The organism is Tannerella forsythia 92A2 (assembly GCF_000238215.1).
GTDB lineage: Bacteria > Bacteroidota > Bacteroidia > Bacteroidales > Tannerellaceae > Tannerella > Tannerella forsythia.
The window spans coordinates 3,343,920-3,401,590 of sequence record NC_016610.1; the positions used below are offsets into that span (position 1 = coordinate 3,343,920).

Below are 57,671 nucleotides of genomic sequence, written 5' to 3' on the forward strand. Positions count from 1 at the left end.
CTGATGTGAGTAGCTGTATCCGTCAGTCGGTCTTTACTGTATTTGTAAACAGCTTCGGATACCGTATATAGCGGTTTATCATTGCCTCCCTCTAGATACGTTTTTCTGACTGACGAATCGGCCATACTTCTCGGCATTCGCGGTTTCATCGGGTGCTGAGGTCCCGTAATTGTCTGTGCGGAAATCATTCCCCCTGTTACCCATAGTAAAGTTAATACTATAATGTACTTTTTCATGCTCTAATGTATTTAATAATCTAACGTTTCAAAAATAGTATATAAATATATACAAAAAAAAAAGTTTTGTATATATTTACATTTTTTATGTAATAAATATTATTTTAAACAGACCTGATTTTGATTGTCATAAAAATTCAAAACCAGTAATTATCTACATGAAAATCATGCTTGCCACAGCTTGCAAGAAGACTAAACCACAACGTGTTTTTACACTATCTCTTGCATTTTTGAATAAATGATATTTAACGGCTGTAAATCCATAAAAAATCACTCTGTTGAGAGTATTGCATGAAAAAATTAACGAGGCGTCATTCCTGCTTTACACGAAAATTGCATTACCTTTGTCGGGCAATTATCAAAAAACTTACGTATGAAAATTCAGTCAAAGAATTCAAATGATCCGATTTGGAGAGACCTATACTCTCATTCTAAACTTCCGAAACGATTAGAGCCGCTTCACGAAATCGCCACCAACTTGTGGTGGGTATGGCATTACGAAGGAGCAAAGCTCTTCGGTGAGATTTCGCCCGAGTTATGGAGATCGACCGAAGGCAACCCCCTCTTATTGCTTCAGAAGTTACCGCAGGAACGAATTGAAGCAATTTTGGCCGATCAGGTATTGATGGCTAAAATCAATGACGTATATAAACAATTTAAGAGTTATGTACAAGTCAAACCCGACACAAGCAAACCGTCGGTTGCCTATTTCAGCATGGAATACGGACTAACGAACGTACTGAAAATCTATTCGGGCGGATTGGGCGTGCTGGCAGGCGACTACCTGAAAGAAGCCAGTGACAGCAACATTGATCTGGCAGCCGTCGGGTTTCTGTACCGTTACGGCTATTTCACCCAAAGCCTGGCGATGGACGGTCAACAGATTGCCAACTACGAAGCCCAGAACTTCTCGACATTGCCACTCACACAAATGATGATGGACGATGGCCAGCCGATGGTGCTCGAGGTGCCGTATCCCGAACGGATCGTCTATGCACATGTCTGGAAAGTAAGCGTCGGGCGCGTACCACTTTATCTGATGGATACGGACATACCCGAAAATAGCGAATGGGACCGCTCGATCACCCACCAGCTTTACGGCGGAGACTGGGAAAACCGCATGAAGCAGGAATACATGCTCGGCATCGGCGGCATTTTACTGTTGAATAAGTTGGGACTGAAGAAACAGGTTTATCATTGCAACGAAGGCCATGCCGCATTGATCAACGTACAGCGGCTCGTCGATTATATCCGGATCGAGAAGTTAGACTTTAATCAGGCCCTCGAAGTCGTTCGCGCCTCCTCACTCTATACGGTGCATACGCCCGTACCGGCCGGTCACGATTATTTCGAAGAAGCGCTTTTCGGCAAATACATGGGCGGATTTGCCGAAAAACTCGGTATCAGCTGGCAGGACTTTATCGACATGGGACGTACGAACCCGGGCAGTCAGGAAAAATTCTGCATGAGTACATTCGCACTCAACACTTGTCAGGAGGCCAACGGGGTAAGTTACCTCCACGGCATCGTATCGCGCCAGATGTTCGCTCCGGTATGGAAAGGATATTTCCCCGAAGAGTTGCACGTGGGTTACGTGACCAACGGAGTGCACCTGCCTACATGGATGGCTACCGAATGGAAAAAATACTGTGCGAAGAATTTCGACAAAAGTTTCTTCAAAGACCAGTCTAACAAAGCGATCTGGGAAGCCATCCAGCATGTTCCGGACAGTGACATTTGGGAAATCCGCAAGGCACTCAAACATAAATTGATCGAATACATCAAAGACCAGTATCGCGATAACTGGCTGAAGAACCAGGGCGACCCGTCGAAAGTCGTTACATTGATGGAAAAAATCAATACGAACGCGTTGTTGATCGGTTTCGGACGCCGTTTTGCCACATACAAACGAGCACACCTCCTGTTCACCGATTTGGACAGACTATCCAAGATCGTCAACAATGAAAAATGCCCAATACAATTCGTCTTCACCGGGAAGGCGCACCCGGCCGACGGTGGCGGACAGGGCCTGATCAAACACATCGTGGAGATTTCGCGTCGTCCGGAATTTCTAGGCAAGATCCTCTTCCTCGAAAATTACGACATGCGTCTGGCGCGCCGCCTGATTTCGGGGGTCGACATCTGGCTGAACACCCCGACACGACCGCTGGAAGCATCCGGCACATCGGGCGAAAAGGCTGAGATGAACGGTGTACTCAACTTCTCCGTGCTCGATGGATGGTGGTACGAAGGTTATAAGGAAGGAGCCGGATGGGCGCTGACCGCACAACGCACGTATGACAATCAGCAATATCAGGATCAGCTTGATGCCGCCACGATCTACCATCTGCTCGAAGATGAGATTATCCCGCTCTACTTTGCCAAGAACAGCAAAGGCTATTCGCCTGAGTGGATTCAGTACATCAAAAACTCCATCTCGCAAATCGCACCGGACTATACGATGAAACGGATGCTCGACGACTATATCGAACGGTTCTACAGGAAGCTGGCCGCACGCTCCGCTTTGCTCATGCAAAACGATTACGCCGAAGCTCGAAATATCGCCGCATGGAAGAAAGAGGTTGCCGAACACTGGGATGATTTTGAGATCAAATCGTTCGAGTATGGCGAAGATGCCGCACATCCCGCAGTGGGCGACGAATACATCGTCCGGATTGTCATCGATCGCAAAAGCCTCAAGAGCATGCTTGGCGTTGAGATTGTCTATACACGTGAAAACCCGGAAGACCATACGATCGAATTCGTTTCGGCAACACCGTTCCAACTGAAAAAGGTGGATGGCACGAAACTATATTTCGAGTTGAAAAAGAAAACAAAAGTCTACGGACATCTGCGTGTCGGTTTCCGGGTCTATCCGGTAAACGAACAGCTGCCTCACCGAATGGATTTCGCATACATCCGCTGGATTCAGCCATAAACATACGGTCGTCCGTCACAGAAAAACCGGGCTTATGTTCGGTTTTTTTGTGCCCTGCCGTTTCCGTTTTCAAAATATATCGTACATTTGTCTATCATAAAAAAAAGACACCATGGGCAAACCAATCATTCTCTCCGACCTCTTCCGCCAATCGTGGAAAAGTTTGTGGGCACAAATCTGGGTATTGAGCGGACTGTTAATCGGCTACGTGATCATCGGCTTGTTGCTCAATGCTTTTATTCCACCTTCCGATAATCATATCGGTGTGGCGGGTATCGTTATTATAGCTATAAGTGTTTTATTCCATTTGGTTTTCACATTGGGATATACTAAAAATATGTTTCAGGCATTGGACGGCGAGGAACCGCAGTTTTCGGCTTACGGACAGATGAGCCGTAAAATATTTATTTATTTTTTTGCATCCGTTATTTATGCAATTGTGGTATGTGCCGGACTGTTTTTTTTGATTGTGCCGGGCATTTACCTCGCTCTCCGGCTACAATTCTTCCCGATGTCTATCGTAGAAGAAAATACGGGAGTCGTCGGATCATTGAAACGGAGCTGGGAGATCACACGCAGCTCAACACTGAAGCTCTTCCTGCTCATGCTCGTCCTGATCGGCCTCATGCTGGCCGGATTCGCCTTGTTTCTGATCGGCATCTTCGTGGCGCTGCCGCTGTGCGGACTGATGAGCTGCTACGCATTTCGCCGTCTGACAGTATCGACCACTTCATAAAATCAAGATACATACAGGATGAATCATTTATTCGGTATAAAAGACAAAGTCATCGTCCTGACAGGAGGCTACGGCATACTGGGACGTTGCATCGCCAAACATTTGGCGCGCGAAGGAGCGAAGGTCGCCATCCTCGGACGTAACGCCGAGAAAGGCAACCGGTTGAAAGAGGAGGTGCGCAAACTCGGAGGCATGGCCATGTTTCACGCGGCCGACGTCATGCGCCGCGAACAGCTCGAAGAAAGCCGGCAAGCCATCGTGCAAGCATTCGGAAGCATCGACGTGCTGATCAATCTGGCGGGAGGAAATATGCCGGGCGCTACGATCGCGCCGGATCAGACGTTTTTCGATCTCGACCTCGACGCCTTCAGGCAAGTCATCGACCTGAACCTGTTCGGTACGGTACTCCCGACGATGGTATTTGCCGAGGTCATGGTCGAGCAAAAGAAAGGAAGCATCATCAATATCTCGTCCGAGGCATCGCTGCGACCGCTTACGCGCGTACTGGGCTACGGATGCGCCAAGGCGGCCGTTAATAATTTCACCCGGTATCTGGCCACCGAGCTGGCTACGAAATTCGGCGAGGGACTGCGGGTGAACGCCATCGCGCCGGGGTTTTTCCTGACCGAACAGAACCGCACGCTGATGACCAACGCCGACGGTACCCCGACGGAGCGTTGCCAACGTATCGTCGCACACACGCCTTACGGCCGACTGGGCAAGCCCGAAGAGCTGTTGGGCACGGTACAGTGGCTGGCAGCCGACGCGTCGGCTTTCGTGACGGGCACGGTGATACCCGTCGATGGCGGATTCGACGCTTTTTCGATTTAATCACACGCATACACCTTTAAAATACATACCATCATGACAAAAAAACAATGGTCGCTCGTCGTACCGACGAGTATGGGGGTGCGGCTGACGCCCACCGTGCAGGGACAGCCGTTTCATACGAGCCACTCCATGTTGATGCAGGCTACGAGCGCCGAAACGAACGTGGCGACGGTGGCCGCATCGCTCGGACTGCCGGTCAAAGCGCTGACGACGTTCGTCGAAGGCAGCCCCGTGGCACAATTTATCAAAGCCGACCTGCGCAGCCGCGGCATCGCCTGCGAGGGGCGCGAAGTGCCACAGGGCGGGCCGTGGGGCTTGCGTCATCAGATCAATATGGCCGACAGCGGTTTCGGCGCGCGGGGGCCGCGCGTGTGGAACGACCGGAGCGGCGAAGTAGGCCGCACGCTGAACGTGCGCGATTTCGACCTCGACCGTCTGTTCGGGCGTGAAGGCGTGGAGATGCTCCACCTTTCAGGACTGATCGCGGCACTCTCGGACCAAACGGGCGAATTTTGCCTCGAGCTGGCACGCACGGCCAAACAGCACGGCACACGGATCTCGTTCGATCTGAATTACCGCGCCTCGTTCTGGGAAGGACGCGAGCGAGCGCTGCGCGACGTCTTCGCCCGGATCGCCTCCGTGGCCGACATCATCGCAGGTAATGAAGAAGACTTTCAACTTTGCCTCGGTATCGACGGGCCGGAGACCGGAGGAAAAAATATCGAAGCCAAAACGGAGCGTTTCAAAGAAATGATCCGGAACGTGAAGCGAACGTTTTCCAGCGCCTCGGTTTTCGCGACGACCTTGCGCGAAGTGTCGGACGCGAACCATCATCTGTGGGGCGCTATCATGCTCGCGGGCGATGAGTGGCACTGCGTCGAGCCGCGTCCGATCCGGGTGCTCGACCGTATCGGCGGAGGCGACGGCTTTGTAGGAGGTCTGCTCTACGGCATCCTCCGAAATTGGGAGCCGCGACAGTGGATACGCTTCGGATGGGCTACCGGCGCACTGGCCGTAACTTCACTTACCGACTATGCCCAACCGGCCGACGAAGCACAGGTATGGAGCATCTGGGAAGGAAACGCACGAGTGATGCGATAAACCGGCCGCGGCCACAAGTTTTTCAAACAGCACAAACGATGATCTACTATGAACAGGGAGCGCCGGACAAAGCATTCGGCCATGACGAACTGAGGAAAGCCGTGTTTTCGATCCTCGACCGACTGGGCGAGCGACGCAAGGTATTGGCCATCCCACCCGACTTTACCCGCTTCCACTCACGGGCGGGGGAACTGACACGCTACATCTACGAGTATTACGGCGAACACCTGACGGATATTCTTCCCGCCATCGGGACGCATTTTCCAATGACGGACGGGGAGATCGAAAAAATGTTCCCCGGCATCCCCCGGTCGCTCTTTCGCGTGCATGACTGGCGCAACGGTGTCGTGCATGTCGGTACCGTGCCGGCCGACTACGTCGGCGAGGTATCGGGCGGCGTAGCCCACTATCCCATGCCCATGCAAGTGAACCGCATGCTCCTCGAAGGCGGGTACGACCTGATCCTTTCCATCGGGCAGGTGGTGCCGCACGAAGTGATCGGGATGGCGAACTACAACAAGAACCTCTTCGTCGGTATAGGGGGGAGTGAAGGCATCCACAAGAGCCACTTTATCGGCGCGGCATACGGTATGGAGCGAATCATGGGACGTACCCACACCCCCGTGCGCCGCGTGCTCAACTACGCCTCCGAACATTTCATCCGCCATCTGCCGGTCGTCTATCTGCAAACCGTTATTTCGGCCGGAAATGACGGTCTGCAAATGCGCGGGCTCTTTGCAGGCAACGATGCCGAATGCTTTGAGAAAGCTGCAGCCCTCTCGTTACAAACAAACTTCACCATGCTCGACCGTGAGATACACAAAGCCGTCGTTTATCTCGATCCCGAAGAGTTTCGCAGTACGTGGGTCGGCAACAAAAGCATCTATCGCACGCGCATGGCCATGGCCGACGGCGGCGAACTGATCATCCTCGCCCCCGGTGTACGGCAGTTCGGCGAAGACGCGGACAACGACACGCTGATCCGCCGGTACGGCTACGTCGCCACGCCGCAAGTGCTGCGGCATGTCGAAGAAAACGAAGAGCTGCGACAGGCGCTTGGCGTAGCAGCCCATCTGATTCATGGCACATCGGAAGGACGATTCCGCATCACCTACTGCCCCGGACACCTGACACGCCGCGAAATCGAGAGCGTAGGCTTCGGGTATGCCGACCTCGACGCCATGATGCGAAAATATCACCCGCACACCCTGCGCGAAGGCTGGAACACCGTCGACGGCGAAGAAATCTACTACATCTCCAATCCCGCGCTCGGTCTTTGGGCCTATCGGAAAAGATTTGAAAAGACCTGATTTTTTTTTCGGTGTTTTTTCTTACTTCTGATTCTGAAGTTTCGCTGCTTCCTTTTTCAATTGCTCAAGCTTCTTCTCCAGCACTTCAATCGCCTCATCGGCTTTGTAGCTGGAGTGAGAGAACAACGTTTCAATATTTTCTTCCAATGAACCTTTAAGCTCTTTCACCTTTGCTTTAAGGTTTTTGCTGAAATCCTCCACACTGTGTTTGATATTATCGGAGGTATCGTCAAACGATTTTTTTATTTTCTTACGTGTTTTCGTTCCTTCATCCGGAGCAAAAAGAATACCCATTCCTGCTCCCAGCATAGCGCCTACTAAAAATGATACGACTGTTTTTCCTGCATTATTACACATAGCTTTTAAAATTTTGAAATTAATACTCCTACAAATGTATCATATATTTTTTGTTTCTACCCACTCAGACCATTGTTTAGGCATATTTAATTCTTTTTAATTGTATTATCCCGATCGCTTTCACGCGTTTTATCGGACAAATACCCACTCATCCTCTTTCGAGAGGTCGGGATAAAAGAAATAGCCCTCGCTGTCGAACGCCTGCACGTCTTGATACTTCGTAAGTCTGTTCTTGATGATGAACCGCGCCATCAGTCCGCGCGCCTTTTTGGCATGCACGACAACCTGCCGGAAGCCGTTTGTCTCATGTTGCAAAAAACGGATATCGATGATTCTTGTGCCCTGCGGAAGCTTGTTCTTACGAACCACCTTTCCATATTCCTGCGAGGCCACATTGATGATGACACGTTCGTCGTGCGCTAACTTCGACGCGAGGTATGCATTAAGCGTATCGCCCCAGAAATCGTACAGACTTTTATATCCTTCGGGAACGATTTTTCGCTGAAATTCGAGTCGGTAAGGACGTATCGCGTCCATCGGACGGATGATGCCGTACAGTCCCGAGAGGATGTTCAGATGCTGCTGGGCAAAGGTAAAATCATCCGCCGAGAAGTCATGCGCATTAAGTCCCTTGTAGGCAATACCGTTATAGGCCAAAGCAGCGGCGCGACGCGGCGCAACGGGCAAGTCGAACGTCTGAAAATAGCCGAACACGTCGTGCGCCATCTGCGGATTGATATTCATCGATGCCGCGATCTCGTCGACCGACATTTCACGACAGACCGCCACCAGCTCGGCCGTCTTATCGGTAAAAAGCGGGTCGGTAGTCTTGACCGAATCGTCGGCGCCGTCAAAATCCATTAATTTGGCAGGAGATAAAACAATTTGCATATATCATCATTTAGAGAAGTTCCTATTTTTTTTGAGGCAAAGATAAAGAGAATGAATGCAAAAAGCAACTTTTTGATTACCGGTCTATATCTATCGGAGACCGGACAGCTTGCCCGTAAGCCGGACAGATTATTTTTTCTCTCATCTGTTTTTATAATTAAAAAACGATGCGTAAGTTTGTGGCGGAATCGGATACCTCTCTTACCCAAGACGACGATATGCTGTGCCGAAAGGTAGGGGGTAAATCCGAACTCCGACACATGAATATCAGGAATACCATGAAGAAGAACCCCGATATACCGGTTCGGACAGCCCGAGAGCGCACACCCGACACAGAAAGGCTTGTAGTTTGGCAGAAACGGTCCGAACGGAAAGCGTCTGTCTTTTTCCCGAAATACGGTCTATACAAACATTACGATATAAAAGATTCAACAAACAATCATTTTAAAGCAGTAAAAGTATGAGAAAAACGAATGGAACAAGGATCAGAATCCTTTTATTCTCTTCCATGTTATTTCTCGGCGGCAATTTGTCGGCAGAAGTAACAATGTATGGAAGTAATCCGGAGTTTACAGACGCAGCTCAGCAGCAGAGCGTCCGAAAGGTCACCGGAACGATCAAAGACGAGCTTGGAGAAGGCATGGTCGGTGTGAATATCCTTCTCAAGGGTACCAACACGGGAACGACGTCGGACTATGACGGAAACTTCTCGATCGAAGTACCGCCGAATGCCGTACTGGAGATTTCGTATATCGGGTTTCTATCGCAGTCCGTACCTGTCGAAGACCGGACTCAACTCGACATCGTACTCGTCGAAGATACGAAGATGTTGAATGAGGTCGTCGTTCTGGGTTACGGAACGAACGCGCGGAAGCAGGACCTGTCGGCCTCAGTGGGGATTATCAGCAACACCGAAAAGCTGGTCACGCGCCCGGTCACATCGACTGAAAGCATGTTGCAGGGACAACTGGCCGGTGTCACGATTACGGCGAACGGAGGAGATCCGACCTCAAGCCCGCATATTGTGATTCGCGGACAAGGGTCGCAGAATGGCGACCGTGTGCTTTGGGTCGTAGACGGTGTGCCCGGTGCTCCTGTCGCTTCGATGAGCGACATCGAAACGATTGTGGTACTGAAGGACGCCGCTTCGGCGGCTATTTACGGAGCGCAGTCGGGCGCCGGTGGAGTCGTGCTGGTCACGACGAAGAAAGCGAAGAAAGGCAAACCGAGCATCTCGTACGAGGGTATCTTGGGAATACGCCAAGCCACGAACCTGCCGCAGTCGCTTACGGCCGAAGAGCAGATTCGGATGAGACAAACATCATACACCCAGGCCAAACTGTCAATCCCGACCGGGTGGGATACCGCCAAAAACCCGTGGGTCGGTACGACACGTACCGACTGGATGGACGAGATTTTTCGCACCGCTTCGTATCAACGGCACAACATCTCGTTGAATGTCGGAACGGACGATTTCACGAATCGCATTTCATTCTCTTCGAACGTCGACAACGGTGTGTTACTGAACACCTACAACAACTCGGTCGGACTGCGTTACAACGGAACGTATAAACTGAATAAATGGGTTTCGATTAGCGAAGACTTCGTATGGAAAAATTCTTCGAGCCGGGGAACCAACACCTCGAGCGCTTATTCCGGAGTCATCCTTTCGGCCATTTATATGCCTCGAAGCGCCACAGTCTATAATCCCCTCACCGGTTCGTTCGGGGGTACTACGACGGAAGACCCCGAATACATTGCCAAATACGGTTCGAGTTATCCGGACATTCACGGCGACGTCATCAATCCGGTGCGCTCGCTGATCGCCGAGACGAATTACAACAAGACGAGCGACGTATGGACGACAACGGCACTCGACATCACCAACATCGTCGAAGGATTAAAATTCACCAGCCGTTTTACGTATAATGTAGAAAACAACTTATACAAGAATTTCACTCCTCGCCGGAAAGAAGTCGGCAAACCGAGCAACACGAACACGCTTTCGGAAAGCACCTATCGCACCGATGCGTGGAAAACGGAAAATACGCTGACGTACGATAACACCTTCGGCGAGCATACCGTAAGCGGCCTGCTTTCGACCACGGCCGATCATTACGAAAATAGAAGGCTCGAAGTAGAAGGAAGGACGTTTGCCAACGAATCGAAGCCCCTGCAATATCTGGCTTATGCCGAGACCATCACCGCAGGCGATAAGCTGGAAGGGCCGGATGCCAACGTCTCACTGATCTCACGTCTGGCCTATTCGTTCAACGACCGGTATTTTGTCACCGGTTCGTGGCGTCGCGACTATGCCGGCCGTCTGCCGAAAGAAAACAATTACGGCGATTTTCCGGCTTTCACGGCTGCGTGGAAAATCTCGAACGAAAAATTCTTCCCGAAGAGCGACCGGTTTAACCTGCTCAAACTCCGCGCTTCGTGGGGACGGGTCGGTAATTTGGGATCGATCGGTTACAATTATAAAGCCGCCATTCTATCGAAAAAGGAAAATCCGTCGAACGAGGGCGGGCAGTACGGAACAACCGTCGGAGGAGCATGGGGCACGGCCATTTATAAAGGAGATGCTTTGAACCGACACCTTACGTGGGAGACCTCGGAACAGACGGACTTCGGTATGGATATCGACCTGTTCAACGAACGTTTGTCGTTGGCTGTCGATTACTTCAGCAAACGCACGTATAACCTGATTCAGAAACAGACGATGAACTGGCCGCAAACCATCGGTCTGAATCCCATGCTCGTGAATCAGGGAGAGGTGCGTAACCGGGGTTTTGAGATACAGGCTTCGTGGAACGACCGCATCGGGAAGGATTTTTCGTATTTCATTTCAGGCAACTTCGCTTACTTGAAGAATTGGGTTTCGGACATCGGTGTTAAAAACGCGGACGGCACACCCGGCGTATGGACCGGAGAGGGCAGTTTCAGAAATGTGCCTTATATGTATCAGACGGCCGAAGGAGAACCGTTGGACTCATATTATGTGATTAAGACAGACGGTATTTTTCAGAGCGATGCCGAAGCCGCAGCGTATGTCGATAAAAACGGAAAACGTATTCAGCCGAATGCCGTGGCCGGCGATTTGAAATTCGTCGATGCCAACGGCGACGGGGTGATCAACGACAAAGACCGCCAATACTGCGGTAATGCGATGCCTGAAACGACGTTTGCCCTTTCGATGGGATGCTCGTACAAAAAACTTTCGGTCAGCGCCATGTTGCAAGGCGTCGGCGGAGCACAATCGTTGTACATGGCCAAATACATGTTGTTGGGCGATGTGGAAGGGAACTTTAACCGCCAGAACACCATCCTCGACGCATGGAGTCCGAACAACACGTCGTCGAAGATTCCCCGCCTCTCGAAAGCCGACCCGAACGGTAATTTCACGACTCCTTCGGACTGGTATCTCGAAGACGCCTCTTACCTGCGAATTAAAAACGTGACCGTAGCCTACGATCTGACCGATATGTTACGCAAATCCTGCTTTGCCGACCGATCGAACAGCCGGCTCTCCCTCTATCTCAGCGGTGAGAACTTATACACTTTCACCCGATATTCGGGTATGGACCCGGAAACCGGAGGATACGACGCGTTGAAATACCCGCTTTCGCGTGTGCTGTCTTTGGGTATACAACTTACATATTAATCTATTGTATTCATCAAAATAAAGAAGAAGAACATGAAACTGAAAAAATATCGATTTGCATTGATCCTGCCGTTCCTTATGTTAGGCGCGTGCAGTGATTTTTTAGACGTTCAGCCCGAAGGAAGCGTGACCGACGAGCAGTATTTTACGAACGATCAACAAGCCATCGACGCCATTACCGCGCTCTACATACCGATTCACTGGGAAGAGACCTTCGGGCGTGATTTGTTCTGGGAGCAGGGAGCCGCCTGCGATATCGTATGGGGGCGCACACGAGGTTATAACACGCTGGCCACATTGGCTTATACGGGTGACGAAGGCCCGCTGCGCTGGAACTTTGAAGCATTCTATACGATCATTTCCCGCTCCAACTGGGTTGTTCAGAAGCTGCTGAACAAACAGCAGAAAGTAGCCCTGACAGCCATCGAAACGCGCAGCCTGGGAGAGGCTTACTTTATGCGAGGCATGGGACATTTTTACATGGCTTATCGTTACGGTACCGACAAGCAGGGCGTTCCGTTCGTGCGCTACGAAGATTTCCCGGAAGGATATGATCAATCCATCCCCACGCAACAGCCGTCGGTGATCGACAATTACAAGTATATCATCGACGATATGGATCAGGCGATCAAGTACCTGCCGAGGTTCGAAGCCTACGGCGAAGAAGACAGAGGACGTGCGCATCAGGCCGCGGCCGTCGCTTACAAAGCGAAGGTGTACGCCTATTGGGCTACGTGGGATCAAACGCAGTGGAACAACGTGATCAGCATGGTCAATCTGCTCGAAAAAGATTACGGGCGCAATCTGGCCAAAACATTCGCCGAAGTCTTTTCGTCCGATTTCGCCGACTTCTGGAATGCCGAATACCTCTGGTCGATTCCTTCGACCGGCGGAGCCAAGGGGGGCGGAAGCGAATTTCCCGGGGTCGTACTCGAAAACAAAGGATGGGGTAAATACAACGGCTGGGGACAGAACAAACCCTCGTACGACATCTACGAGCTGATGCTCAAAGACGGCCCCGGAAACGACCGTCTCGTACGTTCCATCCTCGAATACAATCAGGAATTTGAGTTCTGGGGTGAAAAACGCCGGTTCTTCTCCACCTCCGATATCGAATCGGGGTTCATGATCAACAAGTACATGGACCCGTTCAAACACGCCAATCCTGTCGAGAACGGCTACGTCTGTTCGAATGGCGACTGGCCTACGGTACGCGTGAACTTCCCGATCATACGTTTTGCCGAAATGCTCCTCTTCCGTGCCGAAGCGTATCTGATGACAAACCGGGCGGAAGAAGCAAAAGCAGACCTTAACCGTATCCGTGTACGTTCCAGGCTGACGCCTCTTGCCGCTACGCCAACCATGGCCGAGCTGTATCACGAGCGGCGCTGCGAACTGGCTTTCGAATTTACAGACCATCTCTACGATCTGAAACGGTGGCAACGTTCGCCCAACGCCGTAATAAAAGAACTGGCCGTGAAAGAGCTGAACTCCCGTCCACGCATCCGAAAATACGCCGACCGCGCCAATCCGAAATCGACTTTCGAAGTGACGTATTACTCCGATTATGCCAATAAAGGCAGCTATAAGGAACACATGATCGTATTTCCTTATCCTTCGGAGCAGATCACCAAATCGAACGGAAAATTGAAACAGAACGAAGGATATAAATAGCTGATAACATAATCAATGATCCTCATACAGCGACGATATTTACTGCACAATGAACAAATAGACAAAGCTGGAGTAGATTACTTCAGAGGGCATCTATTTACAGTAGCGTCAATGGGCCAAACATGAGAAGAACAAGTAATCTCGTTATCAGGGCGGCTTAAGGACTTGCACCCGTTAGAATATCCCCGTGACAGAAGTATACCATGCAAAAAGAAGGAGCACTTTCTCATTGGAAAATGCTCCTTCTTGAAAAAAAATAATACCTAAAAAACGGCGGCTACCTACTCTCCCACAATATAGCAGTACCATCGGCGTGACGAGGCTTAACTTCTCTGTTCGGAATGGGAAGAGGTGGATCCCTCGTACTATAACCACCTTAATCTCTTTCAAAAAAAATTACCTTGACGGTCAGGACAAAACAAAGAGAAGCTTGAAACTCTTTTCTTTCGCTCGCTTAAAGAAGCGATAAAACGTAGCAAACAGCATCTCGCCTGTTCGCAAGCCAAACATAAATCAAACCAATGCGGTTATACCCCGATAAAAAAGTTTCGGGCAATTAGTACTGCTCGGCTTGGATGTTACCACCTTTACACCTGCAGCCTATCAACGTCGTAGTCTACAACGACCCTTATATAGATATCTCATCTTGAGGAAGGCTTCGTACTTAGATGCTTTCAGCACTTATCCTTTCCAGACTTAACTACCCGGCTGTGCTCCTGGCGAAACAACCGGTAAACCAGCGGTCTGTCCAACACGGTCCTCTCGTACTAGTGTCAGGATCCCCGCAAATATCTTACGCCCACGATAGATAGAGACCGAACTGTCTCACGACGTTCTGAACCCAGCTCGCGTGCCACTTTAATGGGCGAACAGCCCAACCCTTGGGACCTTCTCCAGCCCCAGGATGTGACGAGCCGACATCGAGGTGCCAAACCGCCGCGTCGATATGAGCTCTTGGCGGCGATCAGCCTGTTATCCCCGGAGTACCTTTTATCCTTTGAGCGATGGCCCTTCCATGCGGAACCACCGGATCACTATGCTCTAGTTTCCTACCTGGTCGACTTGTAGGTCTCTCAGTCAAGCACCCTTATGCCATTACACTCTGCGACCGGTTACCAATCGGTCTGAGGGTACCTTTAGAAGCCTCCGTTACACTTTTGGAGGCGACCACCCCAGTCAAACTACCCACCATACAGTGTCCTCCCATTGAACAGGAGTTAGAAGTCAAACACCAAAAGGGCCGTATTTCAACAACGACTCCACCATGACTGGCGTCACAGCTTCACAGTCTCCGGCCTATCCTACACATCCGATGCCCAACGTCAATGTAAAGCTATAGTAAAGGTTCACGGGGTCTTTTCGTCCCATCGCGGGTAATCGGCATCTTCACCGATACTACAATTTCACCGAGCTCACAGTTGAGACAGTGCCCAGATCGTTACACCATTCGTGCAGGTCGGAACTTACCCGACAAGGAATTTCGCTACCTTAGGACCGTTATAGTTACGGCCGCCGTTTACTGGGGCTTCAATTCAAACCTTCTCCTTTCGAATGAGTTCTCCTCTTAACCTTCCAGCACCGGGCAGGTGTCAGACCATATACATCATCTTTCGATTTAGCATAGTCATGTGTTTTTGTTAAACAGTCGCCTGGGCCGATTCTCTGCGGCCACTGTCACCAGTGGCGTCCTTTATCCCGAAGTTACAGGACCATTTTGCCTAGTTCCTTAACCGTGAATCTCTCGAGCGCCTTAGTATTTTCTACCCGACCACGTGTGTCCGTTTACAGTACGAGTGCTATATCAATATGCTTAGCGGATTTTCTTGGGAGCCTGTTTACGCACATATTACATTGTACAAGTACGCTGCATACTGTCAGGTTCGACTCTCGCGGCGGATTTGCCTGCCGCAATCAACGTCTACACCCTTCAACCAACTATTCCATCCGTTGGCAGTGCTGTCACTTCTCCGTCCCCACATCGCTCAATATAGCAGTGCCGGAATATTAACCGGCTCTTCCATCGGAATCGCCCTTCGGCTTATCCTTAGGCCCCGACTAACCCTGATCCGATTAGCGTTGATCAGGAATCCTTGGTCTTTCGGCGAGGAGGTTTTTCACCTCCTTTATCGTTACTCATACCTACATTTGCTTTTCCATACGCTCCAACAAAGGTCACCCCTTATCTTCAACGCAGAGTATGGAATGCTCCCCTACCATATCTTGCGATATCCATAGCTTCGGTAAACCGCTTATGCCCGATTATTATCCATGCCAGACCCCTCGACTAGTGAGCTGTTACGCACTCTTTAAATGAATGGCTGCTTCCAAGCCAACATCCTAGCTGTCTATGCGGTCTGACTTCGTTAAATGCAACTGAGCGGCTATTTCGGGACCTTAGCTGATGGTCTGGATTCTTCTCCTTTCGGACATGGACCTTAGCACCCATGCCCTCACTCCCGGGATCCATATGATGAGCATTCGGAGTTTGTCTGGACTTGATAGGCGGTGAAGCCCTCGCATCCAATCAGTCGCTCTACCTCTCATCAAAAACACCCGAGGCTGCACCTAAATGCATTTCGGGGAGTACGAGCTATCTCCAAGTTTGATTAGCCTTTCACCCCTACCCACAATTCATTGGAACACTTTTCAACGTATATCCATTCGGTCCTCCAGTTAGTGTTACCTAACCTTCAACCTGATCATGGGTAGATCACTTGGTTTCGCGTCTACTCCTTTTGACTATCCGCCCTGTTCAGACTCGCTTTCGCTTCGGCTACATGCCTACTTGACACTTAACCTTGCCAAAAAAAGTAACTCGTAGGTTCATTATGCAAAAGGCACGCCGTCACACGTATACAGTGCTCCGACCGCTTGTAGGCAGACGGGTTCAGGGTCTATTTCACTCCTCTGTTCGAGGTTCTTTTCACCTTTCCCTCACGGTACTGGTTCGCTATCGGTCTCTCGGAAGTATTTAGCCTTACGGGATGGGCCCCGCAGTTTCAGACAGGATTTCACGTGTCCCGACCTACTCAGGATACCGCTAAGCTTCAAAATGATTTCGTGTACGGGACTTTCACCCTCTATGGCCCTCTTTCCAGCGGGTTCCACTTTCATCTTTTCTTGCTACGTCGCGGTCCTACAACCCCATGGGATGCCGAAACAACCATGGTTTGGGCTCTTGCGCGTTCGCTCGCCACTACTTACGCAATCATTCTTATTTTCTCTTCCTGTGGGTACTTAGATGTTTCAGTTCCCCACGTTCGCTCACCTTGCGGTGTGACTGGCCTTCAACCAGCCGGGTTACCCCATTCGGATATCTCGGGATCAAAGGTTATTTGCACCTCCCCCGAGCTTTTCGCAGCTTATCACGTCCTTCTTCGCCTCCGAGAGCCTAGGCATCCACCGTCTGCCCTTCTTTTACTTTTTTATCCTTACCTCACAGTTTTCATATACAATTATACAATCTTTACATGATACTGTGGGCTTCTTTATCTTTAGCTCTTTCTACGCTTTTCTTAAAATTCGCTTCAAGTTTCATTCATATGTGCAATTGATCTATTTGCATACATCATTCGACATACGAAATCTTTTCTCTGTTTTGTCCATCATGTCAAAGAACTCTTCTTTTCGCTTTTTTTTGTTTCCGCCTTCTTCGTCGTTCAAGAGAACTCCTCTTTCATAAACGCTTCGGGCAGACTGCGAAACTCGTGGAGAATAACGGATTCGAACCGTTGACCCCCTGCTTGCAAAGCAGGTGCTCTAGCCAGCTGAGCTAATCCCCCGTCTTTTGAGTGGATAATGAATAGTTAACAATTAAAAATGATGCCATTCTTCATTATTCACTTTTCATTGTTCACTTTCCTGTAGTCCCAGGCAGAGTTGAACTGCCGACCTCTACATTATCAGTGTAGCGCTCTAACCAACTGAGCTATAGGACTGTCTCGTCAACTGCCGCCGGGATAAGACGAATCGTCTCTTGCTCTCCAAGTCGAATAAGCAGCCCGTTTCAGGCTTTTTTTTTTCGACAAAGAAACCGAGACATCCCAGCTTCCTTTTTCTCTTTTCCCTTTTTTATAGTAAACATGAAAACAAGAATGCAGTACCCATAAAAGTACCTAAGGAAAAGAATCTTTCAAACAGATTCCAAGACTGCTCCAGAAAGGAGGTGTTCCAGCCGCACCTTCCGGTACGGCTACCTTGTTACGACTTAGCCCCAGTCACCAGTTTTACCCTAGGCCGATCCTCGCGGTTACGGACTTCAGGTACCCCCGGCTCCCATGGCTTGACGGGCGGTGTGTACAAGGCCCGGGAACGTATTCACCGCGCCATGGCTGATGCGCGATTACTAGCGAATCCAGCTTCACGGAGTCGAGTTGCAGACTCCGATCCGAACTGAGACAGGGTTTGGAGATTGGCATCCGGTCGCCCGGTAGCTGCCCTTTGTCCCTGCCATTGTAACACGTGTGTCGCCCCGGATGTAAGGGCCGTGCTGATTTGACGTCATCCCAACCTTCCTCACAGCTTACGCCGGCAGTCCCGCCAGAGTCCTCAGCTTTACCTGTTAGCAACTGACAGTCAGGGTTGCGCTCGTTATGGCACTTAAGCCGACACCTCACGGCACGAGCTGACGACAACCATGCAGCACCTACATAGACGCCCCGAAGGGAAGAAAGCTCTCACTCTCCGTCGTCTACATTTCAATCCCGGGTAAGGTTCCTCGCGTATCATCGAATTAAACCACATGTTCCTCCGCTTGTGCGGGCCCCCGTCAATTCCTTTGAGTTTCACCGTTGCCGGCGTACTCCCCAGGTGGATTACTTAACGCTTTCGCTGTAGAGCTTACACTATATCGCAAACTCCTAGTAATCATCGTTTACTGCGTGGACTACCAGGGTATCTAATCCTGTTTGATACCCACGCTTTCGTGCTTCAGTGTCAGTTATACCTTAGTAAGCTGCCTTCGCAATCGGAGTTCTGCGTGATCTCTATGCATTTCACCGCTACACCACGCATTCCGCCTACTTCATCTATACTCAAGACTACCAGTTTCAACGGCAATTTTATCGTTAAGCGACAAACTTTCACCGCGGACTTAACAGCCCACCTACGCACCCTTTAAACCCAATAAATCCGGATAACGCTCGCATCCTCCGTATTACCGCGGCTGCTGGCACGGAGTTAGCCGATGCTTATTCACAAGGTACATGCAATAAAATACACGTATCTCATTTTATTCCCCTGTAAAAGAAGTTTACAACCCATAGGGCAGTCATCCTTCACGCGACTTGGCTGGTTCAGGCTCTCGCCCATTGACCAATATTCCTCACTGCTGCCTCCCGTAGGAGTCTGGTCCGTGTCTCAGTACCAGTGTGGGGGACCTTCCTCTCAGAACCCCTAACCATCGATGGCTTGGTGAGCCGTTACCTCACCAACTACCTAATGGTACGCATGCCCATCCGCAACCAATAAATCTTTAACAAATAGCCCCATGCGGAACCCCTGTTTTATGAGGTATTAGTCCGACTTTCGCCGGGTTATCCCTCTGTTGCGGGCAGGTTACATACGCGTTACTCACCCGTGCGCCGGTCGCCGACAGGTATTGCTACCCTCGATGCCCCTCGACTTGCATGTGTTAAGCCTATCGCTAGCGTTCATCCTGAGCCAGGATCAAACTCTCCGTTGTTCAAATTGTTTTTTTATCCTATCGCGCTCAGAATCCAAATATATCCTTTTCCTTTATTTTCGTAAATTGACGGTACTTTTTTCTTGTACTACATCTTGTTTTACATGTAAATCTTACAAAGATCGCTTTTTATTTTTGTGTACCCCTCGAACACTTTCAAAGAATAACACTCTTTCTTTTTTTTATCCGATTACCGAACCGGTAACGGGCTGCAAAGATAAAAACAAATTTTTATTCGAACCAAATCTTTTCGAATCTTTTTTTTTGGAAAGAAGTCTTTTTTCTTATCAAACCCATTTGTTTGAAACAAATAAAAAAAAGAACACCCCCCCAGAAAAATCTTTCCTCTATCTTCTTGCAGCAGGCTCTCCTCTCGAAAGCGGGTGCAAAAGTACGGAATATCTCCTTTCCCTACAAATATTTTATGACCTTTTTTTGAAGAAAAAGCGCAAACATCAAATAATCAAGCAAATTAAAAAGCAAAAAAACATGCATTAAATAATGGAGAAAGGAAAAAATGAGTAAGATCATCTAATGATTCGATTAAAAATCGACTGTCAGACGAAAATTAAGCTGACGACCGGTTAAATAATTTGGCACCGCATACTGATGACTATACACATCCGTGATCCAATAATAAGAGCTCGTATTGTAAATATCGAATATATTAAATACATCAAGTCCTAACCAGATACTTTTGAAATTTCGAAAAAATCCCCGCTCCATCCAAGCATCTTCTCCCCCGGCCAGTTGGTAAGTAAAGCCGAGGTCTATACGACGATAAGGCGGTGTTTTGTAATTGCTTCCGTCATATCCCCGACGGGGCACGGTGACCGGTAGTCCCCCGGTCAGCACACCGCGCAGATTAAGCATGGCCCGACGGTAACCGGGAAAATAGTCCTGAAAATAGAGTGAAATATTATAGGCAGGGCTATTGGGCATTGACGCACTGACTGTTTCACGGCCATTCCGCTCAATCGTCTGGCGTGATTTCATCAACGACAAACTAATCCAGGAATCGGTTCCGGGCACAAATTCGCCGAAAAGTTTCATATCCAATCCGGCAATGTAGCCTTTCGCACAATTCTCCCCATAATATCGTATCTTCACATTATCTAATGTATAGGGGTTAATATTGCTCAGATTCTTATAATACAGTTCCGTCGTCAACTTAAAGTTCCGGCTGCCGACCTTAAATCCGTAATCGCCTCCCAAAATAAAATGAATCGACCGTTGCGATTTCAATTGATCATTCAGCCGGATCACCGTATTTCCATCTTTATCCTTCACCTCGGTGCGTAATTCTTTATAGAAAGGAGACTGGTAATACAGTCCGGTCGCAAAACGAAGGGTCAAGTCCTGATTGGCATTCGGAATAAAGCCCAGCGAAGCGCGCGGACTGAAAAGAAACTCCTTGCTATATGTCCAGTAGCTGCCACGCAGACCGCCAACAAGCGTGAACAGTCCCTGCTCGGTACGAAACTTGAACACATCCTGAAAATAAGCTGAAAAACGGCTACTGTTCAATTTGTTATCTGAAAAAAGATTCGCAATCACATTCACCTCCTTACCGGTCTGTGGTAACGAATAACCGGACGAATCACGGCTTTCCCATTCACTGATTTTATCGATGATACGTTCCATCTGCGCATTGACACCCCATTTCAATGTTTGATGAGCTGTAAGCTGTGTCATCCCATACAGTCCGACATGACCAACGGTCGCTTGCAACCTGTTTCGTGCATGTTCATGATAGGATGCCAGAGCAATGGATTGTTCCCCCTCAGCAGTCTTTTCATCTCCCTCCTCACCGGCTTTATCCAGACGATAATTTCCGGTCAAATCGTAACTTTCCTCTTCGTTGCTCCGAAAAGCAAAAGCTTGCAATCCCAGTTCCGATTTTACACTTAACTGATGTTTCAACGTCAAAGCCCCATAGATCGTTTCAAACTTGTCACGTTCCCGACCCTCGAAAAACACATGAAACTTTTGCCTATTCTTCACCGTTCCAAATGTGGTTTCCAACTCGATCGGAATATATTTGTAATGGTTAGACGAGAGGTTTCCCAGGAAATTAAGCTCCCATTTCGGCGCAGGTTTATAAGTCATAAACGTTTGCATATCTACGAAACGCGGCACATATTCGGCACGGCCGACTAAATTGTTCAAAAGCGAGCTTGACATCTTGTAACGTATGCCCGTAACCTGTGTAAACTTATCATTTCCTGTTCCCACATAAGCACTGGCAGTGCTTATGTTCATATTCGAAGCGCCAAGCACACCGACCGAAGCCGATCCTTCCAGTTTTACAGGTTTCTTATATGAAATATCCAAGACAGAACTCATCTTATCTCCATAACGAGCATCGAAACCGCCAGCCGAGAACTGCACCTTTTCTGTCAGGTTCGGATTGACAAAGCTCAATCCTTCCTGCTGGCCCGAGCGTATCAACAAGGGACGAAAGACCTCCATCCCGTTCACATAAACCAGATTTTCATCAAAGCTTCCGCCCCGCACCGAATATTGAGTGCTCAGTTCATTGTTCGACGACACTCCTGCATACGTTACAATCAGACTTTCGATACTTCCCCCCGAAGGATCGGGAAGAATCTTCAAACGACCGGCATCGAGCGTCTCCATCGTAGTCGTCTGCCTGCGAATTGCCGTAACCGACACTTCATTCAGCTGAAGAGAAGTATAGTTCATTTGTACGTTCACACGCATATCTTGTGCCAAACGCGGAATGACTCGCTCTGCTTTATTGTATCCGAGACACGAGAAAAGCAGCACAACGGAATCGCCCGGCGAAACCGACAACGAATAGAAGCCTTTTTCATCGGTCATCGCCCCAATCAGCGTATGCTTCACCTGTACGGCAACCAATTCTAACGGATTTCCGTCAGCATCCCGCACATTTCCAGAAACTTTCACCTTTCCCTGAGCATTTAATCCCAGGACCATCCACAAAAACAAGAGCGATGCCAACGTACGATTTCTCATTTTTCCTTTATTTTACGTGAGTATTAACGTAAAAAAAGCCCAATGCGTATATTCCGGCCGTAATTTTCACCAACCGAAAGCTTTATCCGTCATCCATAGTTGCTGTGCTTTCATCGTTTGTTCAATCACTTCGCGGGCAATACCGTCGCCACCGCTCAAGGGTGAGATATATTTTGCGATGTGTTTGATCTCCGGTGCTGCCGTAGCCGGCGCAACAGGCAAGCCGACACGGCGCATCACTTCATAGTCCGGGATATCGTCGCCGGCAAATACGATCGATTCTTCTTCCAGCCCGGTCTTCTGAAGAAAATCTTCGTAATCTTTTATTTTGACGGTGCTACACATATAAATATGCTGCACCCCGAGACGTTCAAAACGGAGACGTACATTTTCCGTGTAGGCACCGGTGATGATGCCCACCTGATAACCATGCTTAACAGCCAATTGCAACGCATAACCGTCTTTGATGTTGACGGTTCGGGCCGGATCGCCATGGTCGGTCAGCGGAATTTTGTCGGACGACAGTACACCGTCCACATCGAACAGAAAAGCTTTTATTTTTGTCAAATCATAAGGTATCATAATGTTCAAGACTGAGATAACAGGTGAATATTCTTACTGATTAATTCGTACAGTTCACGCACAACCGGATCGGTCAGCATGGCCGATTGTTGTTCGATCACATTGCAATCGTATCGTACCGCCGGCCCCGTCTGTGCATCAGCAGGAGAAAGGGTATGTATTTTTGTGGCCGTTTCATCGATTAGCGGCAACAGCACGGCGGGATCTATCCCCTGCTCACTCAAAATCCGATCAGCAAGGACATACATGTGGTTTGTAAAGTTACAGGCAAAAACTGCGGCCAGATGCAAATAACGCCGTTTTTCGGAAGAGAGCAGCCGTACATCGGAAGAAATCTTTTCGGCAAGTGTTCGCAGACGCTGTTCGCTTTGTGCTGAGTCAGCTTCGATAAAACAAGGAACATTCCGAAAATCGACCGGTCGTTTTTTTGAGAACGTCTGTAACGGATAAAGCACGCCATAGCGGCGGGCATATCCGCGAAAAATATCCATCGGCACACTACCTGCCGTATGCAACCAAAGCCCTTCGTTCGGGGAAACCTGTGTGACGATTTTATGCAAAACCGCGTCTTTCAAAGCAAAGACATATAGATCGGCATCCGAACGTAGTGCGCCGGTATCCGTTGTCCACGCACACGCGTGCTCTGCAGCCAGCCTTTGTGCATTTTTTTCGGTACGGCTATAAATCTGACAGATACATAGTCCGGCCTGCCGCATCGCTGCGGACAGATGAGTCGCTACATTTCCGGCTCCGATAAAGACGACCTTCATGCCTGAGTCGCTTCCTCCGATGTACCGGGCAACGCGAATTTACCGATATGTACCTTCTCCCACAGCAGGTGCGATTCATCGAACGGTTTACGTTCCTGGTCCTTGTGCCCGAAACCAATGATGCACAGGACCCCCATCTGATACGGTATATCCAACAAATCGCGGACATATTGCTCCGAGTCGCGTTCATCGGCCGTCAGACGGTTTCGGACATGACACCAACAGCTTCCAATTCCTAAATCCTCAGCCTGCAACTGCATATATATCGCGGCAATGGAAGCGTCTTCGACCCACACATCGCTTATCGTCATATCCCCCAACACCACAACGGCCAACGCACATCCTTCAAGAAACCCGCCCCCGGCACTTTTACACCTCGCCAACTGCGTCAACATATCCTTATCTTCGACCGTGATAAACTGCCACGAATGCGAGTTCTTCGATGTGGGAGCCATCAAGGCGGCTTTCAAGAGTTGCTGCACTTCTTCCGGTGCGATCAGTTCGTCCGTAAACTTCCGCGTGCTGCGTCGACGGGTAATCAGAGCATTGAAATCTTCCATACCATAATATTATAATAATGCGAGGACAAAATTAGAGAAATTTTCCGAAATGGAGCTCTTCGGAAAGATTAACACAACGAAAAAAAGAACATCTCGCCACCAAAAAACTTCGAGGGTGTGTCAAAACGCAATGTTTGGACACACCCTCTTTAGGTATGTAAGAATGGGTGAAATTGGGAGGCGCTAAGGATGAGAGCGAGGGAGCATACTAACGTATGTGGCCGAGCTCGCATTCCGCAAACAACGAAGCAGTTCGCTCGTTATGACATACTGCCGAGTCTGTATAATGTTCTGCGGCTGGCTACAGCCATTCTTTCATAAACGCATTCATCTCCTCGGCATGCGCCTCAAGACTTTGCAACAATTTAAACTGAGCGCGTGTACGAATCAAGTTATGCTTCGGCTTGTGCGTTTTATAATACGTGTCGCCATTAAGGTAATCGGTCAGGAAACGTACCGTCTGCATATACGTCAACAGACGTCCTCCGTAAGGAAGCAAACCGATTTCGAGCGGCGTAAGGAAAGATTTCGCCTTTTCCATGTATCCGCGCGTATATGCTTTGAAGATCTCCATGTTTACCTCCACACGATCAAGCTGCTCATCATCTTCGGCTCCCGTATTGGCTCCGGTACGGATAAAATCGCCGATGTCGGACAAGACAAACCCCGGCATTACGGTATCCAAATCAATCACACATAACACCTTCCCATCTTCGTCGAACAAGATATTGTTGACTTTCGTATCGCAATGATTCGTACGTTTTTTCAGTTTGCCTTCACGATACAGTTCTTCCTGAACGCACATTTCCTCGGCACGCTTCTCAATTTCATCAATGAGGTCTTTCACCTCATCCGCACGTCCGGCTGCATTCGCCTGAACCGCTTCGTGAAATTGCTGCAACCGGAATTCCATATTATGAAAGTTCGGGATTGTTTCGCCCAATGCTCCTTCGGGCAAATCGGACAACATCGATTGAAAATCGCCAAAAGCGCGTCCGGCTTCATAAGAAGAAGAAGGATTCACTTCTTCCAAACTTCGACTTCGAGGAATCATCAGGCAAACGCGCCAATAACTTTCGCCATCGAAATAATACCGTTTCCCGTCATCGGCCGGAAGGAAAGTCAGCACCTTACGATCGATGTCCTCCTCTCCGCGTTCCTGCAATTTCGCGCGGATATGCGATGTAACCGTATGAATATTATTTTGGAGCATCTCCACATTGGTGAAGATGTGATGATTAATACGTTGTAAAACATAACCGGGCATACCGGATGCGACAGTTACTTTCAACGTATCGTTGATATGTCCGTTACCGAGAGGTTCGACAGACAGAATCTTTTCTTTAATACCAAATCGACTGAGGATTTGTAGATATTTTTCGTTTGTCATGGCTCTGAATCATGCTTATGCAGACCCAAAAAAGGACGCTCCTTCGGCGTCCTCTTCTCGATCGTACATGTTTTACATTTACTTTTTGTTCCGGTTGCCGTAACGGCTCATAAACTTGTCCACACGACCGGCCGTATCCACCAATTTCGCCTTACCCGTATAGAACGGATGCGAACTGCTGGAGATTTCCAGTTTAACCAGCGGGTAAGTAACCCCGTCAATCTCTATCGTCTCTCTCGTGTTGATCGTAGAACGTGTGATAAACACTTCTTCGTTCGACATGTCTTTGAAAGCAACCTGACGGTAATTTTCCGGATGAAGTTCCTTTTTCATTATTCTTCTATTTTTTATTGTTATGATTTCACTTCCAAAATATGGGGTGCAAAAGTATTCATAATTGTTTAAACAAGCAAGAAAAAAACGGTAAAATTCTAATTCATAGCATTGCCCCGTATGATTTATACACACAGCCATAAAAAAAATGACGTGCATGAATTCATTCCTAATTTTTTTCGTACCTTTGAACCTGATTTTTTCACCTATAACACAAGAAACAATGATAAATTACAAAGACTTAGGCTTGGTGAACACGCGTGAAATGTTCAAAAAAGCAATCCATGGGGGCTATGCTATTCCGGCCTTCAATTTTAACAACATGGAACAGATGCAAGCCATTATTCAGGCTGCAGTAGAAACAAAATCGCCGGTGATTTTACAAGTTTCGAGCGGGGCGCGAAAGTACGCTAACCAAACGATTCTGCGTTACATGGCCGAAGGAGCCGTTGCTTATGCCAAAGAACTCGGATGCCCGAATCCGCAAATTGTTCTCCATCTCGATCATGGTGATACTTTCGAACTATGTAAAAGTTGCATTGACATGGGATTCTCTTCCGTCATGATCGACGGTTCGCATCTTCCGTATGACGAGAATGTTGCACTGACTAAGCAAGTCGTTGAATATGCTCATCAGCACGATGTGACAGTAGAGGGCGAATTAGGTGTTTTAGCAGGTGTTGAAGATGATGTCGCAGCAGAACATCATACCTACACGAGGCCGGAAGAAGTCGTTGACTTCGTAACGAAAACCGGCTGTGATTCACTGGCAATCTCGATTGGTACCTCGCACGGCGCCAATAAGTTCAAGCCCGAACAATGCAAACGTGATGCAAACGGACGCCTTGTACCTCCACCTTTGGCTTTCGATATCTTAGAAGCAGTAGAAAAAGAATTACCGGGCTTCCCGATTGTACTCCACGGCTCGTCGTCCGTACCGCAGGAAGATGTAGACACCATCAACAAATACGGCGGTGCCTTGAAAGATGCGATCGGCATTCCGGAAGAACAGTTGCGTAAAGCTGCCAAATCGGCCGTTTGCAAGATCAACATCGACTCCGACAGCCGCTTAGCCATGACAGCAGCCATTCGCAAAGTGTTTGCCGAGAAACCGGCCGAATTTGATCCGCGTAAGTATTTAGGTCCGGCACGCGATGCAGCCAAGGCCCTTTACATCCACAAGATTAAAAATGTATTAGGGTCGGACAACAAGCTTTAATCGATACGATAGCATAAGCGCAAAAAGGGGCTGCCTGAAGAAAAACGGACCGTCCTTTTTTGTGCTGTCATTTTAGTCCCCCTCTCCTACCTCCTTTCAATTCACCACCCTGATCCTTGTATATTCCACTCCACGAAAAGGGAACAACATATCCGATATTTTTCTTACCTTTACCTCTTCAAAAAAATAATGTATGGCTAAAGTTAAATCGGTATATATCTGTTCCGACTGCGGTGCCGAATCGCCCAAGTGGGTCGGCAAATGTCCGTCGTGCGGCGCGTGGAACACCTATGTAGAAGAACTTGTAAAGAAAGAACCTGCTGCATGGCGGTCTGTTCCGGGAATCGTACATGAAGGCATGAAGCCCCGGCTGCTGCGCGACGTCACGGCAAAAGAAGAAACACGTATCGATATGCACGATGCGGAGTTGAACCGTGTGTTAGGCGGCGGGTTAGTCAAAGGTTCGCTGGTACTTGTCGGGGGAGAGCCGGGCATCGGAAAATCTACGCTGGTATTGCAAACCGTTTTGCAGATGAAAGATTTGCATACGCTCTACGTTTCGGGCGAAGAGAGCGCTCAACAGTTAAAGATGCGTGCCGACCGTCTGGCCGGAAAAGACACCAATATGGGCAATTGCCATGTGTATTGCGAAACGAATCTCGAACAGGTTTTCGTACAGGCGCAGAACCTCCAACCCGATCTCTTGATCATCGATTCCATCCAGACGATGTTTACCGACCGGGCCGAATCGTCGCCGGGCAGCATCACTCAGGTGCGCGAGTGCAGCGCAGCCGTGCTGAAGTTTGCCAAAGAGACGGGAACGCCCGTGCTGATGATCGGACATATCAATAAGGAAGGCAGCATAGCCGGGCCGAAGGTACTCGAACACATTGTCGATACGGTGTTGCAGTTCGAGGGCGACCAGCATTACATGTATCGCATCCTGCGGAGCATCAAGAACCGTTTCGGAAGCACTTCCGAGTTAGGCATCTATGAGATGCGGCAGAGCGGATTGCGGCAGGTCGAGAATCCCTCCGAACTGCTTCTGACCGAAGGTCACGAGGGGCTTAGCGGCGTAGCCATCGCGGCAGCAATGGAGGGCGCCCGTCCCTTCCTGATCGAGACGCAGTCGCTCGTCAGCAGCGCTGTATACGGGACGCCTCAGCGCAGTGCGACGGGGTTCGACCTCCGGCGGATGAATATGTTACTGGCCGTGCTGGAAAAACGCGCCGGCTTCAAACTCGTGCAGAAAGACGTTTTCCTGAACATCGCAGGAGGGCTGCGTGTAAGCGATCCGGCCATCGACCTGCCGGTGATCAGCGCCGTATTGTCGTCGAGTTTGGACATCCCGATCGATCGCAGCACGTGTATGGCGGGCGAAGTGGGGCTCTCGGGCGAGATACGCCCGGTCAACCGTATCGAACAGCGCATTCAGGAAGCCGGGAAGCTCGGATTCACCCGCATGATCGTTCCGCAGATGAAAGGACTGGAAGCGTTGGAAAGCAAAATGAAAATCTTTCAGGTCAGAAAAGTAGAAGAAGCCTTCCGGGAGTTATTCGGATAAGGATGATTTTAACAGGCGAATTAAACACATTATCTTTGTATCCGCATAACAATGACAGAAAAGATATGGACAAATTGATGATTGATAAATTATCCGATTTTTTCCGGACACAACCGGTAGATAAAGCATGGATTTTTGGATCTTATTCGCGCAACGAAGAAGAAGAAGGAAGTGATATCGATGTGCTTGTTCGTTTTTTGAAAGGAATAAGAATAACCTTATTCTCCTATGCCTCTATGCAATATAAGATGGAACGGTTACTGAATAAAAAGATAGACTTGGTCGAAGAAGGACAACTGAAAGACTTCGCCGAAGATAGTGTCAATGCCGATAAAATACTGATATATGAGAGAAAAAAATAAAGATAAAGCACGTTTGTTGCACATCATTGAAGCGATTGATAATATTTTCGAGTTTACGAATAACAAAACATTTGAAACATACAGGCAAAATAAAATGTTGCGTTTTGCTATCATTAAGAATCTGGAAATTATAGGCGAGGCAGCCTACTTGCTGACGAATGAGTTTAAAAAAGAATATTCGGAGATAGAATGGCATGCTCTCATAGGGATGCGACATGTATTAGTTCACGGCTATTATCAAATCCGGGATGAGATCGTATGGGCTACCATAGAAACCGATTTACCCCCTTTGAGAGAAAAAGTTCAACTGATTCTAAAAACATTATAAAGAATGCTGTGTTGTCGTCAAGCTATGCCCTGTCAACCGTATCGAACAACGCATTCAGGAGGCAGGGAAGCTCGGATTCACACGCATGATCGTTCCGCAGATGAAAGGGCTGGAAGCGTTGGAAAGCAAGATGAAAATCTTTCAGGTCAGAAAAGTAGAAGAAGCCTTCCGGCAGCTATTCGGATAAGGATGATTTTAACAGGCAATACAGATAGCGGAAGTTTTTTGATCTACTGCTGCAAGATTGCGAATAATCGATATATTTTCGCCTGTAATTGCATACAAAACGAAGCATATGACCAATCGTATTTTGTTTTACCTCTGTGGATGGTTCCTTGGTTGGGGAGGCTTCTGTTCGTGTCAGCATCCTGACGGAGTTGATCCTGATGGTCGTGTGGGGCAACTTGTTGCAGACGCAGGCATAACAGACCGACAACTGATAAAAGCAAATGAGTTTAATGCAGCGCTGACGGCCGGAGGAAAAAAACAAGCCAGCGTATATGTCTATCATCGGCATACGATCGTACGTTATCCCGGAGAAAAAGGTGCTCGAAAATTAGCGGCGCGGATCGTATTGATGGGGTACACCGATGTATTATTGTCCGTTCATCCTCAAAATGGGAAATCTTTTGCAGAGTTGGCTAACAAGGCATGGATACGAATTTTCAACAGTTATTTAAACAGCCATAATGTACGTGTACATGCTCTAATGTTTAGCGAAGCGTCTCAGTTCGATAGAGCGAAGAACAAAGAAATCTATATCCATGCATCCGTTATTCAGCAATACAATCGCACAGTGCATGCGAATGAACGCTTCGCAGGAGCTTCGGCCGATTGGGAGCCTCATTCGCTTAAACCGAACAGTACATTGTCTTCGGAGGCAAATCTGCTTATGCTCGACCGATGGAATAATGATCGGTATGGTAAACATGCGGCAAATGATCGTTTATTAAAACGAACGCTTGAAATGTTAGCTTTGGCGAAATTTTATTTAGACGAAATTGGCCGTGTGTATCATTTACCGGAGCTTTCTCTGAATGAAGCAATCAACTATTCTTTTCAGGAACGACAAAACAAGGGCCAGTTGAGCTTTGGCGATATAAGCCGGTTTATAACGGACGGCCACTGCAAGGATGTAAATGTGATGGCATATAATCATAATAAGGAAGAAGTTTGGCGTCGAGCACAAAGCAACCTTGCCGCCGCGGATAAAGGAGGTCATACGAATAGTGTTTATATCTGTATTAAAACACGGTTGGGAGACGATGAATCCGATGCTACGTCGCTTAAGCCGCAAGGATGGGATTATCTGATTGAAACATTCAATTACTTGCACAAACAAGCTGCCGGATATGCCTCTATGAAAGGAATCGCGGTCTACGATTACAGCGATACGGAGCAAATGTGGCTGCAACAATCATCTGTCGCTTTTTAATACAGTCATGAAGCGTTGTTTTGCAGAAACCTCATAAAAGCATATAGCGCCTCTCATCTATTTCAATAAATAATTCGTTTTAATTATGATCAAAGAACTGTCATTACGTATATTACCCGAAGAAGCGGCGAACGAAGCATCGTTGCGCAGAGTCGTTTGCCGCGAAACGGGCGAGAAACCCGAAACCGTATGTGCCGTGCGCGTACTGAAACGCTCGATCGATGCGCGACAGCATACGGTCTGGGTCAATGTAACGGTGCGCACCTTCATCGATGAAGAACCGGCAGAGGCCGAATTTACGCCTGTCGAATACCGCGACGTATCGACGGCCAAACCCGTCGTTGTCGTCGGAGCCGGGCCGGGCGGACTGTTCGCGGCCTTGCGATTGATCGAACTGGGGTTGCGCCCCATCGTCATCGAACGCGGAAAAGACGTGCGGCGGCGCAAGATAGACATCGCCCGGATCAGTCGTGAACACACGGTCGACCCCGAATCGAACTACTGCTTCGGCGAAGGCGGCGCCGGCGCCTACTCCGACGGCAAACTCTATACCCGAAGCAAGAAACGCGGCTCAGTCGATCGCATCCTCCGCATTTTCTGCCAGCATGGCGCCAGCACAGCCATCCTCTCGGATGCTCATCCCCATATCGGGACGGATAAACTCCCGCGCGTCATCGAAAATATGCGCGAGCAGATTTTGCGTTGCGGCGGAGAGGTGCATTTCGAGACTTGCATGGAGGCTCTCCTCTTACAAGCGGACGAAGTGAAAGGGATACGAACGCGTGACGGACGCGAGTTTCACGGCCCCGTAATCCTTGCCACCGGACACTCGGCACGCGACGTTTATCGTTACCTCGCAGCACGGAACATCCCCATCGAAGCCAAAGGAATTGCCGTCGGCGTGCGGCTCGAACATCCGCAGCAACTGATCGACCGCATCCGTTACCATCGCAAAGACGGACGCGGAAAATATTTGCCCGCCGCCGAATACAGCTTCGTGACGCAAGCCGCCGGACGAGGCGTATACTCCTTCTGCATGTGCCCCGGAGGATTCGTCGTGCCGTCGGCCACCTCGCCCGACGAGGTCGTCGTCAACGGCATGTCGCCCTCCAACCGCGGATCGCGATGGGCCAACGCCGGATGGGTCGTCGAAATCAGACCCGAAGACCTGCCCGACTGCCTCTGCCAAGGCATGCCCGAAGGAGATGCCTCCCTCCCACCCGTTTTATCCGTCATGGACTTTCAGGAACGCCTCGAACGCCTCTGCCGCCTGAACGGCGGGATGACCCAAACGGCTCCCGCCCAGCGCATGGCCGACTTTGTACAGAAAAAGAACTCGTCGCACCTGCCCGTTTCGTCCTATACACCGGGATTGCTTGCCTCGCCGCTTCATTTCTGGATGCCGGAGTTCATCACGACGCGTCTACGCGAGGGATTCCGCCATTCCGACCGCGTGTCGCACGGTTTTCTCACCAACGAAGCCGTACTGATCGGGGTCGAAACGCGCACCTCCTCGCCCGTGCGTATCCTGCGAAACAGAGACACCTTGCAGCACGTCACGCTTCAAGGCCTCTTCCCTTGCGGCGAAGGAGCCGGTTATGCCGGAGGAATCATATCGGCAGCCATCGACGGCGAACGCTGCGCCGAACAAGTGGCCGAGGCTTATGGCTGAGGCCCTTCTTCTTTCTTCTTCCGCGTACCCAGATCAACGATAATGCGCGCGTTCCGATAGTCCGTCTCGAATCGTGTACCCGAAAACAGACTCATTAAACTGTCTAATTTGTAAACGCAGCGACGCAAATCGCGCAAAAGCTCCGAAAGACTTTGGTTATGTCCCTTCCGCTCCACAATTAAATCGCGTGGACGCGTTATATACGCGCATCGTAAGCATCGATCAAACGCTTGCATTCGGCCAAAACCTCCTCCGTAATGCCATAATCGGCCAAATCACTCTTGATCGCCTCCATACGCGTATACATATCCTTCGCCTTGGCCAGCGAAACCGTGTCCGGCATGTTCGATAACGCACCTTTACTCGTTCGCAAATGGTCATGTAACTCCTGATTATCATGATCCAATGCATAAACAGACGCCCGTTTACCCAAATCCGTCACCATCGAAAAAAGTCTCGAAGCGGCCTCAGCCTTGTCAGCCGTTGCTCCCGTCGTAACAATCAGGCTTTCCCCGCCCGCTTGCTGAACTTTGCCTAAAAGATCACCAAAAAGAATACGTTCCTTTACAAAACGTGTATTACTCTACCATACGGTTTCGTGTGCAACCAATACACCCTCTACACTCCTACGCATCGATACGTAATTTTCATTTTTCGTTGTCATAACTCCCTTCATTTAAACTTTATATACAACGATCCGGGAATAAAAAAATTTAACAAAACTCACTCTTTTTATCTTTCTTACACAACAAGATTTGATTCTATCCCTGTCAGAACGATAAAACGCCCTGCCCAAAGAGAAAAATGCCATGGCAGAACGAAAAAACGCTCCGTCAGAGGCAAAAAAAGCCTTCCACCTTCTCTTTTTACGTCAGCCGACGGATAACACGGCAGGGATTGCCGACGGCCAATGAGTCGTCAGGGATATCTTGTGTTACGACGCTGCCGGCACCGATCACGCAACGGTCGCCAATCGTAACGCCGGGACAAATCACGGTGCTGCCGCCGATCCAGCAGTCAGCCCCGACGGTAACGGGATAAGCATACTCCCTCCCCTCGCGCCGCAGGCGATAATCGAGCGGATGATGCGGCGTATAAATCTGCACGTTGGGAGCAATCAGCGTATGTGCGCCGATGCGGATATAGGCGCCGTCGAGAAACGTACAGTTGGCATTGATAAAAACGTGCTCGCCGAGGATGATGCCGTGTCCGTGATCGCAATGAAACGGTGGGCAGATGACGGTCGAGGCAGGGATACCGGGGATCAACGCTTCGAGCACGGCTCGGTACCCGTCGTCGTAAGTCGACATCATACGCAGCTTTGCCAGCAGCTGCTTGGCATGCTTGAAACCGGCCTGCATGCCCGCATCCGAAAAATCCGGCCATTCGCCGTTGCGCATCTTCCGGATTTCGGCATTCGTCAGCGCCTGCTCTTTACTCCACATGCAGCACCAATCCTTTCAGATACTCCCCTTCGGGATGATAGATATTGACCGGATGATCGGCCGGCTGAGTCAACTGATGCAGAATCCGCACATGGCGTCCCGATTGCGCCGCCGCACTGAACACGGCCAGCCGGAAATCGTTGCGGCTGACCACCTGCGAGCAGGAGAAAGTAAACAAAAGGCCGTTGGGACGAATCTTTTCAAACGCAAGCGCGTTGAGTTTGCGATACCCCTGCAAGGCATTGCGAAGCACGTCGCGATGCTTGGCAAATGCGGGCGGATCGAGGATGATCAGATCATACGAGTCGCCCGCCCGGTCGAGATAATCGAACGCATCTTCGGCAAACGCTTCGTGACGCGGATCGTCCGGAAAGTTCAACGTCACGTTCTCTTTCGTCAGCGATATGGCCTTGGCCGAGCTGTCGACCGAATGCACGACCCGTGCGCCTCCCTGCATGGCGTATGCTGAAAATCCGCCCGTATAACAAAACATATTCAGCACCGAGCGTTCCCGCGCATACTGTTCAACCAGCCGGCGGTTCTCGCGCTGATCGATAAAAAAGCCTGTCTTCTGCCCCTTCTCCCAGTCCACGCGAAACTTCAGCCCGTTCTCGACGGCGATATGCGCTTCCGTCCGATGCCCGCCGTACAGATATCCGTCCATCGAATCGAGACCGGCTTTATAAGGCAACGTCCCTTCCGACTTGTAATAAATATGATGAATCACCTCGCCGAGCACTTCACGCAGCGCCTCGGCGATCTCCTTTCGCAGATGATGCATCCCCACGGAATGTGCCTGCATCACCGCCGTGTCGCCATATATATCGATCACGAGGCCGGGCAGACGGTCGCCCTCTCCGTAAACGAGACGATACGTGTTGTTGTCGGCGCGGCCTGCCAGCCCGAGCATCCGACGCACCCGACAGGCCGTCCGTATCCGTTCCGTCCAAAACGCATGATCAATCGACACCGGCTCGAGCGAGAGCAAACGCACGGCAATGCTTCCGATCTGATAGTGTCCGATACCGAGGAAAGACCGCCCGGCACTGTACACTTCGACCAAGTCGCCTTCACTCGGTTTCCCTTCGATATGAGCAATGGCACCGGAGAAAATCCACGGATGAAAACGCAGCACCGATTCCTCCTTCTTCGGCTTAAGATAGATTTTACAGTATGTCATGATTCTTCGGATTTCAACAGTTGATAGATGCGCAGACAAGCCCACGCGTCAAGCGCGGCGTAATTCTGCTGGGCGTCCGTCAGAATATCGGCATCCCAATTCGTAAGACGTGTACGTTTCGAGATTTTTTTCCCGAACAGAATCGCGTAGATTTTTTGCAGGCTCGCCTCTTCGATGCCATACGAAGGCATGATTTTCTGCAAGTCGATAAAGCCCGCCGGTCTGAGGTCTTTGACGCGCTCGCGCATCATGTGGAAGTCGTCCGGTAACGACAACCCGATTTTCGTAATCCGTTCGTCTTTCAAAAACGCAATCAATGGTTCAGGGATGCCTCCCAGATGATTAAGCCTGAAAAGATAGCAGACATTTTCGGTCGAGAGTTGCATAAGTGCGACTTTGTGATGCTGATTTTTTTTGAAGCTCGGGCGTGTTTCCGTATCAAATCCCACACAACGGCTTGCCGACAGGATACGAACAGCCTGCCCGACCTCCTCAGGGCGATCTACCACGACGATATGCCCCGGAAACGACTCCACAGGCAACGTCACAATTTCTTCTTTCGTAATTTTCGAAAGGTTCGGAGTATACGTCATACCGTCTGTTCTGTCAGGTACATATCTTCGTTATACCGCACGGCATGGAGCGCCTTCAAGGCGTTGAGGAGCGATTGTCCCCAGTACATCCGGAAATTCTCCGTGCAGAGTGCCAGCGACAGACGCATCGTTTCTTCATAGCCCTGCCGGAAGAGCGAAACGAAGTTACCGAGGTCCTGATACATGTCGGACAGGTTCTCAGAAATAAACGCTGCAACAGGCGTATCGCTGTATTGCATGTCGGGCGCAAAAGTCTCCAGATACGTATCGTATTCGCCCAGCAGCGCAGCGAGGCGATCGCGGAGGGCATGATACGTCTCTTCTGTGACGAAGTGCAAGACTTCGGCATCGTCATCCGCCTCCGTATCGGGCAGCAGCGTAGCTTTCAGATAAAGTAGAGGGAGCAGTTTGGTCGCCTTGTCGACAAAGGCCGGCAAGTCATGCCCGACGGATTCCATCCACGAGCAAAACTCGAACGCCACGGTAACAAATTCCAGCGTATTCTTGTCGTAAACCGGGTTGCTTCCCTTCTCCATCGGATTATTGTTTTCCTTCGGTTGCAACGTTGCCGCTTATTTTCTTGATCAGTCCCTGCAACACGTTACCTGGCCCCAGTTCGACGAAACGCGTAGCGCCGTCGGCCACCATGTTTTGCACGGTCTGTGTCCAGCGCACGGGCGAGGTAAGTTGAGCGACAAGGTTTTTGCGGATCACGTCCGGATCGGTTTGCGGACGGGCGTCCACATTCTGATAGACCGGGCAAACAGGCTTGCTGAATGCGGTTGATTCAATCGCCTCGGCCAGCTCGGCACGTGCCGGCTCCATCAGCGGCGAGTGGAATGCTCCGCCTACCTTCAGCTTGAGCACACGTTTCGCGCCGGCAGCCGTTAACTTCTCGCATGCCGCATCAATACCGGCCATGCTCCCGGAAATCACGATCTGCCCCGGGCAGTTATAATTGGCGCAGACCACGACTTCACCCGTAATCTCAGCGCATATTTTTTCGACGATCTCATCCGGCAGTCCAATCACGGCAGCCATCGTCGACGGCGTCAGCTCACACGCCTTCTGCATGGCTTGCGCCCGTTCTGAAACCAGTTTCAGACCATCTTCAAACGACAATGCCTGCGCTGCTACGAGTGCAGAGAACTCACCTAAGGAATGTCCGGCCGTCATATCGGGTTGAAAGTCGGCTCCCAACGTGCGGGCCAAAATAACCGAATGCAGAAAAACAGCCGGTTGAGTAACTTTCGTCTGTTTCAAATCCTCATCCGTTCCGGCAAACATCAGATCTGTAATACGGAACCCGAGAATGGCATTCGCCTGTTCAAAAAGTTCTTTAGCAAGAGGGTTCTGATCATACAGATCTTTTCCCATTCCAACGAATTGTGCCCCTTGTCCGGGGAATACGTACGCATTCATAACAAATTCTTCTCTTTTATTTTTAGATGCTGCAAAAGTAATAAATTTAGTAAAAAGGATCGTCGAATCATTTTCAAATTGTATCTTTGCCTTCCGGACAAAACGAATTATTAATTTTATTTATTTACATATGAACCTGTTATTGTTTTTGGGAAATTTAGGTACCGGTGAAATCATCATTATTGCCATCATCGTTTTATTACTCTTCGGTGGGAAAAAGATTCCCGAACTGATGAAAGGGTTGGGCAAAGGCATTCGGAACTTCAAAGACGGAGTCAAAGGTATTGAAGACGATATCAATTTGAACGACACGGACACGACAAAATAAAAGCACGCAATAAACATGTCACAGCTAAATGACGAAATGTCTTTCTGGGATCACCTGGAAGCACTTCGGTGGACTCTGTTTCGCTGCATTTTGGCTCTTTTTGTTTTTACGATTGCTTCTTTCTCCGTGATGCGTTATCTATTCGATCATGTTATCATGGCTCCTTGTTACGGCGATTTTGCCACCTACCGGCTGATGTGTAAGGTGACGTCGAGCGTATCGTTCCTGCCGGACTTTTGTGATTCGGCTTTTAAGGTAAACATCGTCAACATCAAACTGGCTACGCAGTTTTTCACGCACATGTCTTCTTCTTTCTGGCTGGCATTGCTTCTGACGTTTCCTTATTTAGTGTATGAGGTCTGGAAGTTTATTCGTCCTGCGCTCTACGAGAATGAGATGAAAAGTGTTCGGTGGGTTTTTTCGTTCGGGACTCTGATGTTTTTTATCGGATGCAGCGTAGGGTATTTTATCGTGTTCCCGATGACGCTGCGCTTTTTGGCAACTTATGAGTTGAGTACGGCTATCACGGAGCAGGTTTCGCTCGAATCGTATATGGACAATTTTCTGATGATGATCTTCATCATGGGCCTTGTTTTTGAGATGCCGTTGCTGTCGTGGCTGCTTTCGCAAATAGGCATTTTGAACCGCTCGTTCTTCCGTACCTATCGGCGTTATGCCATCGTGGGTTTATTGGTGGCGGCAGCGTTTATTACTCCCAGTGGTGATCCGTTCACCCTGTCGCTTGTCTTCTTTCCCTTGTACAGCTTGTATGAGTTGAGCGCTTTCTTTGTCAAAAAAGCTCCGGAAGAAGCGGGAGATGATTCGGATGAGCTGCTGTCGGCAATACCTGCCGAAAAAGATTTGTAATGCAATGACAAAAGAGAAAATCAAAACGATCCTGCCCAAAGCGATTGCCGGCTATCGCAAAACATCGGCATGGATAAGTCGCAAACTGCATTTGACGCCGAAGCGACGCAACTATCTGATCACCACACTCTGGTCGCTGACAGGGGTGTTTATTTTTGTAAGTGTCCTTGTCTTTATAACCATCGGAAAAGGAATGATCGGTTATGTTCCTCCTATCGAACAGTTGGAAAACCCGATCGACCGTTATGCGACACAGGTCATCTCGTCCGACGGTAAGATGCTGGGCAGCTACTCGTACGGCAAGGATAATCGCATCTATGTCAGCTATAACGATTTGTCTCCCGAACTCGTCAAGGCATTGATTGCGACGGAAGATGTTCGTTTTACGAAGCATTGTGGCATTGATGTACGCGGTCTGTTTCGCGCCGTTGTCAAACGTGGCTTGCTGATGCAAAAAAGCGGCGGCGGCGGCAGTACGATCACTCAGCAGTTAGCCAAACAACTGTTTTCTCCTCGTGTGGAAAATCTAAGCGAACGTTTGTTGCAAAAACCGATCGAATGGGTGATTGCCGTACGTTTGGAGCGTTACTATACAAAGGAAGAAATCATCAATATGTATCTGAACAAGTTCGATTTTCTTCACAATGCCGTAGGCATTCAGTCCGCTGCCCGTGTTTATTTCGGACAGACACCGAAAACCTTGAAAGTGGAAGAAGCAGCTACCCTTGTGGGGATGTGCAAAAACCCCTCGTACTACAATCCGGTTCGTCATAAGGAGCGTACGCGCAATCGCCGCAATACGGTGCTCCGTCAGATGAAAAAGGCCGGATACCTTGATGCGGCTGCATACGATTCGTTATGCGCTATCCCCCTCGAACTGCATTTCACACGGATGGATCATAGCGAAGGGCCAGCACGCTATTTTCGTGAATATCTCCGTCTGATGCTTACGGCAAAAAAACCGATACGAAGCGATTATGCGGCATGGCAATCACAAAAATTTTCGGACGATTCGCTGGCATGGGAAACCAACCCGTTGTATGGCTGGTGCAATAAAAACAGAAAAGCCAACGGTGAACCGTATAATATCTATACCGACGGATTGAAAGTCTATACGACGATCGATTCGCACATGCAGCAATATGCCGAGGAAGTCGTGGTCGAACATTTGAGCCAGACCTTGCAGCCGGCCTTTTTCAAAGAAAAGAAAGGACGTGATTATGCACCTTTTTCTCAACGTGTTTCCAAAGAACAGCGGGAAGAAATGCTGACGCGCGCCATGGTGCAAAGCGATCGCTACCGTACAATGAAAAACGCCGGTAAGTCGGACCATGAGATTAAGAAGAGTTTTGAAACACCGGTCGATATGCAAGTCTTCAGTTGGTCGGGAACGATCGACACCACCCTGACTCCGATGGATTCGATACGTTATTACAAAAGTTTTCTGCGTACAGCCTTTATGGCTATGGACCCGCGAACCGGATATGTAAAAGCTTACGTAGGCGGGATCGACTACAATTACTTTAAATACGACATGATTTCGACCGGCAGACGTCAGATCGGGTCGACCATGAAGCCTTTCCTGTATTCACTGGCCGTCATCGAAGGAGTTGATCCTTGCGATAAAATGCGACATGTTCAACAGATACTCGTCGATGAAAACGGTAAGGAATGGGCTCCTAAAAATACGGGAGCCAAACATATCGGTGAAGAAGTGACCATTCAATGGGGGTTACAAAACTCATCGAACTGGGTAACAGCATATCTGATGAAACAACTGTCTCCTTACATGCTGGTACGACTGTTGCGTTCGTACGGCATGAAAGGACATATCGACCCGGTCGTTTCGATGTGTTTGGGTACACCCGATATTTCCGTCAGCGAAATGGTAAGCGGATACAGCGTTTTTCCGAACAAGGGGATTCGCGTCGAACCGCTTTACGTGACCCGTATCGAAGATTCGTACGGCAATACGATCGCTTCGTTCTCGGCACAAGTCAACGAAGTACTGTCCGAAGAAGCCTCGTACAAGATGATCGGTATGTTGCGTAGCGTAGTAGATGGCGGTACGGGAAGCCGGTTGCGCTTCCGATATGGTATACGTGCCCCCATGGGTGGCAAAACCGGCACGACACAGAACAACTCCGACGGCTGGTTTATGGGATTTACCCCCAGCCTCGTAGCCGGATGCTGGGTGGGCGGTGAAGACCGTTCGATCCACTTCGACAGGATGAGTGAGGGACAAGGCGCTTCGATGGCCTTACCTGTTTTTGCTTTGTTCATGCAGAAGGTGTATGCCGATAAAACATTGGGATATTCGGAAACGGAAAACTTTGATGTACCGTCGCAATATGCCGTATCGTGCGGTTCTTCAAAAGATAACAAGAGTCAGGAAAACGAGGCAACCGGATTCGACGACTTTTTTAACTGATCGATGTTAATAACCTTGTTATAAATTCTCTTTTTTCAGGGCCTCCGTCTGCCTGAAAACTTGTATTTTTGAGGCCCGAATTATCAAAAACAAGACATGGCAGAAGGACAAAAGAAAAATGCGACACGGAAGAAACCCGCCGTCGTACAAGTCTCCGATGTGGGAAGATTACAGCCGCAGGCTCGCGATCTTGAAGCGGCTATCCTTGGAGCGTTGATGCTTGAAAAGGAGGCATTCTTCAAAGTAAACGAGACACTTAAACCCGAGAGTTTTTATGAAAAAGCCCACGAGCTGATTTATCAGGCGATTTTAGATTTAGCCGCCCGTCAGCAACCCATCGATATGCTAACCGTTGTGGAACAGTTGAAAAAAAACGGCGATCTGGAAACGGTCGGAGGACCGCTCTACATCTCGCGCTTAACCGAAAACATAGCCAGTACGGTGCATCTGGAATACCATGCGCAGATCGTCGCACAGAAATATTTAGCACGTGAACTGATCCGCTATACCGGTATGATTCAAGGGAAAGCATTCGATGAGACGGTCGAGATCAAAGAATTGATGCAGGAGGCGGAAGGTGAACTTTTCAGAATCTCCCAACAAAATATCAAGAATGAAGCGACGCAAATCGATCCGGTGATCAAACAAGCCCGCGAGTTATTAGAAAAAGCAGCCAACCGGGAAGAAAATCTGAGCGGTTTGGCAAGTGGTTTTACATACTTGGATAAAATCACATCGGGCTGGCAAAACTCCGACCTAGTGATTATTGCCGCTCGTCCGGCGATGGGTAAAACGGCTTTTGTGCTTTCAATGGCCAAAAACATGGCGCTCAATTTCAACATTCCCGTTGCAATGTTTTCGCTCGAAATGAGCAATGTGCAACTTGTGAACCGTCTGATCGTAAACGTATGTGAATTATCCGGCGAGAAAATCAAAAGCGGGCGATTGGAAAAGTACGAATGGGAACAGCTCGAATATAAAATCAAAGATTTATACGGTGCCCCGATTTATGTGGATGACACCCCCAGCCTTTCCATTTTCGAACTACGTACCAAAGCGCGACGTTTAGTACGTGAACATGGGATTCAATGTATCTTCATCGATTACCTGCAGCTGATGAACGCCAGCGGTATGAACTTCGGCAGCCGTGAGCAGGAAGTGAGCACCATCTCCCGGTCATTGAAAGGGCTGGCCAAGGAACTCAAGATTCCGATCATTGCCTTGTCGCAATTAAACCGTGGGGTCGAATCGCGTCAGGGAATCGAAGGAAAACGCCCGCAATTAGCCGACTTGCGTGAGTCGGGAGCCATCGAACAAGATGCCGATATGGTATGCTTCATCCACCGTCCGGAATATTACAAAATCTTTGAAGACGAAAAAGGAAACGACCTGCGCGGTCTGGCCGAAATCATCATCGCAAAGCACCGTAATGGCGCCACAGGCGATGTCCGTCTGCGTTTCAAAAGCGAATTTGCGAAGTTTATGAATCTGGACGAAGATCTGGCTGCAAAGGAATATGCGTCGAGCATGAACCAGATCGATCATACGGGAGAGAAAAAAGATATCTCTCCGTATAGACCGAATGTCGAAGACTTTCTTTCCGTGCCGTCGGAGAGTCCCTATCCCTTCTGACCGGAGTGAGGCTAAGTCTCAACCGGCCGGAGTTACCTTCACGGTACGGAACTGGATCAGGCCGCCTTCGCTTTGCAGACCGAGATAGCCTTCTTTCACATTACTCGTTCCGGTGTTCTGCAACAGATCGTTAATGTACACTTTGATAACACCATTTTTAACATCGATTTTGGCTCTGTTCCATTCTCCGACAGGTTTTTCGTTCGAGTCGGCACGTTTTTTAACGACCGGAAATTTCGGACGTTCTTCACCTGCCGGTTGTTTATACTCTGCAAGATCAGCGCCTTCGAGCAGAATAAAGTCACCGGCATCACCGGCATGCAACTGGCATTCGATACCGTTCGGGAACGGAGTCTTCGGATCACTGATCATCAGGAAAATTCCGCTGTTCGAAGGCTTATCAACCCACGCCCATTCGACCTCTAACGTAAAGTCGGCATACTTCTTTTTCGTGTACATATAGCCGAACGGGTTACCTTGAATAAGGATGACACCATCCTGCACGGAAAACACGTCTTCGGCCGGTGTATTTCCGTCAGCTACTACAAAGTTCCAATTCGACAAGTCACTGCCGTTGAACAAAATTTCCGTTTGTGCATGGCTGCTTCCTGCGGTCATACACGTCGCCACGATCACGGACAGCAAAAAATTTTTACGTTTCATGATAGAATAAATATAAAATAGAGATGATACGATCACAGATTATTTGACTAACTGCCTGTATCTAATTCGCTTAGGTTCGGTAAAGCCGACCTGCCTGCGCTTGTATTCTTCGTAATCCGAATAACTGCCTTCGTAAAAGACGACTTCCGAGTTCCCCTCAAACGAAAGAATATGGGTGCAGATACGGTCGAGAAACCAACGGTCGTGCGAGATGACAACAGCGCAGCCGGCAAAGTTCTCCAAGCCTTCTTCCAACGCGCGGAGCGTATTCACATCGATATCGTTCGTCGGCTCGTCAAGCAGCAGCACATTGGCTTCGGCTTTCAGAGCAAGCGCCAGATGCAATCGGTTGCGTTCGCCTCCCGACAGCACGCCGCACAACTTCTCCTGATCGGCTCCGGCGAAATTGAATCGGGAAAGGTAAGCCCTCGAATTGATTTCTTTTCCGCCGACACGTATAAAATCATTTCCGCCCGAGACCACCTGATACACAGATTTATTCGAGTCAATATCCTTGTGCGTCTGATCGACGTATCCGACTTTGACCGTCTCGCCGACTTCAAACTCGCCCTTATCGATGGTTTCCTGCCCCATAATCATCTTAAAAAGAGTCGTCTTTCCGGCACCATTCGGTCCGATGACTCCCACGATACCGTTAGGCGGCAGCATGAAGTTGAGACTGTCGAACAGTAATTTATCTCCGAATGCTTTGGCAACATCATGCGCTTCGATCACCTTATTACCCAAACGAGGACCGTTCGGAATAAATATTTCGAGCTTCGTTTCACGCTCCTTCTGGTCTTCGTTTAGCAACGATTCATAGGAGTTCAGACGCGCTTTCCCTTTTGCCTGACGGGCCTTCGGCGCCATGCGTATCCATTCCAGCTCGCGTTCAAGCGTCTTCCGGCGTTTGCTCGCTTGCTTTTCCTCCTGCGCCATACGTTGTGTCTTCTGATCGAGCCACGACGAGTAGTTGCCTTTCCACGGAATTCCTTCCCCCCGGTCAAGTTCGAGAATCCAGCCGGCCACATGGTCGAGGAAATAACGGTCGTGTGTGATGCAAATCACCGTGCCCGCGTATTGTTGCAGGTGCTGTTCGAGCCAGTCGATCGATTCGGCGTCGAGGTGGTTCGTCGGCTCGTCGAGCAGAAGCACGTCCGGCTGTTGTAACAGCAGACGGCACAACGCCACACGGCGGCGCTCACCTCCTGACAACGTATCGACAACCTGATTTTCAGGCGGGCAGCGAAGGGCGTCCATCGCACGTTCGAGTTTGCTGTCGAGGTTCCATGCGTCCATCGCATCGATCTTATCCTGAAGCTCCGCCTGACGGTTCATCAGCGCCTCCATCTTATCCGGATTTTCAAGCACCTCCGGATCCCCGAATTTTTCATTTACCTCTTCAAACTCTTTCAGCAAGTCGACCGTTTCCCGTACCCCTTCCTGCACAATTTCTTTGACGGTCTTACCGGCTTCAAGATGTGGGTCCTGCTCCAGATAACCGACTGTATAACCGGGCGAAAAAACGACCTCGCCCAAAAAGTCCTTATCAAGCCCGGCAATAATTTTCAACAATGTCGACTTTCCGGAACCGTTCAAACCGATTATCCCGATTTTGGCTCCGTAAAAAAACGAAAGGTAAATGTTCTTCAGCACTTGTTTTTGCGGCGGAAAAATTTTGCTTACTCCCACCATCGAAAAAATAATTTTCTTGTCGTCAGCCATATTTTTAGCAGTATTGTTTTATGATAGGGCAAAGATAAAAAAAGTTTCCGAATAAGCTGAAAACCCACAAATGCGGCAAGTATAGAAAGATGTTTCATATCATTTTTGAAATCCGAGGAAGAATGATAACATATATTTTGACTATTTTCTACGCTTTTTCCACCTTCATTATGGTGCTATATGAAAATAAATCAATATTTTTGTGCGACTTTTTCGAAAAACAGAAAAAGGTAGAGGCCAATTAGTAGAATGACAGACAGTAGAAAAATTAAACGAGCGCTAGTCTCGGTATATCATAAAGACGGATTAGACGATATTTTAAAAAAGCTTCATCATGAGGGGGTCGAATTTGTATCAACGGGTGGTACGCAAGGTTTTATTGAGTCGTTAGGGCTTCCTTGCGAAGCGGTAGAGACCTTGACGGGCTACCCTTCCATTCTGGGCGGACGCGTAAAGACGCTTCATCCTAAAATTTTGGGGGGAATCCTGGCGCGTCGTGAGCAAGAAGAAGACCGTCAACAACTTTCGCAATACGAAATACCCAGTATCGATCTGGTGATCGTAGACTTGTATCCGTTCGAAGAAACGGTGGCATCGGGAGCCGATGTAGAAGCGATTATCGAAAAGATTGACATCGGCGGTATTTCGTTGATCCGCGGAGCTGCGAAGAATTTCCGAGATGTGGTAATTATTGCTTCCAAAGCACAATATAAACCGTTCATGCACCTGCTCGACGAGAAAGGTGCGCAAACAACAATTGAAGACCGACGATGGTTCGCCAAAGAAGCCTTTGCCGTTTCGTCTGCTTACGATACAGCGATCTTCCGCTATTTCGACGGAGACGAATATTCAGCGTTCCGAGGCACTTTCGATGAGGCCAAACGGATGCGTTACGGTGAGAATCCGCATCAAAAAGGAGTATTTATCGGAAAATTCGACGCACTGTTCGATCAGTTGCATGGTAAAGAGATTTCATATAATAATCTGCTGGATATCGATGCGGCCGTGTCACTCATCGACGAATTTGACGAGCCGACTTTCGCCATCCTCAAACACACGAATGCGTGCGGCGTAGCCTCACGCCCGATCCTGCTTCAGGCATGGACGGATGCGCTGGCAGGCGATCCGGTTTCGGCTTTCGGAGGTATCCTCGTGACGAACGAAGTCATCGACCACAAAACGGCTGAGGAAATCAACAAAATATTTTTCGAAGTCATTATTGCACCCGATTACATGACGGATGCACTCGACATACTGAAACAGAAAAAAAACCGCATCATTCTGCTGCGGAAGCAGAAAGAGCAGCGAACAGAACAATTCCGCTCGCTATTGAACGGAGTGCTCATACAGAGCCGCGACCTGAGCATTCAGACAGAAGCAGACCTCGAACCGTTGACCTACGAGATACCGGACGAACGCGAGAAAACAGACCTCTTGTTTGCCAACAAGATCGTGAAGCATAGCAAATCAAACGCCATCACGCTGGTCAAGAACAAGCAGCTTTGCGCCAACGGCGTAGGACAGACTTCGCGCGTAGACGCGTTGAAACAAGCCGTTGAAAAAGCGAAGCGCTTCGGTTTCGACCTGCAAGGCGCCGTCATGGCTTCGGACGCCTATTTCCCTTTCCCCGACTGCGTGGAAATTGCAGACAAAGCCGGCATCACCGCGGTAATACAACCCGGAGGATCGGTCAACGACCATCTTTCGGTCGAGTATTGCAATGCACACAAAATGAAAATGGTGAGGACCGGTGTCCGCCATTTCAAACATTAAAAATAACATTTAAAAGATATTAAAAAGATAACGAGATATGGGATTATTCTCTTTCACACAGGAAATAGCCGTCGATCTGGGTACAGCCAATACCATCATTGTTTGCGACGGTAAAATCGTAGTGGATGCGCCTTCCGTCGTCGCGCTGGACCGGCGGACCGACAAGGTGCTCGCCGTCGGAGAGACGGCACGACAGATGCATGGAAAAACGCACGAAAACATACGGACGGTTCGTCCGTTGCGCGACGGAGTGATCGCCGATTTTTACGCTGCCGAGCAGATGATCCGGGGTATGATCAAAATGATCAAGTTCAAGAACCGCTGGTTTTCTCCGCCGCTCCGCATTGTCGTATGTATTCCTTCAGGCAGTACGGAAGTGGAAATCCGCGCCGTACGTGACTCATCCGAGCGCGCCAGCGCACGCGACGTATACATGATTTACGAACCGATGGCCGCCGCTTTGGGGATCGGTATCGATGTGGAAGCGCCCGAGGGCAATATGATCGTCGATATAGGCGGCGGAACGACGGAAATCGCCGTGATCTCACTGGGCGGAATCGTATCGAACAAATCGATACGAATAGCCGGCGATGACCTGACAGCCGACATTATGGAATACATGCGTCGCCAGCATAACATGAAAGTGGGAGAAAGCACGGCCGAGATGATCAAAATCAATGTCGGCTCAGTCTTGACATCGCTCGAAAACCCACCCGAAGATTTCGTCGTGCACGGTCCGAACCAAATGACAGCCCTGCCGATGGAAGTACCAATCTCGTATCAGGAGATTGCACATTGCCTTGACAAATCCATCTCGAAGATGGAAGCTGCGATCCTGAGTGCATTGGAACAAACCCCCCCCGAACTGTATGCCGACATTGTGCGTAACGGCATCTATCTGGCCGGCGGAGGCGCTTTGATGAGAGGACTCGACAAGCGATTGACAGATAAGATCAATATTCCTTTCCATGTCGCAGACGACCCGTTACATGCCGTGGCTAAAGGTACCGGTATTGCATTGAAGAATATAGACAAATTCAAATTCCTGATTAAATAAGCACGTTCAGGCATGCCACACATTCGGCATGCCTGAACTGCGAAAACGTACAGACGAATACTTGTTCCGACTATGCATAAGTTGCTTGAATTCCTGATCGGAAAAAGGCATTGGATTTTATTCTTTCTACTCGAAATTGTTTCGTGCATGCTTTTGTATCACAACCATGCGTACCAACGAAACCTGATGCTCAGTTCATCGAGTACGATAGTCGGGCATATTCTGTCGATTTCCGGCTCAGCAAAGTCATACATGGGGCTGCGCGAAGAGAACAATGTCTTGTTCGAACAAAATGGTCAACTGGAGTTACAAGTCATGGAATTGCAACAGGAAATCGAGCGGCTCAGGGCACAGACACTCTCATACGACAGTTTGTTTACCGACTCGGATACGCTACCTTATCATTACATCACGGCCGAAATTGTCAACAATCGTATTGCCGGCTTATCGAATTATATCACGATCAACAAAGGATCGCGCCACGGAGTGAAGCCCGACATGGGGGTTGTTTCCACGCGGGGCATCGTCGGTGTCGTTTCGACGGTAAGCGAGCATTTTTCGGTCGTCATTCCGTTGTTGAACCCCAAATTGAGAATCAGCAGCAGGCTTCAGCGTGGGAGTTTTTACGGTTCGCTCTCGTGGGACGGCCGCGACACACGCTATGCCTATCTCGAAGAATTACCGAGACATGCCGTATTCGAAGAAGGAGATACGGTGGTGACAAGCGGCTATTCGGCCGTATTCCCCCCCGGTGTCATCATCGGTACGGTAGCCGAGTTTGACGAAAAGCGCGATTATACGTTTTACTCGCTAAAGGTGAAGTTGGCGACTGACTTTATGACCTTGAAAGCTGTCAGAGTCATTCGGAACGATTATCAGCAGGAACGGCTCGAGGTGGAAAAGGAGGCACGGAAGAATGATTAAGAACCTGTTTAAAATATCGTTAAGTTTCATTTTCTTTGTGGCGCTGCAGGTATTGGTGCTAAACCATATTCATCTGTTCCACCTCGTCACGCCTTTCCTTTATCTCTATATCATTCTGAAAATCCCGCTGGACCTCACGCGCGTACAAATAATTTGGATTGCTTTCCTGACAGGGCTGACGATCGATATTTTTTCCAATACGCTGGGTATGCACGCTGCTGCCTGCACGTTGATCGGGATGGTACGTAATCCGCTACTCACGGCATTAATCGACCGTGACATCCACGAAAGTGCGACCCCCTCATACACAACCCTGGGGGTCATCCCTTTCATGAATTATACGCTTGGAATGGCACTCATCCATCACCTGACACTGTTCCTGATCGAATCTATTTCACTGTTCGACCCGCTTTTTCTATTGCTACGTATTTTCTCCAGTGTGGTCTTGACGACGTTGTGTATCTTCATGGTCGAAGCATTTAATTGGGGGGGGCGAGGTGGAACATCCTAAAACGAACCATGCATACGAAATCCGTCGGTATACTCTGATCGGGGCGGTTATTTTTGTGATTCTTGTCTATGTCGTTCGTTTGTTTCTCCTGCAGATTGTAGATGTGGAATACAAAGCTTCGGCCGATAACAATGCCTTCCTGAAAAAAACGCTTTACCCTGCACGAGGCGTGATTTACGATCGGAACGACAAGCTGCTCGTCTACAATCAGCCGGCATACGATGTGATGCTTATCATGCGTGAAATACAGCCGTTTGACACGCTTGATTTCTGCCGTACGGTAGGCATTACGAAAGAGATCTTCGACAAGCGGATTGCCGACATCAAGAACCGTTCGCTCAACCCCGGATATTCATCGTACGTCCCGCAGGTCTTCATGAACCAGCTTTCGACGAACGAATACGGTATCTTACAGGAGAAACTCTACAAGTTTCCGGGTTTTTACATTCAGAACCGCACCGTCAGGGAGTACACTTACCCCAATGCCGCCTTGCTATTGGGCAACATCGGTGAGGTGAACCGTCGTGATATTCGGGCCGACGACTATTACGTGCAAGGCGACTATGCGGGTCGTGCCGGTGTCGAACGTTCGTACGAGAAAGTGCTGCGGGGCGAGAAAGGTGTGGAGATTCTGCTGCGCGATGCTCACGGACGCATCAAAGGACGTTATGAAGAGGGGTTGCACGATAGGGCTCCCATTTCGGGAAAGAACCTGAAACTGGCGATCGACATCGAATTGCAAATCTATGCAGAACAATTGCTACAAAACAAACTCGGAAGTATCGTCATGATCGAGCCGTCCACGGGCGAAGTGCTATGCATGGCCACATCGCCGAGTTACGACCCGAACCTGTTGGTCGGGCGGCAACGGGGCAAAAACCATCTATTACTGGAAAATGATCCGCTGAAACCACTCTTCGACCGTTCCATCATGGGAACGTATCCGCCCGGATCCACCTTCAAACCAACGCAGGGGCTGACATTCCTGCAGGAGGGCGTCATCACGCCGGAACGGATGTACAGTTGCGCACGCGGATACACGTTCCGAGGCGGGAAACCGGCTTGCCACGGGCACGGGTCGCCTCTGGCATTAGTGCCGGCCATCGCCACCTCATGCAACTCGTATTTCTGCTGGGGGCTACACGACATGTTAGACAATCGCAAACGCTACCCAAGCGTGCAGGATGCATTTGAGAAATGGAAGGAGCACATGGTTTCAATGGGCTTCGGCTATCAGCTCGGTATTGATCTGCCGAGCGAACAGCGCGGCTACATCCCCAACAGTAAGGTATATGACAAGTACTACAAAGGGCACTGGAACTCAAGTACGATCATCTCCATCGCCATCGGCCAGGGAGAAATCCTTGCCACCCCGTTGCAGATATGCAACTTTGCCTCGACGATTGCCAACCGGGGGTACTATATCGTGCCGCATGTGGTAAAGGAGGTTGAGGATACCGCGTTAGATTCGATCTATACGCACAGAAAACGGACGTCGGTAGATACGAAACATTATAAGGTGATCGCTCAAGGCATGCGCGCCGCCGTATTGGGCGGTACATGCCGCGGGTTGAACATGAAAGACGTGGAAGTATGCGGTAAAACGGGGACAGCCCAGAATCCACACGGCAAAGACCACTCGGCCTGCATGGCGTTTGCGCCTTACGACCATCCGAAGGTGGCGATTGTGGCGTACGTTGAGAACGGAGGCTTCGGAGCTACAATTGCCGTACCGATGGTGCGGTTGATGCTCGAACGATATTTCTACGGTGAGGTAACCCCTGAAAGCCAACGGATGTATGAAGACCGAATTTTAAACGCTGTTATTTTACCGAGCCATGTACTATAGAAGAATAAGCGTATGGAAATCGGTAGACTGGCTGACGATCGGGCTCTATATTTTGATGATCGTTGCCGGATGGTTCAGTATCTGCGGAGCGAGTTATGAATATAATTCGGCAGGTTTGTTCGACCCGGCCGGACGTCCCGGCTCACAGCTTATCTGGATGGGGACGGCGCTGGCGGTGATCTTCGTCATTTTGATGCTCGATAAAGATTTTTTCGAGACGTTCTCGTATCCGATCTACGGAGCCGTCTTTTTACTTTTGGTCGCCACGATTTTTTTAGCGCCCGACATCAAAGGTTCGCGCTCGTGGTTAGTGTTCGGACCGTTGCGTATTCAACCGGCCGAATTTGCCAAGTTCGCCACGGCGCTGGCCGTAGCCAAGCTGATGAACTCGTATAATTTCAACCTTTTCACATTCCGCAATTTCTCACTTGTCCTGCTGCTTATTCTGGCGCCGATGGCCTGTGTCGTGATGCAGAAAGAGACAGGTACGGCACTCGTCTTTCTGGCCTTCGGGTTGATGCTCTACCGCGAAGGCATGTCGGGTTATATCTTGCTGGCCAGTGTCTGTGCAGTGACATTTTTTGTTATTGTCATGAAATATAATGACATGATGCTGGGCATAACCCCCGTAGGCGAGTTGATTGTTGCAAGCCTGACGCTCATCATCACCCTTTTTCTGGTGTTGTATCTGTGCCGCGACAGACTGGCGGTACGCATCATGCTCTACGTATTGGGTGCAGCATTGGCCGGCGGACTGCTGATATCGTTCTACCTGCCCGTCAATTTTGTATGGATCATTGTCGGAGTTATTGGTCTTACCGTGCTGATGCTGATTTTTCTTTCACTCAAAAACCTGGCATGGTCTTACGCACTGATCGCGCTGTTTGCCGTAGCATCGATCGGTTTTATGCTCTCGGTCGATTACGTATTCAACGATATGCTTGAGCCTCATCAGCAACAACGCATCCGGGTATCGCTCGGATTAGAAGACGATCCGGGCGGGGCGGGATACAACGTGAACCAGTCGAAGATTGCCATCGGCTCGGGTGGTCTGCTGGGTAAAGGGTTCCTGAACGGAACGCAGACAAAGCTGAAATACGTGCCGGAACAAGATACCGATTTTATCTTTTGTACGGTAGGCGAAGAGTTCGGGTTTGTCGGTTCGTTCTGTGTTTTATTTCTTTTTGGGGCGATGATCATCCGGCTGGTAAGCTTGGCCGAACGACAAGACACAAGGTTCGGCCGTGTCTACGGTTATTGCGTTGCTTCCATATTTTTCTTCCATTTAGTCATTAACATCGGCATGGTACTCGGACTGACACCCGTCATCGGTATCCCGCTACCGTTCTTCAGTTACGGGGGGTCGTCGCTTTGGGGGTTCACCATATTGCTCTTTATCTTCCTGCGCATCGATGCCACACGACGCGAAGGATAAACCCTCCCCCTCCATTCATCCGACGCTTCCGACAGTACATGGAGATAGAATCAGATGGCATGTTTTTCGGAAGTCAAAAATAAGGAAATCCGTGAGCTATCCGAATATTTTTTGTATTTTTGCACGATTATTACCATTTTTGACCAAGTAATGAACGTATTAGATTTAAGCGAACAGGAAATCGTCCGGCGCGGCAGTCTCGAACAGTTACGCAAGATGAACATTGACCCGTACCCGGCTGCCGCATATCCGGTCAACGGATATGCCGAAGAAATAAAGGCGAACTTCAACGACGATGCCCAACCGCGGCAGGTAACGATTGCCGGACGTATCATGAGCCGTCGTATCATGGGCAAAGCATCTTTTATGGAATTGCAGGATTCGACCGGACGCATTCAAGTATATATCACCCGCGAGGATCTCTGTCCGGACGAAAATAACACGGAACAATACAATACCGTGTTCAAAAAGCTGCTCGACATCGGCGATTTTGTCGGTATCAAAGGATTCGTCTTTCGTACGCAGATGGGTGAAATATCCGTTCATGCACAAGAACTGACGGTACTCTCGAAGTCGTTACGTCCGTTACCTATAGTCAAAGAAAAAGACGGTGTGGTCTACGACGGTTTCAATGATCCGGAGTTGCGTTACCGGCAGCGCTATGTCGACCTGATTGTCAATAACGACGTGAAAAATATTTTCTTCAAGCGCAACCAAATCTACACTTCGATGCGTGAATATTTCAATGCCAGAGGCTACATAGAGGTGGAGACGCCGATTCTGCAATCTATTCCGGGAGGAGCGGCGGCGCGTCCGTTTATCACACATCACAATGCCCTCGACATCAATCTGTATCTTCGCATTGCCAACGAGTTATACTTGAAGCGTCTGATTGTCGGTGGCTTTGAGGGCGTTTACGAGTTTTCGAAAAACTTCCGTAATGAAGGCATGGACCGTACGCATAATCCCGAATTTACCTGCATGGAGATTTATGTAGCATACAAGGACTATCATTGGATGATGGAGTTTACCGAACAGATGCTTGAAAAGATTTGCCTCGACGTGAACGGCACGAAGGAAATAACGGTTGGCGATAAGACCATTCGTTTTAAAGCTCCGTTCAGACGCGTGACCATGATTGAGGCCATCCATGAACATACGGGGATCGACATTACGGGAATGAATGAAGCGCAGTTGCGCGAAATGTGTAAACAACTCAACATCGAGATCGATGAGACGATGGGTAAAGGTAAACTGATCGACGAAATCTTCGGCGAAAAGTGTGAAGGGAACTATATCCAACCCACGTTTATCACCGACTATCCGATCGAGATGTCGCCCCTCTGCAAACGTCACCGGAACAATCCCGATTTAACCGAACGTTTCGAACTGATCGTCAACGGGAAGGAACTTTGCAATGCGTATTCGGAATTGAACGACCCGATCGACCAGTTGGAGCGTTTTCAGGAACAGTTACGCCTGAGCGAAAAAGGAGATGATGAGGCCATGTTCATCGATATGGACTTTGTGCGTGCACTCGAATACGGCATGCCTCCGACGAGTGGCATGGGAATTGGTATCGACCGGCTGGTGATGTTGATGACCGGGCAGACGACGATTCAGGAAGTGCTGTTCTTCCCCCAAATGCGTCCGGAGAAGACCGTGAAGAAAGACGCGCCCGAAAAATATGCTCTGCTAGGAATACCGGCCGAATGGGTGCCGGCCATACAGAAAGCAGGCTTTGTAACGGTCGAGATGCTGGATGGTGCCAACCCGCAATTGTTGAGACAATTGCTTTTCGAGTTGAACAAGAAATACCATCTCGGTCTGGAACTACCTGCGTTACAAACGGTCGAAGCATGGATTCAATCTGTTACGGGGCATTAAAAACGAATCATCAATAACCCATTTCTACGACATGAAAGATATTTTCGGAAAAGTGGCGATTATGGGAGGCGGAAGCTGGGCTACGGCGTTGGCTAAAATCGTGCTGTCTACTCAGCCGAATATTCACTGGTATATGCGTCGTCCGCAAGCGATCGAAGATTTCAAGCGGATGAAGCATAATCCCGGTTACTTGTCGGCCGTATCGTTCGATACCGATCGCATCGATTTTTATTCGGACATTAATGCAGCCGTCAAAGATTCCGACATCCTGATTTTTGCCACCCCCTCTCCTTTTCTCAAGCAGCATCTGCAAAAACTGGAAACGCCGATACGGAACAAAATGATCATTTCCGCCATCAAAGGCATTGTACCGGACGAGAACATGCTGATTACAGACTATCTTGCACAGTGTTATCAGGTCCCGCTGGAAAATCTTGCGATCATCGCAGGGCCGTGCCATGCCGAAGAGATCGCGCTTGAACGGCTTTCGTACATTACGTTGGCATGCAGAGACCTGCCAAAGGCTGAAGACCTTGCCCGAATATTTCACAACAACTATCTGAAAACGTCGTGTTGTCAAGATGTAAAAGGGATTGAATACGCCTCTGTGCTGAAGAATGTGTATGCGATCGTGGCGGGTATCTGCCATGGAATGAAGTACGGCGACAATTTTCAGGCCGTTCTGGTGTCAAATGCCATCAAAGAGATGCAACGCTTTCTCGATTCGGCACATATCCTGCCGCGTGACATTACACAATCGGCCTATCTCGGAGACCTGTTAGTAACCGCCTATTCGCGCTACAGCCGCAACCGTACGTTCGGAACAATGATCGGGAAGGGCTATTCGGTCAAAACGGCACAACTGGAAATGGAGATGATTGCCGAAGGATATTACGGTGCCAAGTGCATTCACGAGATTAATGAGAAATATCGGGTCGATATGCCCATCCTGAACGCATTGTACGATATTCTTTACGAACGGAAATCGCCGATGACGATCATTCGCCAACTGGCAGAAACTTTCACATAAAAACGGAACGTTGAAAACCAATATATAACAGAAACAGAAAGATGAAAACAATAACATTAGACATTGATAAAGTACTTGGTGCAGTGACTCGCAAACAAATCGACGCACTTGCCCCGAAAGTGACCCAAAGCATGGAGATGCTGCACAAAGGCACAGGACCGGGAAACGATTTTCTCGGTTGGTTGAACCTCCCCTCATCGATCACCGATGAGGAGCTGAAAGACATTGAAAAGACGGCGTCTCAACTGCGCAAATGCAAGGCTGTCGTTGTGATCGGTATCGGTGGCAGTTACCTCGGTACAAGAGCTGTCGTCGAGGCGCTAAACAACAGTTTCGATGGGCTGCAAACGTCGAAACGCAAAAACCCGGTGTTGCTTTACGCCGGAAACAATATCGGTGAAGATTATCTTTTTGAGTTGTGCGCTACGTTGGATGGTAAAAAGTTCGGCATCATCAACATCTCCAAATCGGGGACAACAACCGAGCCGGCCATCGCTTTCCGCATCCTGAAGAAACAGCTCGAAACAAACATCGGTGTCGAAGAAGCCCGGAAATACATCGTGGCCGTCACTGACCGTTCGCGGGGGGCGTTACGCACACTGGCCGACAAGGAAGGATACAAGACGTTCGTAATCCCAGACGATGTGGGCGGACGCTACTCGGTACTTACCCCGGTAGGCTTGCTTCCGATCGCTGTGGCAGGTATCGATATCCGCACCCTCGTACAAGGAGCTGTCGATATGGAAAAAGCTACCGATGTGAAAAAGCTGTTCGACCAGAATATCGCAGCCATTTATGCCGTAACGCGCAATGCCCTTTATGACAAAGGTAAAAAAATCGAGATTTTAGCGAATTTTCATCCAAAGCTACACTACATCGGTGAATGGTGGAAACAGCTATACGGCGAGAGCGAAGGAAAAGATCACAAAGGCATCTTCCCCGCATCGGTCGATCTGACTACCGACCTGCACTCAATGGGACAATGGATACAGGAAGGTGAGCGTACCATCTTTGAAACGGTGATCTCAATCGCTAAGCCCGATCATAAAATGACTATTCCGAGCGATAAAGCCGATTTGGACGGACTGAATTACTTGGCCGGGAAACGCATCGACGAGGTCAACAAAATGGCTGAGTTGGGTACCCAACTGGCACACGTAGACGGTGGCGTGCCTAACATTAAAATCACCTTGCCCGAACTGAATGCCTACTACATCGGACAGTTGTTCTATTTCTTCGAAAAAGCATGTGGAATCAGTGGCTACTTATTGGGTGTCAATCCATTCGACCAACCCGGTGTAGAGGCCTACAAAAAAAACATGTTTGCTCTGCTTGACAAACCCGGTTACGAAAAAGAAAGTAAAGCGATACGCAAAAAACTCAAATAAACTCTACTTCGGGAGGCAGAAAGCCCAAGAGATATTGATGTTGGGTAGCCCCCCCGAGGACGAGTCCTTCCGCCCCCCCCCCCTTTTTTCTTTAGATTGAGAAAAGGGGGCTTAAAAACGTAGTACCCCTTGTTTTATTACAGAGAAGCTTAGTCCCCAATGATTTCCAAGCAACGAACCGCGGTCTATTCCGGCAGCTACTCCAAATTCCCAGTCAGGCAGTTCGCGCTCCTCTTTCCTGCTGCGTGAACGATACGTATAACGCCAGTCGGTCACTATCGAAAAAAGGGTAAGGTTACGCAAAGTCGGCGCATACGGTGTTCCAAAGCTCTCGACCGAAGAGGCTTTTAACCGGTAAGTCACGTTCCTGCAAACTTGGCCCGAGATGCCCAGATGCCATGCACGTACCCGGTTATGACGGAAACCAAGCAGTCCGTTTTTATTATATTCCGGCGAAATCAGAAACGGAGAGCCAAGCGAACGGTTAAAATACGAAGCGCCTGTCGTATATTCGCCGTTATTGTAGTAATTATCTGCTCCGCCTCCGTAGCCCGGATACTTATCATGGTTGAAATCAATAAAATGAAGCGGGCCGCTCTGATCCATGGTAGAGAGATGCTCCACAACCACCTTATTTAGCCATCGCAGACGAGGCAGACGGAGTTCAATCCCTCTCAGTCCATCCCACGTGTTGTACCACTCCATACCTGAACGGTCATCGAAAAAATGCTGGTAATATCCGAAAACCGACCAGTCTCCAGCCTCGTATCCGAGACGAAAATCGTAGGAACCGTAATGGTTCCCCAAGACATTGATCCGGTCTGAAATACTCGCATCACTCCCCCCCGACGTACCCGCCACAATACGCAGGAAATCTTTCAGTGATTGGGGTTGT

General features: G+C 49.2%; 45 protein-coding genes, 2 tRNA genes, 3 rRNA genes and 1 pseudogene (2 of these 51 cut by a window edge). 27 read left to right on the forward strand and 24 right to left on the reverse strand.

From position 1 onward, the window contains the following. A protein-coding gene (locus tag BFO_RS13635) for a hypothetical protein (RefSeq protein ID WP_141729019.1) crosses the window boundary here: on the reverse strand, nt 1–236 show its beginning. The gene continues 544 nt to the left of window position 1, outside the view; only the first 236 of its 780 coding nucleotides appear in the window; the start codon lies at nt 234–236; its stop codon lies off the left edge, out of view. A gap of 373 nt (nt 237–609) precedes the next feature. Between BFO_RS13635 and glgP the strand changes: the two genes are divergently transcribed. The 5 genes from glgP (at nt 610) to BFO_RS13660 (ending at nt 7,152) form a co-directional block, all read left to right on the forward strand. Continuing rightward, nucleotides 610–3,174, forward strand: a complete 2,565-nt coding sequence (glgP, locus tag BFO_RS13640; protein ID WP_014226375.1) for an alpha-glucan family phosphorylase — start codon at nt 610–612, stop codon at nt 3,172–3,174. Between the two features lie 112 nt (nt 3,175–3,286). Next, a complete protein-coding gene (locus BFO_RS13645) occupies nt 3,287–3,910 on the forward strand; it encodes a hypothetical protein (protein ID WP_014226376.1) in 624 nt (207 codons plus the stop codon). Nucleotides 3,911–3,928: 18 nt separating this feature from the next. Continuing rightward, nucleotides 3,929–4,741, forward strand: a complete 813-nt coding sequence (locus tag BFO_RS13650) for an SDR family oxidoreductase (RefSeq protein WP_014226377.1) — start codon at nt 3,929–3,931, stop codon at nt 4,739–4,741. A 33-nt stretch (nt 4,742–4,774) separates the two neighbouring features. Beyond that, nucleotides 4,775–5,842, forward strand: coding sequence for a sugar kinase (locus BFO_RS13655; RefSeq protein ID WP_014226378.1), 1,068 nt, complete (start codon nt 4,775–4,777; stop codon nt 5,840–5,842). Between the two features lie 38 nt (nt 5,843–5,880). Then, entirely contained in the window at nt 5,881–7,152 is a 1,272-nt protein-coding gene (locus BFO_RS13660) for a lactate racemase domain-containing protein (RefSeq protein WP_014226379.1), read from the forward strand. 21 nt (nt 7,153–7,173) lie between these two features. On the opposite strand, the gene BFO_RS13665 is transcribed toward BFO_RS13660, so the two are convergent. Together BFO_RS13665 and BFO_RS13670 are read right to left on the reverse strand one after the other, a co-directional pair. Then, nucleotides 7,174–7,509, reverse strand: a complete 336-nt coding sequence (locus BFO_RS13665) for a YtxH domain-containing protein (RefSeq protein WP_014226380.1) — start codon at nt 7,507–7,509, stop codon at nt 7,174–7,176. 129 nt (nt 7,510–7,638) lie between these two features. Next, nucleotides 7,639–8,400 carry a YaaA family protein gene (locus tag BFO_RS13670; RefSeq protein WP_014226381.1) on the reverse strand — a complete coding sequence of 254 codons (762 nt, stop codon included), beginning with the start codon at nt 8,398–8,400 and terminating at the stop codon, nt 7,639–7,641. A gap of 547 nt (nt 8,401–8,947) precedes the next feature. Between BFO_RS13670 and BFO_RS13680 the strand changes: the two genes are divergently transcribed. Further along, on the forward strand, nt 8,948–12,064 hold the full coding sequence (locus BFO_RS13680; RefSeq protein WP_046472604.1) for a SusC/RagA family TonB-linked outer membrane protein: 3,117 nt from the start codon (nt 8,948–8,950) through the stop codon (nt 12,062–12,064). A gap of 39 nt (nt 12,065–12,103) precedes the next feature. Further along, nucleotides 12,104–13,738 (forward strand): RagB/SusD family nutrient uptake outer membrane protein, encoded by a 1,635-nt coding sequence (locus BFO_RS13685; protein ID WP_371706626.1) that lies wholly within the window; start codon nt 12,104–12,106, stop codon nt 13,736–13,738. Between the two features lie 268 nt (nt 13,739–14,006). Here BFO_RS13685 and rrf read toward each other — a convergent pair. The 11 genes from rrf to BFO_RS13745 all read right to left on the reverse strand — a co-directional run bounded on the left by rrf (nt 14,007) and on the right by BFO_RS13745 (nt 26,056). Next, nucleotides 14,007–14,117, reverse strand: a 5S ribosomal RNA gene (gene rrf, locus BFO_RS13690). Between the two features lie 157 nt (nt 14,118–14,274). Next, nucleotides 14,275–17,166, reverse strand: a 23S ribosomal RNA gene (locus tag BFO_RS13695). Between the two features lie 280 nt (nt 17,167–17,446). Beyond that, a tRNA-Ala gene (locus BFO_RS13700) sits at nt 17,447–17,520 on the reverse strand. A gap of 82 nt (nt 17,521–17,602) precedes the next feature. Next, nucleotides 17,603–17,676 (reverse strand) — tRNA-Ile (locus BFO_RS13705). 220 nt (nt 17,677–17,896) lie between these two features. Continuing rightward, a 16S ribosomal RNA gene (locus tag BFO_RS13710) occupies nt 17,897–19,421 on the reverse strand. Together the 16S, 23S and 5S rRNA genes with 2 tRNA genes alongside form the textbook arrangement of a ribosomal RNA operon. Before the next feature lie 543 nt (nt 19,422–19,964). After that, nucleotides 19,965–22,421, reverse strand: a complete 2,457-nt coding sequence (locus tag BFO_RS13720; RefSeq protein ID WP_014226387.1) for a TonB-dependent receptor — start codon at nt 22,419–22,421, stop codon at nt 19,965–19,967. A 66-nt stretch (nt 22,422–22,487) separates the two neighbouring features. After that, on the reverse strand, nt 22,488–23,003 hold the full coding sequence (locus BFO_RS13725) for a KdsC family phosphatase (protein ID WP_014226388.1): 516 nt from the start codon (nt 23,001–23,003) through the stop codon (nt 22,488–22,490). Nucleotides 23,004–23,008: 5 nt separating this feature from the next. Beyond that, complete coding sequence (locus tag BFO_RS13730; RefSeq protein ID WP_014226389.1) at nt 23,009–23,773, reverse strand: Rossmann-like and DUF2520 domain-containing protein; 765 nt, start codon at nt 23,771–23,773, stop codon at nt 23,009–23,011. Next, nucleotides 23,770–24,333, reverse strand: coding sequence for a nitroreductase family protein (locus BFO_RS13735; protein ID WP_014226390.1), 564 nt, complete (start codon nt 24,331–24,333; stop codon nt 23,770–23,772). The genes BFO_RS13730 and BFO_RS13735 overlap by 4 nt, the downstream gene beginning before the upstream one ends. A gap of 301 nt (nt 24,334–24,634) precedes the next feature. Then, nucleotides 24,635–25,723, reverse strand: coding sequence for a phosphotransferase enzyme family protein (locus BFO_RS13740; RefSeq protein WP_014226391.1), 1,089 nt, complete (start codon nt 25,721–25,723; stop codon nt 24,635–24,637). 78 nt (nt 25,724–25,801) lie between these two features. Further along, complete coding sequence (locus tag BFO_RS13745) at nt 25,802–26,056, reverse strand: type B 50S ribosomal protein L31 (protein ID WP_041590973.1); 255 nt, start codon at nt 26,054–26,056, stop codon at nt 25,802–25,804. A 223-nt stretch (nt 26,057–26,279) separates the two neighbouring features. Between BFO_RS13745 and BFO_RS13750 the strand changes: the two genes are divergently transcribed. From BFO_RS13750 to BFO_RS13775, 7 genes and pseudogenes are all read left to right on the forward strand, one after another. Then, a complete protein-coding gene (locus BFO_RS13750) occupies nt 26,280–27,275 on the forward strand; it encodes a class II fructose-bisphosphate aldolase (RefSeq protein ID WP_041590974.1) in 996 nt (331 codons plus the stop codon). Nucleotides 27,276–27,468: 193 nt separating this feature from the next. Next, nucleotides 27,469–28,839 (forward strand): DNA repair protein RadA, encoded by a 1,371-nt coding sequence (gene radA, locus BFO_RS13755; RefSeq protein WP_014226394.1) that lies wholly within the window; start codon nt 27,469–27,471, stop codon nt 28,837–28,839. A gap of 65 nt (nt 28,840–28,904) precedes the next feature. Further along, entirely contained in the window at nt 28,905–29,201 is a 297-nt protein-coding gene (locus BFO_RS13760) for a nucleotidyltransferase family protein (RefSeq protein ID WP_041590975.1), read from the forward strand. Then, on the forward strand, nt 29,185–29,529 hold the full coding sequence (locus BFO_RS13765; protein ID WP_014226396.1) for a HepT-like ribonuclease domain-containing protein: 345 nt from the start codon (nt 29,185–29,187) through the stop codon (nt 29,527–29,529). The genes BFO_RS13760 and BFO_RS13765 overlap by 17 nt, the downstream gene beginning before the upstream one ends. A gap of 28 nt (nt 29,530–29,557) precedes the next feature. Next, a pseudogene (locus BFO_RS16330) lies at nt 29,558–29,716 on the forward strand (DNA repair protein RadA); the annotation flags it as partial. A gap of 108 nt (nt 29,717–29,824) precedes the next feature. Further along, the gene (locus BFO_RS13770) at nt 29,825–30,964 is read left to right on the forward strand and encodes a hypothetical protein (RefSeq protein WP_014226398.1); all 1,140 of its coding nucleotides are present in this window, start codon (nt 29,825–29,827) and stop codon (nt 30,962–30,964) included. An 85-nt stretch (nt 30,965–31,049) separates the two neighbouring features. Then, entirely contained in the window at nt 31,050–32,636 is a 1,587-nt protein-coding gene (locus BFO_RS13775) for an NAD(P)/FAD-dependent oxidoreductase (protein ID WP_014226399.1), read from the forward strand. Here BFO_RS13775 and BFO_RS15765 read toward each other — a convergent pair. The 7 genes from BFO_RS15765 to fabD all read right to left on the reverse strand — a co-directional run bounded on the left by BFO_RS15765 (nt 32,627) and on the right by fabD (nt 37,276). Beyond that, nucleotides 32,627–32,812 (reverse strand): hypothetical protein, encoded by a 186-nt coding sequence (locus BFO_RS15765; RefSeq protein ID WP_141729020.1) that lies wholly within the window; start codon nt 32,810–32,812, stop codon nt 32,627–32,629. The genes BFO_RS13775 and BFO_RS15765 overlap by 10 nt on opposite strands. 20 nt (nt 32,813–32,832) lie before the next feature. Next, the gene (locus BFO_RS13780) at nt 32,833–33,081 is read right to left on the reverse strand and encodes a hypothetical protein (protein WP_014226401.1); all 249 of its coding nucleotides are present in this window, start codon (nt 33,079–33,081) and stop codon (nt 32,833–32,835) included. Nucleotides 33,082–33,502: 421 nt separating this feature from the next. Further along, entirely contained in the window at nt 33,503–34,081 is a 579-nt protein-coding gene (locus BFO_RS13785) for a sugar O-acetyltransferase (protein ID WP_014226402.1), read from the reverse strand. Continuing rightward, on the reverse strand, nt 34,071–35,261 hold the full coding sequence (locus BFO_RS13790; protein WP_014226403.1) for a class I SAM-dependent rRNA methyltransferase: 1,191 nt from the start codon (nt 35,259–35,261) through the stop codon (nt 34,071–34,073). The genes BFO_RS13785 and BFO_RS13790 overlap by 11 nt, the downstream gene beginning before the upstream one ends. Then, complete coding sequence (locus tag BFO_RS13795; protein ID WP_014226404.1) at nt 35,258–35,854, reverse strand: 3'-5' exonuclease; 597 nt, start codon at nt 35,852–35,854, stop codon at nt 35,258–35,260. The genes BFO_RS13790 and BFO_RS13795 overlap by 4 nt, the downstream gene beginning before the upstream one ends. After that, entirely contained in the window at nt 35,851–36,390 is a 540-nt protein-coding gene (locus BFO_RS13800; RefSeq protein WP_014226405.1) for a DUF5063 domain-containing protein, read from the reverse strand. The genes BFO_RS13795 and BFO_RS13800 overlap by 4 nt, the downstream gene beginning before the upstream one ends. Before the next feature lie 4 nt (nt 36,391–36,394). Continuing rightward, nucleotides 36,395–37,276, reverse strand: coding sequence for an ACP S-malonyltransferase (gene fabD / locus BFO_RS13805; RefSeq protein WP_014226406.1), 882 nt, complete (start codon nt 37,274–37,276; stop codon nt 36,395–36,397). Between the two features lie 130 nt (nt 37,277–37,406). Here fabD and BFO_RS13810 point away from each other — a divergent pair, with 130 nt between their 5' ends. The 4 genes from BFO_RS13810 (at nt 37,407) to dnaB (ending at nt 42,534) form a co-directional block, all read left to right on the forward strand. After that, nucleotides 37,407–37,604, forward strand: coding sequence for a Sec-independent protein translocase subunit TatA/TatB (locus BFO_RS13810; protein ID WP_014226407.1), 198 nt, complete (start codon nt 37,407–37,409; stop codon nt 37,602–37,604). Nucleotides 37,605–37,619: 15 nt separating this feature from the next. Further along, nucleotides 37,620–38,471: a twin-arginine translocase subunit TatC gene (gene tatC, locus BFO_RS13815; RefSeq protein WP_014226408.1), complete on the forward strand. Its 852-nt coding sequence runs from the start codon at nt 37,620–37,622 to the stop codon at nt 38,469–38,471. A gap of 193 nt (nt 38,472–38,664) precedes the next feature. Continuing rightward, on the forward strand, nt 38,665–40,902 hold the full coding sequence (locus BFO_RS13820; RefSeq protein WP_140230647.1) for a transglycosylase domain-containing protein: 2,238 nt from the start codon (nt 38,665–38,667) through the stop codon (nt 40,900–40,902). A 96-nt stretch (nt 40,903–40,998) separates the two neighbouring features. Next, entirely contained in the window at nt 40,999–42,534 is a 1,536-nt protein-coding gene (dnaB, locus tag BFO_RS13825) for a replicative DNA helicase (RefSeq protein ID WP_014226410.1), read from the forward strand. 18 nt (nt 42,535–42,552) lie between these two features. Here dnaB and BFO_RS13830 read toward each other — a convergent pair whose 3' ends face one another. Together BFO_RS13830 and ettA are read right to left on the reverse strand one after the other, a co-directional pair. Continuing rightward, a complete protein-coding gene (locus BFO_RS13830; protein WP_041590976.1) occupies nt 42,553–43,197 on the reverse strand; it encodes a 3-keto-disaccharide hydrolase in 645 nt (214 codons plus the stop codon). Nucleotides 43,198–43,236: 39 nt separating this feature from the next. After that, the gene (gene ettA / locus BFO_RS13835; RefSeq protein WP_014226412.1) at nt 43,237–44,922 is read right to left on the reverse strand and encodes an energy-dependent translational throttle protein EttA; all 1,686 of its coding nucleotides are present in this window, start codon (nt 44,920–44,922) and stop codon (nt 43,237–43,239) included. A gap of 249 nt (nt 44,923–45,171) precedes the next feature. Here ettA and purH point away from each other — a divergent pair, with 249 nt between their 5' ends. The 9 genes from purH (at nt 45,172) to BFO_RS13880 (ending at nt 56,776) form a co-directional block, all read left to right on the forward strand. Beyond that, the gene (purH, locus tag BFO_RS13840; protein WP_014226414.1) at nt 45,172–46,695 is read left to right on the forward strand and encodes a bifunctional phosphoribosylaminoimidazolecarboxamide formyltransferase/IMP cyclohydrolase; all 1,524 of its coding nucleotides are present in this window, start codon (nt 45,172–45,174) and stop codon (nt 46,693–46,695) included. A 37-nt stretch (nt 46,696–46,732) separates the two neighbouring features. After that, a complete protein-coding gene (locus BFO_RS13845; RefSeq protein ID WP_014226415.1) occupies nt 46,733–47,752 on the forward strand; it encodes a rod shape-determining protein in 1,020 nt (339 codons plus the stop codon). A gap of 72 nt (nt 47,753–47,824) precedes the next feature. After that, entirely contained in the window at nt 47,825–48,676 is an 852-nt protein-coding gene (gene mreC, locus BFO_RS13850) for a rod shape-determining protein MreC (RefSeq protein WP_014226416.1), read from the forward strand. Then, complete coding sequence (gene mreD / locus BFO_RS13855; protein ID WP_014226417.1) at nt 48,669–49,187, forward strand: rod shape-determining protein MreD; 519 nt, start codon at nt 48,669–48,671, stop codon at nt 49,185–49,187. The genes mreC and mreD overlap by 8 nt, the downstream gene beginning before the upstream one ends. Next, the gene (gene mrdA, locus BFO_RS13860) at nt 49,174–51,036 is read left to right on the forward strand and encodes a penicillin-binding protein 2 (protein WP_014226418.1); all 1,863 of its coding nucleotides are present in this window, start codon (nt 49,174–49,176) and stop codon (nt 51,034–51,036) included. The genes mreD and mrdA overlap by 14 nt, the downstream gene beginning before the upstream one ends. Continuing rightward, complete coding sequence (gene rodA, locus BFO_RS13865) at nt 51,026–52,471, forward strand: rod shape-determining protein RodA (RefSeq protein ID WP_014226419.1); 1,446 nt, start codon at nt 51,026–51,028, stop codon at nt 52,469–52,471. Before mrdA ends, rodA begins: the two co-directional genes overlap by 11 nt. 150 nt (nt 52,472–52,621) lie before the next feature. Then, the gene (lysS, locus tag BFO_RS13870) at nt 52,622–54,358 is read left to right on the forward strand and encodes a lysine--tRNA ligase (protein WP_041591406.1); all 1,737 of its coding nucleotides are present in this window, start codon (nt 52,622–52,624) and stop codon (nt 54,356–54,358) included. 31 nt (nt 54,359–54,389) lie between these two features. Next, nucleotides 54,390–55,388: an NAD(P)H-dependent glycerol-3-phosphate dehydrogenase gene (locus tag BFO_RS13875; RefSeq protein WP_014226421.1), complete on the forward strand. Its 999-nt coding sequence runs from the start codon at nt 54,390–54,392 to the stop codon at nt 55,386–55,388. A gap of 41 nt (nt 55,389–55,429) precedes the next feature. Next, nucleotides 55,430–56,776 carry a glucose-6-phosphate isomerase gene (locus BFO_RS13880; RefSeq protein WP_014226422.1) on the forward strand — a complete coding sequence of 449 codons (1,347 nt, stop codon included), beginning with the start codon at nt 55,430–55,432 and terminating at the stop codon, nt 56,774–56,776. A 111-nt stretch (nt 56,777–56,887) separates the two neighbouring features. Here BFO_RS13880 and BFO_RS13885 read toward each other — a convergent pair whose 3' ends face one another. Next, nucleotides 56,888–57,671 carry the 3' portion of a capsule assembly Wzi family protein gene (locus BFO_RS13885; RefSeq protein WP_244262928.1) on the reverse strand. The gene runs 743 nt beyond the window's last position, so 784 of the gene's 1,527 nt are visible here — the last part of the coding sequence; its start codon lies off the right edge, out of view; its stop codon occupies nt 56,888–56,890.

Excerpts from the sequence above, each read along its gene's own strand:
- glgP (WP_014226375.1), top strand. The coding sequence starts at position 610 with ATGAAAATTCAGTCAAAGAATTCAAATGATCCGATTTGGAGAGACCTA.
- BFO_RS13645 (WP_014226376.1), top strand. The coding sequence starts at position 3,287 with ATGGGCAAACCAATCATTCTCTCCGACCTCTTCCGCCAATCGTGGAAA.
- BFO_RS13650 (WP_014226377.1), top strand. The coding sequence starts at position 3,929 with ATGAATCATTTATTCGGTATAAAAGACAAAGTCATCGTCCTGACAGGA.
- BFO_RS13655 (WP_014226378.1), top strand. The coding sequence starts at position 4,775 with ATGACAAAAAAACAATGGTCGCTCGTCGTACCGACGAGTATGGGGGTG.
- BFO_RS13660 (WP_014226379.1), top strand. The coding sequence starts at position 5,881 with ATGATCTACTATGAACAGGGAGCGCCGGACAAAGCATTCGGCCATGAC.
- BFO_RS13665 (WP_014226380.1), bottom strand. The coding sequence starts at position 7,509 with ATGTGTAATAATGCAGGAAAAACAGTCGTATCATTTTTAGTAGGCGCT.
- BFO_RS13670 (WP_014226381.1), bottom strand. The coding sequence starts at position 8,400 with ATGCAAATTGTTTTATCTCCTGCCAAATTAATGGATTTTGACGGCGCC.
- BFO_RS13680 (WP_046472604.1), top strand. The coding sequence starts at position 8,948 with ATGTATGGAAGTAATCCGGAGTTTACAGACGCAGCTCAGCAGCAGAGC.
- BFO_RS13720 (WP_014226387.1), bottom strand. The coding sequence starts at position 22,421 with ATGAGAAATCGTACGTTGGCATCGCTCTTGTTTTTGTGGATGGTCCTG.
- BFO_RS13725 (WP_014226388.1), bottom strand. The coding sequence starts at position 23,003 with ATGATACCTTATGATTTGACAAAAATAAAAGCTTTTCTGTTCGATGTG.
- BFO_RS13730 (WP_014226389.1), bottom strand. The coding sequence starts at position 23,773 with ATGAAGGTCGTCTTTATCGGAGCCGGAAATGTAGCGACTCATCTGTCC.
- BFO_RS13735 (WP_014226390.1), bottom strand. The coding sequence starts at position 24,333 with ATGGAAGATTTCAATGCTCTGATTACCCGTCGACGCAGCACGCGGAAG.
- BFO_RS13740 (WP_014226391.1), bottom strand. The coding sequence starts at position 25,723 with ATGACAAACGAAAAATATCTACAAATCCTCAGTCGATTTGGTATTAAA.
- BFO_RS13745 (WP_041590973.1), bottom strand. The coding sequence starts at position 26,056 with ATGAAAAAGGAACTTCATCCGGAAAATTACCGTCAGGTTGCTTTCAAA.
- BFO_RS13750 (WP_041590974.1), top strand. The coding sequence starts at position 26,280 with ATGATAAATTACAAAGACTTAGGCTTGGTGAACACGCGTGAAATGTTC.
- radA (WP_014226394.1), top strand. The coding sequence starts at position 27,469 with ATGGCTAAAGTTAAATCGGTATATATCTGTTCCGACTGCGGTGCCGAA.
- BFO_RS13760 (WP_041590975.1), top strand. The coding sequence starts at position 28,905 with ATGGACAAATTGATGATTGATAAATTATCCGATTTTTTCCGGACACAA.
- BFO_RS13765 (WP_014226396.1), top strand. The coding sequence starts at position 29,185 with ATGAGAGAAAAAAATAAAGATAAAGCACGTTTGTTGCACATCATTGAA.
- BFO_RS13770 (WP_014226398.1), top strand. The coding sequence starts at position 29,825 with ATGACCAATCGTATTTTGTTTTACCTCTGTGGATGGTTCCTTGGTTGG.
- BFO_RS13775 (WP_014226399.1), top strand. The coding sequence starts at position 31,050 with ATGATCAAAGAACTGTCATTACGTATATTACCCGAAGAAGCGGCGAAC.
- BFO_RS13780 (WP_014226401.1), bottom strand. The coding sequence starts at position 33,081 with ATGGTGACGGATTTGGGTAAACGGGCGTCTGTTTATGCATTGGATCAT.
- BFO_RS13785 (WP_014226402.1), bottom strand. The coding sequence starts at position 34,081 with ATGTGGAGTAAAGAGCAGGCGCTGACGAATGCCGAAATCCGGAAGATG.
- BFO_RS13790 (WP_014226403.1), bottom strand. The coding sequence starts at position 35,261 with ATGACATACTGTAAAATCTATCTTAAGCCGAAGAAGGAGGAATCGGTG.
- BFO_RS13795 (WP_014226404.1), bottom strand. The coding sequence starts at position 35,854 with ATGACGTATACTCCGAACCTTTCGAAAATTACGAAAGAAGAAATTGTG.
- BFO_RS13800 (WP_014226405.1), bottom strand. The coding sequence starts at position 36,390 with ATGGAGAAGGGAAGCAACCCGGTTTACGACAAGAATACGCTGGAATTT.
- fabD (WP_014226406.1), bottom strand. The coding sequence starts at position 37,276 with ATGAATGCGTACGTATTCCCCGGACAAGGGGCACAATTCGTTGGAATG.
- BFO_RS13810 (WP_014226407.1), top strand. The coding sequence starts at position 37,407 with ATGAACCTGTTATTGTTTTTGGGAAATTTAGGTACCGGTGAAATCATC.
- tatC (WP_014226408.1), top strand. The coding sequence starts at position 37,620 with ATGTCACAGCTAAATGACGAAATGTCTTTCTGGGATCACCTGGAAGCA.
- BFO_RS13820 (WP_140230647.1), top strand. The coding sequence starts at position 38,665 with ATGATCGGTTATGTTCCTCCTATCGAACAGTTGGAAAACCCGATCGAC.
- dnaB (WP_014226410.1), top strand. The coding sequence starts at position 40,999 with ATGGCAGAAGGACAAAAGAAAAATGCGACACGGAAGAAACCCGCCGTC.
- BFO_RS13830 (WP_041590976.1), bottom strand. The coding sequence starts at position 43,197 with ATGAAACGTAAAAATTTTTTGCTGTCCGTGATCGTGGCGACGTGTATG.
- ettA (WP_014226412.1), bottom strand. The coding sequence starts at position 44,922 with ATGGCTGACGACAAGAAAATTATTTTTTCGATGGTGGGAGTAAGCAAA.
- purH (WP_014226414.1), top strand. The coding sequence starts at position 45,172 with ATGACAGACAGTAGAAAAATTAAACGAGCGCTAGTCTCGGTATATCAT.
- BFO_RS13845 (WP_014226415.1), top strand. The coding sequence starts at position 46,733 with ATGGGATTATTCTCTTTCACACAGGAAATAGCCGTCGATCTGGGTACA.
- mreC (WP_014226416.1), top strand. The coding sequence starts at position 47,825 with ATGCATAAGTTGCTTGAATTCCTGATCGGAAAAAGGCATTGGATTTTA.
- mreD (WP_014226417.1), top strand. The coding sequence starts at position 48,669 with ATGATTAAGAACCTGTTTAAAATATCGTTAAGTTTCATTTTCTTTGTG.
- rodA (WP_014226419.1), top strand. The coding sequence starts at position 51,026 with ATGTACTATAGAAGAATAAGCGTATGGAAATCGGTAGACTGGCTGACG.
- lysS (WP_041591406.1), top strand. The coding sequence starts at position 52,622 with ATGAACGTATTAGATTTAAGCGAACAGGAAATCGTCCGGCGCGGCAGT.
- BFO_RS13875 (WP_014226421.1), top strand. The coding sequence starts at position 54,390 with ATGAAAGATATTTTCGGAAAAGTGGCGATTATGGGAGGCGGAAGCTGG.
- BFO_RS13880 (WP_014226422.1), top strand. The coding sequence starts at position 55,430 with ATGAAAACAATAACATTAGACATTGATAAAGTACTTGGTGCAGTGACT.